General features: G+C 47.4%; 52 protein-coding genes (2 of these 52 only partly in view). 22 read left to right on the top strand and 30 right to left on the bottom strand.

Translation table 11 applies throughout. The features are described 5' to 3' along the window. Window positions 1–919, top strand: partial view of a glutathionylspermidine synthase family protein gene (locus ACJJIY_RS19455; RefSeq protein WP_444896729.1) — the 3' portion only. It extends 248 nt beyond the left edge of the window; the window shows 919 of its 1,167 coding nt (coding positions 249–1,167); the start codon falls outside the window, past its left edge; the stop codon is at window positions 917–919. A 57-nt stretch (window positions 920–976) separates the two neighbouring features. Here the strand turns inward: ACJJIY_RS19455 and ACJJIY_RS19450 are convergent, their stop codons facing one another. After that, the gene (locus ACJJIY_RS19450) at window positions 977–1,609 is read right to left on the bottom strand and encodes an acyloxyacyl hydrolase (protein ID WP_444896730.1); all 633 of its coding nucleotides are present in this window, start codon (window positions 1,607–1,609) and stop codon (window positions 977–979) included. 778 nt (window positions 1,610–2,387) lie between these two features. Between ACJJIY_RS19450 and ACJJIY_RS19445 the strand changes: the two genes are divergently transcribed. The 4 genes from ACJJIY_RS19445 (at window position 2,388) to ACJJIY_RS19430 (ending at window position 7,975) form a co-directional block, all read left to right on the top strand. Next, a complete protein-coding gene (locus tag ACJJIY_RS19445; protein WP_444896731.1) occupies window positions 2,388–3,863 on the top strand; it encodes a lytic polysaccharide monooxygenase in 1,476 nt (491 codons plus the stop codon). A gap of 1,242 nt (window positions 3,864–5,105) precedes the next feature. Beyond that, the gene (locus ACJJIY_RS19440; RefSeq protein WP_444896732.1) at window positions 5,106–5,390 is read left to right on the top strand and encodes a hypothetical protein; all 285 of its coding nucleotides are present in this window, start codon (window positions 5,106–5,108) and stop codon (window positions 5,388–5,390) included. 298 nt (window positions 5,391–5,688) lie between these two features. After that, a complete protein-coding gene (locus ACJJIY_RS19435) occupies window positions 5,689–7,311 on the top strand; it encodes a vanadium-dependent haloperoxidase (RefSeq protein ID WP_444896733.1) in 1,623 nt (540 codons plus the stop codon). Window positions 7,312–7,396: 85 nt separating this feature from the next. Continuing rightward, on the top strand, window positions 7,397–7,975 hold the full coding sequence (locus tag ACJJIY_RS19430; protein ID WP_444896734.1) for a hypothetical protein: 579 nt from the start codon (window positions 7,397–7,399) through the stop codon (window positions 7,973–7,975). Window positions 7,976–8,259: 284 nt separating this feature from the next. Here the strand turns inward: ACJJIY_RS19430 and ACJJIY_RS19425 are convergent, their stop codons facing one another. After that, window positions 8,260–9,891 (bottom strand): hybrid sensor histidine kinase/response regulator, encoded by a 1,632-nt coding sequence (locus ACJJIY_RS19425; RefSeq protein ID WP_444896735.1) that lies wholly within the window; start codon window positions 9,889–9,891, stop codon window positions 8,260–8,262. Window positions 9,892–10,203: 312 nt separating this feature from the next. Between ACJJIY_RS19425 and ACJJIY_RS19420 the strand changes: the two genes are divergently transcribed. The 3 genes from ACJJIY_RS19420 to ACJJIY_RS19410 all read left to right on the top strand — a co-directional run bounded on the left by ACJJIY_RS19420 (window position 10,204) and on the right by ACJJIY_RS19410 (window position 13,455). After that, entirely contained in the window at window positions 10,204–11,616 is a 1,413-nt protein-coding gene (locus ACJJIY_RS19420) for an amidohydrolase (protein ID WP_444905736.1), read from the top strand. Then, on the top strand, window positions 11,613–12,914 hold the full coding sequence (locus ACJJIY_RS19415) for an amidohydrolase family protein (RefSeq protein ID WP_444896737.1): 1,302 nt from the start codon (window positions 11,613–11,615) through the stop codon (window positions 12,912–12,914). The genes ACJJIY_RS19420 and ACJJIY_RS19415 overlap by 4 nt, the downstream gene beginning before the upstream one ends. Before the next feature lie 145 nt (window positions 12,915–13,059). Continuing rightward, window positions 13,060–13,455 (top strand): MAPEG family protein, encoded by a 396-nt coding sequence (locus tag ACJJIY_RS19410; protein WP_108732703.1) that lies wholly within the window; start codon window positions 13,060–13,062, stop codon window positions 13,453–13,455. An 84-nt stretch (window positions 13,456–13,539) separates the two neighbouring features. Here ACJJIY_RS19410 and ACJJIY_RS19405 read toward each other — a convergent pair whose 3' ends face one another. The 3 genes from ACJJIY_RS19405 to ACJJIY_RS19395 all read right to left on the bottom strand — a co-directional run bounded on the left by ACJJIY_RS19405 (window position 13,540) and on the right by ACJJIY_RS19395 (window position 15,366). After that, entirely contained in the window at window positions 13,540–13,839 is a 300-nt protein-coding gene (locus tag ACJJIY_RS19405) for a YebG family protein (protein ID WP_108732704.1), read from the bottom strand. 301 nt (window positions 13,840–14,140) lie between these two features. Next, complete coding sequence (locus tag ACJJIY_RS19400) at window positions 14,141–14,758, bottom strand: LysE family translocator (protein WP_282933387.1); 618 nt, start codon at window positions 14,756–14,758, stop codon at window positions 14,141–14,143. Next, window positions 14,758–15,366: a DUF924 family protein gene (locus ACJJIY_RS19395; protein ID WP_444916122.1), complete on the bottom strand. Its 609-nt coding sequence runs from the start codon at window positions 15,364–15,366 to the stop codon at window positions 14,758–14,760. The genes ACJJIY_RS19400 and ACJJIY_RS19395 overlap by 1 nt, the downstream gene beginning before the upstream one ends. Before the next feature lie 170 nt (window positions 15,367–15,536). Between ACJJIY_RS19395 and ACJJIY_RS19390 the strand changes: the two genes are divergently transcribed. The 4 genes from ACJJIY_RS19390 (at window position 15,537) to ACJJIY_RS19375 (ending at window position 17,616) form a co-directional block, all read left to right on the top strand. Next, entirely contained in the window at window positions 15,537–15,827 is a 291-nt protein-coding gene (locus tag ACJJIY_RS19390; protein ID WP_444916123.1) for a hypothetical protein, read from the top strand. A gap of 61 nt (window positions 15,828–15,888) precedes the next feature. Then, window positions 15,889–16,683 carry a DUF6249 domain-containing protein gene (locus ACJJIY_RS19385; RefSeq protein WP_445358652.1) on the top strand — a complete coding sequence of 265 codons (795 nt, stop codon included), beginning with the start codon at window positions 15,889–15,891 and terminating at the stop codon, window positions 16,681–16,683. 11 nt (window positions 16,684–16,694) lie between these two features. Then, window positions 16,695–17,249: a sigma-70 family RNA polymerase sigma factor gene (locus ACJJIY_RS19380; RefSeq protein ID WP_445358651.1), complete on the top strand. Its 555-nt coding sequence runs from the start codon at window positions 16,695–16,697 to the stop codon at window positions 17,247–17,249. Further along, window positions 17,242–17,616, top strand: coding sequence for a hypothetical protein (locus tag ACJJIY_RS19375; protein WP_445358650.1), 375 nt, complete (start codon window positions 17,242–17,244; stop codon window positions 17,614–17,616). The genes ACJJIY_RS19380 and ACJJIY_RS19375 overlap by 8 nt, the downstream gene beginning before the upstream one ends. 140 nt (window positions 17,617–17,756) lie before the next feature. Here ACJJIY_RS19375 and ACJJIY_RS19370 read toward each other — a convergent pair whose 3' ends face one another. The 21 genes from ACJJIY_RS19370 to ACJJIY_RS19270 form a co-directional block, all read right to left on the bottom strand. Next, on the bottom strand, window positions 17,757–18,812 hold the full coding sequence (locus ACJJIY_RS19370; RefSeq protein ID WP_445358649.1) for an alpha/beta hydrolase: 1,056 nt from the start codon (window positions 18,810–18,812) through the stop codon (window positions 17,757–17,759). A 338-nt stretch (window positions 18,813–19,150) separates the two neighbouring features. After that, window positions 19,151–20,035, bottom strand: a complete 885-nt coding sequence (locus ACJJIY_RS19365) for an alpha/beta fold hydrolase (protein ID WP_445358648.1) — start codon at window positions 20,033–20,035, stop codon at window positions 19,151–19,153. Window positions 20,036–20,240: 205 nt separating this feature from the next. Further along, complete coding sequence (locus ACJJIY_RS19360) at window positions 20,241–21,668, bottom strand: hypothetical protein (protein WP_445358647.1); 1,428 nt, start codon at window positions 21,666–21,668, stop codon at window positions 20,241–20,243. Window positions 21,669–21,844: 176 nt separating this feature from the next. Beyond that, on the bottom strand, window positions 21,845–22,447 hold the full coding sequence (locus ACJJIY_RS19355; RefSeq protein WP_444932778.1) for a glutathione S-transferase N-terminal domain-containing protein: 603 nt from the start codon (window positions 22,445–22,447) through the stop codon (window positions 21,845–21,847). Window positions 22,448–22,806: 359 nt separating this feature from the next. Further along, entirely contained in the window at window positions 22,807–23,082 is a 276-nt protein-coding gene (locus ACJJIY_RS19350; RefSeq protein WP_445358646.1) for a hypothetical protein, read from the bottom strand. Window positions 23,083–23,623: 541 nt separating this feature from the next. Further along, a complete protein-coding gene (locus tag ACJJIY_RS19345; protein ID WP_445358645.1) occupies window positions 23,624–24,775 on the bottom strand; it encodes a serine hydrolase domain-containing protein in 1,152 nt (383 codons plus the stop codon). 563 nt (window positions 24,776–25,338) lie between these two features. After that, window positions 25,339–26,064, bottom strand: a complete 726-nt coding sequence (locus tag ACJJIY_RS19340; RefSeq protein WP_445358644.1) for a hypothetical protein — start codon at window positions 26,062–26,064, stop codon at window positions 25,339–25,341. 813 nt (window positions 26,065–26,877) lie between these two features. Beyond that, window positions 26,878–27,951, bottom strand: coding sequence for a hypothetical protein (locus tag ACJJIY_RS19335; protein ID WP_444905722.1), 1,074 nt, complete (start codon window positions 27,949–27,951; stop codon window positions 26,878–26,880). Continuing rightward, entirely contained in the window at window positions 27,948–28,649 is a 702-nt protein-coding gene (locus ACJJIY_RS19330; RefSeq protein ID WP_413665220.1) for an OmpA/MotB family protein, read from the bottom strand. The genes ACJJIY_RS19335 and ACJJIY_RS19330 overlap by 4 nt, the downstream gene beginning before the upstream one ends. Then, entirely contained in the window at window positions 28,642–29,952 is a 1,311-nt protein-coding gene (locus ACJJIY_RS19325; RefSeq protein WP_413665221.1) for a MotA/TolQ/ExbB proton channel family protein, read from the bottom strand. Before ACJJIY_RS19325 ends, ACJJIY_RS19330 begins: the two co-directional genes overlap by 8 nt. Beyond that, window positions 29,952–31,184 carry a class I SAM-dependent methyltransferase gene (locus ACJJIY_RS19320; protein WP_444916133.1) on the bottom strand — a complete coding sequence of 411 codons (1,233 nt, stop codon included), beginning with the start codon at window positions 31,182–31,184 and terminating at the stop codon, window positions 29,952–29,954. The genes ACJJIY_RS19325 and ACJJIY_RS19320 overlap by 1 nt, the downstream gene beginning before the upstream one ends. Before the next feature lie 70 nt (window positions 31,185–31,254). Next, window positions 31,255–31,869, bottom strand: coding sequence for a bactofilin family protein (locus tag ACJJIY_RS19315; RefSeq protein ID WP_413665223.1), 615 nt, complete (start codon window positions 31,867–31,869; stop codon window positions 31,255–31,257). 1,060 nt (window positions 31,870–32,929) lie between these two features. Then, window positions 32,930–33,538 carry a helix-turn-helix transcriptional regulator gene (locus tag ACJJIY_RS19310; protein ID WP_444916134.1) on the bottom strand — a complete coding sequence of 203 codons (609 nt, stop codon included), beginning with the start codon at window positions 33,536–33,538 and terminating at the stop codon, window positions 32,930–32,932. A gap of 483 nt (window positions 33,539–34,021) precedes the next feature. Then, window positions 34,022–34,807, bottom strand: a complete 786-nt coding sequence (locus ACJJIY_RS19305) for a PhzF family protein (protein WP_413665226.1) — start codon at window positions 34,805–34,807, stop codon at window positions 34,022–34,024. Between the two features lie 182 nt (window positions 34,808–34,989). Continuing rightward, window positions 34,990–35,607: a hypothetical protein gene (locus tag ACJJIY_RS19300; RefSeq protein WP_445358643.1), complete on the bottom strand. Its 618-nt coding sequence runs from the start codon at window positions 35,605–35,607 to the stop codon at window positions 34,990–34,992. A 112-nt stretch (window positions 35,608–35,719) separates the two neighbouring features. Beyond that, window positions 35,720–36,163 (bottom strand): CopD family protein, encoded by a 444-nt coding sequence (locus ACJJIY_RS19295; RefSeq protein ID WP_445358642.1) that lies wholly within the window; start codon window positions 36,161–36,163, stop codon window positions 35,720–35,722. Between the two features lie 89 nt (window positions 36,164–36,252). Beyond that, window positions 36,253–36,669, bottom strand: coding sequence for a YbaN family protein (locus ACJJIY_RS19290; protein ID WP_445358641.1), 417 nt, complete (start codon window positions 36,667–36,669; stop codon window positions 36,253–36,255). A 239-nt stretch (window positions 36,670–36,908) separates the two neighbouring features. Continuing rightward, window positions 36,909–37,745, bottom strand: coding sequence for an energy transducer TonB (locus ACJJIY_RS19285; protein WP_445358640.1), 837 nt, complete (start codon window positions 37,743–37,745; stop codon window positions 36,909–36,911). Continuing rightward, on the bottom strand, window positions 37,742–38,176 hold the full coding sequence (gene exbD, locus ACJJIY_RS19280) for a TonB system transport protein ExbD (protein ID WP_444916137.1): 435 nt from the start codon (window positions 38,174–38,176) through the stop codon (window positions 37,742–37,744). Before exbD ends, ACJJIY_RS19285 begins: the two co-directional genes overlap by 4 nt. Beyond that, window positions 38,176–39,129, bottom strand: coding sequence for a tonB-system energizer ExbB (gene exbB / locus ACJJIY_RS19275; RefSeq protein WP_445358639.1), 954 nt, complete (start codon window positions 39,127–39,129; stop codon window positions 38,176–38,178). The genes exbD and exbB overlap by 1 nt, the downstream gene beginning before the upstream one ends. A 31-nt stretch (window positions 39,130–39,160) precedes the next feature. Further along, window positions 39,161–39,793 carry a biliverdin-producing heme oxygenase gene (locus ACJJIY_RS19270; protein ID WP_445358638.1) on the bottom strand — a complete coding sequence of 211 codons (633 nt, stop codon included), beginning with the start codon at window positions 39,791–39,793 and terminating at the stop codon, window positions 39,161–39,163. A gap of 227 nt (window positions 39,794–40,020) precedes the next feature. Here ACJJIY_RS19270 and ACJJIY_RS19265 point away from each other — a divergent pair, with 227 nt between their 5' ends. From ACJJIY_RS19265 to ACJJIY_RS19250, 4 genes are all read left to right on the top strand, one after another. Continuing rightward, window positions 40,021–40,536, top strand: a complete 516-nt coding sequence (locus tag ACJJIY_RS19265; RefSeq protein WP_445358637.1) for a sigma-70 family RNA polymerase sigma factor — start codon at window positions 40,021–40,023, stop codon at window positions 40,534–40,536. A gap of 29 nt (window positions 40,537–40,565) precedes the next feature. After that, window positions 40,566–41,552: a FecR domain-containing protein gene (locus tag ACJJIY_RS19260; protein ID WP_444916138.1), complete on the top strand. Its 987-nt coding sequence runs from the start codon at window positions 40,566–40,568 to the stop codon at window positions 41,550–41,552. A gap of 262 nt (window positions 41,553–41,814) precedes the next feature. Next, entirely contained in the window at window positions 41,815–44,532 is a 2,718-nt protein-coding gene (locus tag ACJJIY_RS19255; RefSeq protein ID WP_445358636.1) for a TonB-dependent receptor, read from the top strand. 18 nt (window positions 44,533–44,550) lie between these two features. Then, window positions 44,551–46,974: a PKD domain-containing protein gene (locus tag ACJJIY_RS19250; protein ID WP_444896756.1), complete on the top strand. Its 2,424-nt coding sequence runs from the start codon at window positions 44,551–44,553 to the stop codon at window positions 46,972–46,974. Between the two features lie 114 nt (window positions 46,975–47,088). Here the strand turns inward: ACJJIY_RS19250 and ACJJIY_RS19245 are convergent, their stop codons facing one another. The 4 genes from ACJJIY_RS19245 to ACJJIY_RS19230 form a co-directional block, all read right to left on the bottom strand. Next, window positions 47,089–48,570: a ricin-type beta-trefoil lectin domain protein gene (locus ACJJIY_RS19245; RefSeq protein ID WP_444896757.1), complete on the bottom strand. Its 1,482-nt coding sequence runs from the start codon at window positions 48,568–48,570 to the stop codon at window positions 47,089–47,091. Between the two features lie 301 nt (window positions 48,571–48,871). Beyond that, a complete protein-coding gene (locus ACJJIY_RS19240) occupies window positions 48,872–49,153 on the bottom strand; it encodes a 2TM domain-containing protein (RefSeq protein ID WP_444896758.1) in 282 nt (93 codons plus the stop codon). Window positions 49,154–49,318: 165 nt separating this feature from the next. Beyond that, window positions 49,319–49,948 carry a maleylacetoacetate isomerase gene (gene maiA, locus ACJJIY_RS19235; protein ID WP_444896759.1) on the bottom strand — a complete coding sequence of 210 codons (630 nt, stop codon included), beginning with the start codon at window positions 49,946–49,948 and terminating at the stop codon, window positions 49,319–49,321. A gap of 76 nt (window positions 49,949–50,024) precedes the next feature. Further along, a complete protein-coding gene (locus tag ACJJIY_RS19230) occupies window positions 50,025–51,155 on the bottom strand; it encodes a homogentisate 1,2-dioxygenase (RefSeq protein ID WP_445358635.1) in 1,131 nt (376 codons plus the stop codon). Window positions 51,156–51,428: 273 nt separating this feature from the next. On the opposite strand from ACJJIY_RS19230, the gene ACJJIY_RS19225 reads away from it, so the two are divergent. From ACJJIY_RS19225 to ACJJIY_RS19200, 6 genes are all read left to right on the top strand, one after another. Continuing rightward, window positions 51,429–51,929 carry a MarR family winged helix-turn-helix transcriptional regulator gene (locus ACJJIY_RS19225; RefSeq protein ID WP_282933355.1) on the top strand — a complete coding sequence of 167 codons (501 nt, stop codon included), beginning with the start codon at window positions 51,429–51,431 and terminating at the stop codon, window positions 51,927–51,929. Between the two features lie 26 nt (window positions 51,930–51,955). After that, window positions 51,956–53,146 (top strand): amino acid aminotransferase, encoded by a 1,191-nt coding sequence (locus tag ACJJIY_RS19220; protein ID WP_444896761.1) that lies wholly within the window; start codon window positions 51,956–51,958, stop codon window positions 53,144–53,146. 69 nt (window positions 53,147–53,215) lie between these two features. Then, the gene (locus ACJJIY_RS19215) at window positions 53,216–54,607 is read left to right on the top strand and encodes a class II 3-deoxy-7-phosphoheptulonate synthase (protein WP_444896762.1); all 1,392 of its coding nucleotides are present in this window, start codon (window positions 53,216–53,218) and stop codon (window positions 54,605–54,607) included. Between the two features lie 480 nt (window positions 54,608–55,087). Further along, window positions 55,088–55,432, top strand: a complete 345-nt coding sequence (locus ACJJIY_RS19210; protein WP_444896763.1) for a hypothetical protein — start codon at window positions 55,088–55,090, stop codon at window positions 55,430–55,432. An 805-nt stretch (window positions 55,433–56,237) separates the two neighbouring features. Beyond that, the gene (locus ACJJIY_RS19205; protein ID WP_444896764.1) at window positions 56,238–56,945 is read left to right on the top strand and encodes a hypothetical protein; all 708 of its coding nucleotides are present in this window, start codon (window positions 56,238–56,240) and stop codon (window positions 56,943–56,945) included. Window positions 56,946–57,040: 95 nt separating this feature from the next. Further along, a protein-coding gene (locus ACJJIY_RS19200; RefSeq protein ID WP_413665245.1) for a DUF817 domain-containing protein crosses the window boundary here: on the top strand, window positions 57,041–57,671 show its 5' portion. Its footprint extends 185 nt past the window's final position; 631 of the gene's 816 nt are visible here — the first part of the coding sequence; its start codon is at window positions 57,041–57,043; its stop codon lies beyond the right edge, outside the window.

The following is a 57,671-nucleotide window of genomic DNA, read 5'->3' as shown; positions in this document are numbered from 1 at the left end:
CTGGGACTTTGTGCGAACATCCTGGCGTAATGGCGACCCGAGTCTCTATTCTCGCCTGGACTTTGCCTATTCCGGACAGGGGCCGGCAAAGCTCTATGAAAACAATGCTGATACTCCCACGTCTCTGTATGAAACCGGCTTCTGGCAGTGGTTGTGGTTGCAGGACAATGTCGATCGCAGGTCTCTGCCGCTACAGTCTGATCAGTTCAATAGCCTGCAGGAAAAGCTGGTTAACCGCTTCCATGATTTACAGTTCCTGACCCCAGGGCGGGAGTTGCATTTCGCCTGCTGTAAAGATACGGAAGAGGACCGGGGCACGGTTCAATATTTACAGGATTGTGCCTCCGAAGCGGGGATCAATAATCATTTTGTCTTTATCGAAGATATTGGCCGGGATGAAGTGGGTCAGTTTACCGATTTGAATGATCAGGTAATTACCTGGATGTTTAAGCTGTACCCGTGGGAATTTATGCTCCGAGAGGAGTTTGGGACCCTGTTGGCAGGAAGCAATGTCCGTTGGTTGGAACCGCCCTGGAAGGCGATTATTTCCAATAAGGCGCTTCTGCCAATGTTGTGGAAGCTTTTTCCAGAGCACCCGAATCTGCTTCCCTCTTTTTTTGAGGATGAGCTGGACAAGGCTGCGGATTTCCCGGAATTAGTTAAGAAGCCAATCTTTTCACGAGAAGGGGCGAATATTTCGGTAGTAAAAGGAGCGGATACCACTTTGCTGTCCGATGGCCCCTATGGGCAAGAAGGATTTATCTATCAGGCTCTGCATCCTCTGCCCAAGTTTGGAAAGAACCATACCCTGGTGGGAAGCTGGCTCGTTGATGGCCTGGCAGCGGGAATGTCCATCCGGGAAGATTCAAACCTGATTACCCAGGATATGAGCCGTTATCTGCCACATATCATCCTCTAGGGCCCGCCAACGACTGCAGGCGCCGACATCAAGCCGGCGCCTGCTCAATCCTCTTGTTTAAAAGTTATAGTGCAGCCGCAGCTCAAAAAAATTCACTCCGGAATTTTCAGAACAGGTTCCTGCATTTGAGTAGTGCAGTGCGTAAGTTGTGACTCCCCAGCGGCGCTCACTCCCAAAGTCAGAGCCCAATCCAATTCGATCCTCAAACTGGAAATGACATCCCAGAGTTGTGTGATTTGTGTTTTTACTCACAATATTGGACTCAGTAATGTAACTGGCCCCCACGGAAAACTCGAAGTAGGGAAAGATAGGCTTGTCCCACTGGGGTAGGTACTCAAGCCTCCATACCGGACTCACTGACATACCGTGAACTAAATCCTCTCCCCGTTTGGAGACGTCTGGATCGCTATCGTCCAGGCTGGAGTGCCATTCAAAGTAACTGGTCTCCAGTCGCGTTTTGAGCGTCCATTTTTCAGCAAGGGACCACTGCCAGGGCAGGTCCTTGGATATGGCAAGGCGATATTGGGTGAGCTCGTTGCGACGATTGGAAAATCCCGGGCCGGCTCCAACAATTGCAGTCCACCGTTTATCCGGGTTTGTTGCCGTTTCAGCCAAAGACCAGGCTGGAAGCAAAAGAGAAGAACATAACAGACACAGGCCGAGCCTGCGGATAATCAAGTACAACATCATCCCTGATCCTACCTTTCCTACTACGAATGGTGACTACAAGAAAATGATTGGTTAGGGAAACTCAAAATCATCCGGGTTCTTTTCCAGTGTAGACAGAGGTGAGCGAATATAGGTCTTTTATCCCAGTGGTAATTTACTAATAGGAATAATTTACTGGTCTGCAGTTGTATTTGTTGCCAGGAAAACACTTGCAGTGACAGTTTAAAAAAAGCGGTGACAGTGATAGTTCTCTGATTTGTAAAGAGGTTTTTTTCTCAGGATGAAATACGTGTTCGTAGGTTGGGGTAGCTGCCAATTTCCGCCCTGCTGGCAACTTTTGTGGGTAGGTAATCTCGAGAGACTTATGATTTTAAGGCAGTCAGGCTTATCTATTTTGAATTTTAATAGGGGGTTGTTCGTGAGAGAGAGGTGTCATCTATTGATAATTAATGAGTGTGGGAACTTGTATTAAGTTAAAAATCGTCTGTGAAATTTCTCATCCTGTTAAAGGTTTGCCTTTTCTCTAATTTAGGGATCGTTGCAGTTTTTTCGTCCTATTTTTTAATTTAGTGTTTTTTCTTGAAAAAAAATACCCTTTAATATTATTTTTAAAGGAAAATGGTGTGCTGGTGATCTTCTGAGGTTTGTAAATTTATATCAATAATTGTCAGGAACCGTGCTGTTAAGTAGCGGTCCATAATTCTGTCGCCAACATTACACATCGAATATGTGTATTCAGGATAAGGACCTGGTTCAGCTGGGGAAGGAGGTTGGACGAAATTGAATAACAGGCATAGATATGATTTTACGAAAAACCAAACTAGCATCTGCAATTAAACTACCCGTATTAAATAGCGCCCTGATGGCAATAGCATTGGCCGGTATGAGTTCAAATGCACTTAGCCACGGCTATGTAGAGGCCGCTGATGGTGGTGTTGCATCCGCTCGTGGAACCTTGTGTAAATATGCTCTCGATACGGGAGAGATGAATGTTGACTGCGGTGCTGTTCAATGGGAACCGCAAAGTATAGAAGGGAATGAAGGTTTTCCCGAAAGTGGTCCTGCTGATGGGCAGATAGCCAGTGCAGGAGATAGTTCCTGGTCTGAGCTGAACGAACAATCCTCTGATCGCTGGGTTAAGAATTATATTAGCTCCGGTTGGCAAACTTTTAAATGGCGCTTCACAGCCAATCATGTAACCCGGGACTGGAAATATTACATTACCAAAGAAGGTTGGAATCCAAATGCGGTTTTGACCCGCGACCAATTTGATTTAGATCCATTCTGTGAGGTTGATGGCAACTATGAGCAGCCTGCGGTAAATACGACACATGAGTGTCAGGTGCCGGAACGTGAAGGCTACCACGTAATTCTTGCAGTTTGGGATGTGGGTGATACGGTTAATGCCTTCTATAATGTTATCGATGTCGAGTTTGATGGTGATAATGTTGTCAATACTGACTGGAGTGTTGCAGGCACTATTAATCCAACTCAAGATTTGGACGTAGGCGATAAAGTTTACACTCGTGTATTTGATAGCTCCGGTGAAAACTCCTCATATTCTACTGTCCTGGAAATTGCTTCAGATGAGCAGGGTATCGCTGAAAACTGGTCTCACGACTTGGCTGAGCTGATTAACCAGGAACAGAGCAGCATCCGCGCCGGTGATTACGATGGAAGCAGTAGTTTTGAGCCTCTATATGGCATCAACAGTATCTACTTGTTAGAAGGTAGCAGTTTAGAGAGTGTTGAAATTGGATACGAGCTTATCCAAGATCAGGATGATGACTCTACCGATGACGACAATAATTCCGGTGACGATAATTCGGATAATAGTGGAGACAATGGCGACTCTGGAAATTCCGGAAACTCTAGCTGCGAAGCGTTTGTGCAGCAGTATGGTGGTGATCCAGGCTACTCGATTGGCGACGTAGTTGTTTATGACAATGTTGCTTATGAATCTACACATGAGCCAAACTGGTGGTCGCCGAGTGCTGCACCGCAATTCTGGAATGAAACTACCTGCGATGGCTCCGATAGTGGTTCAGACGATAGCTCTGATAACGGCTCCGATGACAGCTCTGATAGCAGTGGTGGAGATGATAGCTCTGCGGTTTCCTGTCCTGAGTTCCAGCAGCCCTACGCCGGTGATAGTGCTTACCAAGTTGGAGATCGGGTAACTTTCAGTGGTCAGGTCTACATTTCAACCTACGGGCCAAACTGGTGGTCCCCATCGGCCGCACCTCAGTATTGGGAAGAGAGTTCCTGCCAATGATGAGTACACTCTGCCTCCTATCTTTTGGTAGTTGATTGAGCTCAGTCCGACCAAAGGGCGTAGTTCCCTTAGGTCGGACGCATTTGTTAAGCTATCAGGTGTGTTGCTCTTTGTGATACACCAATCTTACTTCCCGCCAGTATTTATTCCTTTAACTTTCCTGTTGATACATTCAAATGTGAAGGGCTTCTGTATACAGCGCAAAGCGTCACCTGACAATGACTTCCTGAATCTTACTGTCAACTCTGTAACTCTAGAAGGGAATTGCTTTCCCCTCTGGGTCAATACTGTCCAGAACAGTGATCAATTCCTAGCTGCCTCTTTGCGGTATCATTCGATCCAGATACGCAAAGTCCACCCTATTGAACAACTTCCTATAGTCAGATATCGCGCTGTTCGGCGCCTGTAATATTAACGGGGCCGTTATTTTTTATTTCAAATCGGGTCTCAGCGTGTGTGCAGATTTTATTAGTGAATTAATTTTTTGGCCTGATAAATTTATTTAATTATGAGGGGCGGAAATTGGCAGGTACAGTTTGAAGTAACTGTATCTTGTTTGCTGCTGAGGTAGGGCATAGTGCCTTTGTGTAAAGATATGATGCCATATAGCTCAGCGGGCTCTCGTGTAGTGTTGTGTTCGTTTTTTGGGTGGTAAAAATGAACCGTTGATTTTGAGGTTTGATTTATTTGAGATACCTTCGACATTATGGTTGATGTAATCAAAAAGGTGCTTATCCGGCAGGTCGTGAAGTTAACGAGGTAAATCGACGTTTCAGTTTGATTGCGGAGGCGCTGTTATTCTAATGGTGGCTCTGGGCGAGCCTCAGTAGGGTGGGGGAGTGTTTTTCCGATCAAAATTGCCTGGGCTGGTGTCAAATTATTTTCCCAAGTCTGAGCATCATTAAAAGGGTCTGTTTATATGTTGAGTCAATAAGGCAGAATCCCTTTTCCTGTGAAGCTCCGGAATTCCTTATTTCTTTAGTGCCTGTTGGTGATTTGATTGTTTTAAGTGTTTAGAAATTTACCTTGTTAGCTGTTTTTTGTTCTATACATTTTTGGTTGCAGATTTCAGCGATTTTATTTTTTGGGGTTTAAGCTTTGAAGGTAATTGTCAGGAACTGTGAAGCCAGGTGGTGGTCTACAACTTTACAATAAATATTATATTTGAGGTTGATCTCGACAGGATAATAACCTGATTAGTCTGGGAAGGGAGTTGGACAAACTCGAATAATAGGCATAGGTATGATTTCACAAAAAACCAACCTGGCATTTGTATTTAATCAAGTCGCATTAAATCACACGATTATTGCTATTGTCTCAACTAGAGCCAGATCTAGTGCAACTGACCATGTTTACCTAGAGACTGGTGATGGAGTTATCACATCTGCAAATGAAGCTCTATGTAAATCTGCTCTCGATCCTGGAGGAATCGATGTTGACTGCGATACAGATTATAGAGAGCCAAAAAGTACTGAGGGCTTCCTCGGAATTGAACTTGGGGATGGGAAAATAGCCAGCGCCCGATAAAAATCTGACTGCTGGAAAAGAAAACCGTTTTAGCATCTACTCATTTTTTGCTATCGACACGAAATGCATTTGGAATTAAGTCGTTGAGGGATTGAAGTGCTAGGGATCACAAGTGTAATAGATGAAGAGACATTCTACTGAAGTCCAGTTTAAGGTCTAGCTGAATCGGTGTATCGACAGGTTGGTACGGCCTCCACAACCCAGTGCGGTCAACAACAGCCAATTTGAAAACAAACTTACGGCCCACTGATAGATTTACTGATTCAGCGCGCCCTTCAATATCAAAGGACGTAATACAATGAACCACATTCTGTTAAAAACATCGGCCTGCTTCCTGGCAGCAGGCTTAATATTGACATCGGGTGCTGTGCAGGCCCAGAAGACAAAGGGTAAGCAGCCCAAGGGACAAACCAGTGCTTATCTAGGAGAAACTAGCCGATCAACTCTCTCCAAAGGTGTACTTGATCGGCTTGAGCGGACTTCGGGGAAGTCTGGCGAGCTTAATAGACCTAAAGATCGGGTTGTATTTTGGTTCAACACGATGCTCGACTCATCGGCTATCGATCATACTCCCGACCCTGATACCGGCGAAGTGGATTTCTACCAAGGCGGCCCTACCCGGTCCAGTCGCGCATTCGCCATCGTACAAACTGCTGTGTTTGACGCTCTGAACGCCTTTGACGGTAAATACCAACCTTATAATGATCTCGGTGTACTCGACACCAGAGATGCATCCAAAGATGCAGCTATCGCTTACGCCGCTTACGATACCTTGCGCGCACTCTACCCCGATCAGTCAGAGCGTTTGCAGGAATTACTGCTATCAGATCTTGACCAGATAAGAGATAGCGCAGATAGAATTGCCAAGGGCCAAGTGATTGGCGAAGCCGCTGCTGCGGCAATGCTTGCAGTGCGCAGCAATGATAAGGCCGAGCATTTGGAACCCGCTTATGGTGAGGGCGGCGCTGTCGCGGATGGGGATGGGACCTATCACTCTACATCGGTTAATACTGGGGCCACGGTACCGGGAGAATGGCAGCCTGATCCTGTCGACCCGGTCGGCCAAGACTCCGTGGCTCTGGGAGCCTATTGGGGCAGTGTGACACCTTTTTCACTAAGTTCAGGCGATCAATTCCGCAGTCCTATTCCACCCACAATAACGTCTGAGGAATATGCTGAAGCCTATGAAGAGGTAGCGGCCCTCGGCGGGTCCCCAGCCAATGCTATTACCCCATCGACGTCCACAGCAGAGACACGATTTATCGGGAATTACTGGGGATATGATGGTGTACCACTATTGGGCATCCCCCCGAGACTATATAACCTAATTGCCCTGCAGGCTGCGCTGGACAACAAAGTCGAGCATGAGCTGGACCTGGCTCGCTATTTTGCACTGATCAATGTAGGCCTGGCGGATTCTGGTATCGCTGCGTGGGACAGTAAGTACTATTACAACTACTGGAGACCGGTTACCGCTATTCGCATCGACGACGACAACCCATCGACCTTGCAGGATGAGCAATGGTTGCCAGTAGGGGTGTCAGTCATCAACACCACCATCGCGATTAGGCCAACACCGCCGTTCCCCTCCTACCCATCGGGCCATGCTACCTTCGGTGCTTCCACCTTCGAGATTATGCGCAGTATGTTTGGAGACCAGCCCTTTACTTTTGTATCGGAAGAATACAATGGGGAAGGCTTCGACCCTTTCACGCCGGATACACCGAGGCCATTGGTACCTGTCCGTTTTGAATCCTATACCGCCGCTCAGCAAGAAAATGGCCTCAGCCGTATCTATAACGGAGTGCACTGGGACTTTGACAATATTGCAGGCCAAGTCATGGGCGAGCAGATCGCGCAGAATTTAATGAACAACGTTGAAGCATTTAGTTTGATTAGTAGATCAAGGACTCGCAGGTAAACTATTTTTACGCTATGAGCTAAATTCTCACTCTCCATCAGGTGCCGCTCCGTAAGGGGCGGCCATACCAAAGGTAACTCACCGTATGAATAGCAAACGATATATTGCAGGGGCAGTGTTCGGAATAATCGCTTTTGGGTTTTTAGCTACGCACACACTCATAGAGCCAGTCGAAAACGAGAAGGTCTGGGTAGGTAAACAGGAGTCGGCACCGAATGTTGAAAGCGTTATCCACCCCGCAAAAACACCTGCTTCAGTGGCACTGGCTAGCAACGATATCAAGGCCGCATTTGAGCGGGATACTGTTATCAAGTTGAACAGTATTGTTCGTCGATCTCTGACTACTATTCGTAAATATGATGCTGAGATAAAAACCGTCCGGGAAGCAAGTCTTGCGGCGACTCAAGACGGAGTGAATGAACAGCAAGTGGCATCTGCCAGGGCAAGTCTCGCCAAGCTGAAGGAGTGGGACCTAGAAGCATCCCGGGCTCTCAAGGATATGAACGCAGCCGTTGAGGAGCTAGAGGCAAGTGAAGAGCACTATAACGCAGCGATTTTAGCGGGCATGGTGCGTTTCGTGGAGACCGTGTCCACAGAAATAGGAGACGAGAACATCAAGCTGACAACATTGGTGGGGAAGGGGGCCGTAGCAGCAAAATTGTGATGTACGACTAAGATAGTATCGGCTTGAAAATTATCGAGATTATACTGAACAGGAAAATGATGACATATCGATTGACTTTGGTTTGGGGGAGTCTGCAAGCACTAAAATAAAGGGGAATTCCGCTTGAGCTGCTTTTGTATAGCCTTATCCTGGTTACTTTATCACTTCACTTTTTACAGCCGGTTATCATAGAGGTCATTCCATAAGCCAACCTGTTTGTAGCTGAACTCTGTGACGTAGCTGTCAGCTAGGCCGGCTGCGGCGATTTAGGTAGAATTATTTTGTTACCTGGGTAAAGTTATTTTTCCGCTGGCAATCATCTCTTCGATCTTTTTACTGAGATGCTCAAATGTAAATGGTTTCTGGATGCAATCCAGTACCCCGTCAGAAATTACTTCCTGAACTTTACTATCCACGCTGTAACCGGTGGAGAGAATAGCCTTCACTTCGGGGTTAATCCGTTTTAGAAAAGCGAATAATTCTTGCCCATCCATGCCGGGCATAATCATGTCCAGCAGGACCAAATCTACTTCATCACTATATTTTCGGTAGTAAGTTATTGCCTGCTCTGCCGTCGCAAAGGTAACGACGCTATGGCCGTTCATTTCGAACAGGGCTTTAGAGTAGGTGCGGACAATTGCCTCATCGTCGACAACCATAATGCGCAATTTGCGCTCGCGAGCCAGTTTCTTGGCCTGGTAAGTTCTCTTTTTGATTGGGGGCTTGGAAATTGGCAGGTATAGCTTAAAGCTGCTGCCAATTCCCTCACGGCTCTGACATTGTATAGCGCCCTTATGTAAATGAATGGTGCCGTGCACTGCGGCAAGGCCCAGTCCAGCACCACGTCCACTTTCTTTGGTAGTGAAAAATGGTTCAAAAATACGGCGTCGCACTTCGTCAGACATGCCAGTGCCATTATCGGTAATCGTTATTAAAAGGTATTGGCCAGGCTGAATCTCAAAATCGGCGATAGAAGCCGATTTTTCTATGGTGATATTGGCTGTGACAAAGCTCAGGGAGCCACCAGAGGGCATAGCATCCTTGGCATTGATTCCGATATTTAGCAAAGCGCTCTTAAGTTGAGCAGGGTCGCCCACAATATGTGGACGATTTGCATCTAATTGCTGATCAATCTCGATTCTTCGATCAATAGTGCGGGTTAGCATCGCACAAACATCGCGAATGATTTCGTGGGTATTGCAGCTCTTAAGTTGATAATTTCCCTTGCGGGCAAAAGTGAGTAGCTGCTTGGTCAGCTCTGCGGCATGGCGGGCAGTAGTCAGTATATGGTTGGTATACTCGTTGATTCTGGCATCGGTGGAAATTTGTCGAATAACTTCAGCATAGCCATTGATCCCATGAATCATATTGTTGAAGTCGTGGGCAATACCGCCGGCAAGCTCACCGATAGCTTGCATTTTTTGAGCTTGCCGAAGCTCTTCCTCCAGCAACCGCTGCTTAGTAATATCCGAACCAATACTGAGAATTCCCGCGGGATCTCCCTTCTCATCTGAGATAATTTTATTGGTCCAGGCGATCCATACTCGCTTCCCGCACTTTGTAATGTTTTCATTAATATTGTAACGGTGTTCCTCTGGGAACTGGCAAATACGGTCTATCAATTGCCGCAGGTCACGGCCGCTCGTTTCGCTGGCGGGAACAATCGTACCAATTAAGTGCCTACCAATAATCTCGGCTTCGGTATAGCCAAATAATTGTTGAGCGTACTCGTTAAAGGATGTGATACGGCCGTGTTGATCGCATCGCATTATGATCGAGTTTGCATGCTCCACCAGCTCCCGGTAGCGCTCCTCACTTTTACGTAAGGCCTCATAGACCTGGGTTGAGTCTCTATCCGAGGTGGTAGCTGTAGATGGTGAAAGGGGAAAAATGGGCATATTACTTTCCTTGATCACCTATTTCTCCTCCTGAGTGCGGCTGCCTGTTTTTCCGCCAGAAATTCCACCATGAAGACGTACAAAAGTATATAGCTGGGGCGGCGTATTTTGACCGTGTAGACATTCTTTGCTGACTGGCTGTTATTTTTAGTTCGTATTGTTATCAAGTGTGCTTTGGTGGTACTGAGGTAACTCTCAGGTTCAGTTATGGCCCCTTGGATTGGGAGATGCTTATCTCTAAACAGTCGTTTGTGACAATTTGGATAGTGGCGCTGTCAGCACAAACTGGTAGCATTCACCGCCATATTCAAAACGATTGGATGAATGACTATGCAGCTGCAACCCCGATTTCTCGGGCGCAGTATCGCGGCTCTGTTAAGTGCCTCGCTACTGCTGTCCGCATGCGGTGAGAAGCGTGTTGACAGTGAGCCGAGATCTCTCGACTTCGCTCGTGTGGACGCCTTCCCTTCCACTTATTCTGTAACCCAGTCCCGCCCTGTGTTGATTCAGGGAGCTACCCTGCTAACCGGTACAGGGGAGCAGCAAGAAAATGCGGACCTGTTGTTTGAAAATGGCAAGATCAAGGAGATCGGTAAGGGGTTACTGGCCCCTGAAGGTGCCTTGATTGTCGATGGCAAAGGTAAGTGGGTCACTCCTGGCATTATCGATGTGCATTCTCATCTGGGTGATTATCCAGCTCCGGGGATTGAATCTGCCCAGGATGGCAATGAGATGACCTCGCCAAACACTGCCCAGGTTTGGTCGGAGCACTCTGTCTGGACCCAAGACCCCCAGTTTCCCTTGGCTCTTGCCGGAGGTGTAACAACCCTGCAAATCCTGCCGGGTTCGGCCAACTTGTTTGGCGGCCGCAGTGTCACCCTGAAAAATGTACCCGGCCGCAGTGTTCAGGATATGAAATTCCCCGGCGCTCCCTACGGCTTGAAAATGGCCTGTGGTGAAAACCCCAAGCGGGTTTACGGTGGTAAAGGTAGCTCTCCCTCAACTCGAATGGGTAACGTCGCCGGTTATCGAGATGCTTGGATTAAGGCGAGTGCCTACAAGCAGGAGTGGGAGGATTACGTTGAGAACGGAGGGGATGAGCCCAAGCGCGACCTGCAGATGGAAACTCTGGCGGGCGTACTCAATGGCGATATTCTCGTTCACAACCATTGCTACCGCGGTGAGGAAATGGCGGTGATGATGGACGTTGCCAAGGAGTTTGATTTCAAAATTTCCACTTTCCACCACGCAGTGGAAGCTTACAAGGTTGCTGACCTGCTGGCTGAAAACAATGTTTGTGCGGCAATGTGGGCTGATTGGTGGGGCTTTAAGCATGAGGCCTACGATATGACCGAGGCCAATATCGCCATTGTGGATCAAGCCAAAGCCTGCGCAATGATTCATTCGGACTCCGGTGTTGGCGTACAGCATTTGCACGAGGAGACCGCGAAGGCAATGACTGCAGGTCAGCGTGCGGGCTTCGATATTCAGCCCAAGGATGCGGTGGTTTGGATGACCTTGAACCCCGCCAAGGCTCTGGGTATTGCCGATCAAACTGGCAGCCTTGAGAGCGGCAAGATGGCGGATATCGTTGTTTGGTCCGGCAGCCCCTTCAGTGTTTACACCCATGTAGATCAAGTTTTCATCGATGGGGAATTGATGTTCGATCGCGCGGACAAGAAACGTCAGCCACGCACCGATTTCGAGTTGGGTATTCTCGATGCAGAGGGAGAGCGACTGTGAGAAAAGTAGCTGTTTATTGTGCGCTGGCCCTGGGGTTGATGTCAGCCACTGGCCAGGCAGAGACCATCCTGATCAAGGGTGGCAAGGTACACACCCTGGCGGGGCAGGGCAGCCTGGAGTCCGCAGATATTCTGGTTGTGGATGGCAAGGTCCAACAGGTGGCCCCCTCTCTGGAGGTGACTGCAGATCAGGTAATTGATGCGCGCAACAAGGTGGTGACGCCCGGTGTGATAGCGCCCATTTCTGAACTGGGGTTGGTCGAGATCAGTGCGGCTAGCGCCACCAATGATCACCAGGTGACCGGTGACAGTATCGGTAGTGCCTTCAATCCGGTACCTGCTTACAACCCTAAGTCCACCCTAATCCCATTCAACCGGGCGGGTGGAGTCACCAGTGCCGTTGTTTCACCGGGAATCAGCACTTGGGACAGCGGTGCTATCGATGCTCAGCGGATATTTGCAGGGCGCAGTTTTGCCATCAAGTTGAATGGTGAATTTGATAGCGTCGAAGCAAAGAATGTTGCGCAAAAAGCTTATCTGGGAGAGTCCGGTGGCGAGCTGGCCGGTGGCAGCCGTGCCAATGCTTATGCCAAGGTGGAGAGTGCTCTGCGTGAAGCTCAGGAGTATCGTGATAATCGCGCAGCGATTCACCGTGGAGAGTGGCGAGAGCTGGATTACGATCTGGCAGATCTGCAAGCTCTGCAGCCTGTGATCGATGGCAAGGAGCCTTTGATGGTAACTGCCAACCGGGCCAGTGATATCCTCGCGGTATTAGAACTGGGTGAAGCCTTCAAGGTGAAGCTCATTATAATCGGTGCAGCTGAGGGCTGGATGGTTGCCGATAAACTGGCGCAAGCACAAGTGCCTGTTGTGATCGATGCAATCAACAACATTCCAGCATCATTCTCAAGTTTGGGCGCACGCCTGGATAATGCTGCACTTCTGGCCAAGGCTGGGGTGACGGTAGCTATCAGTGGCCCAGATATGGTGGCTAGCCACAACGTTTACCTCTCGCGCCAATCGGCGGGCAACGCTGTAGCCCATGGTATGCCTTATGAGGAAGCGCTAAAGGCAATCAGTAGCAATGTTGCTGAGATTTTTAACCTTGAGGGCGGTACGTTGGAGAAGGGCGCGGTTGCGGATATTGTGATCTGGAGCGGTGATCCCCTGGAAGTTACCAGCTACGCTGAGCAGATCCTGATTGAGGGTGAGAATCAATCCCTGGTGAATCGCTCAACGCGCCTCAGAGATCGACACCTCAAGCCCGCAAAGGGCCATGAATTTGGTTACAAGCACTAGTATGCAAAGAGCGGGCTTCTAGCCCGCTTTTCTTTTTCCGCCTATTGATCTGAAAGGTCCATTGGCTTGTACAGGATTTGTGTGGCGGAATACTTGCTTTCGGGGATATATTCCCTGGCCAGATTGATAAGAACAAGGAAAAAACATGGCGAATATCACAGCACTCTACACCGGCCTCTGTGCGCTTCTGATTATTTACTTGGCATTCAGGGTAGTCGAGTTTCGTCGCACAAAGAAAGTGGGAATTGGAACCGGAGATGATCGTTTCAATGAGATTAGGGTGCGAGTTCACGCTAATGCGATTGAGTACACTCCGATAGCGTTGCTTCTGTTGCTGGCTGCAGAGTTGGGCGGTTTGCCTGCACTGTGGTTACACCTCTTCGGGGCGCTCTTTTTTATCTCACGGGTATTTCATGCCTATGGACTGACCAAGGGCAAAGGCGGGCTGCACTTTGGGCGCTTCTGGGGAACTTTAATCAGCTGGGTCGTTATCGTTGTGTTAGCGGTCATTAACATTGTTAATGCCGTAATTAATCTTTGAAGTTTATTGGTGAGGCTCAGTATGAGCCTCACGCAAAAAAGCCCGGTAGAACCGGGCAGAGTACAGGGATGAATCTATAAGCGTTTACTGATTGGCGGCGAGCGGAGTTACGCGATCATCTTCGCTCTCCTGCACCATGTTTTCGTCTTCTTCGAGTAGTACTTCAGGCTTCCCTTTACAGGCTTTAGCCAGGGCATCGCGGCGTTTGGCCAACAGCAGGCCGATCTCTTCGCCCACTTGCTCATCAATGCTGTCGATGTGGCGCTCAATCAGCGACGTGATATTAGCTGCGAGCTCCAGCATCTTATCGTGTTCTTCAGCGTCTTTTTTGTTGTCGAACATTGCTCCGTCTCTATCGCATTTCCAAACAGCTACTACGGCCATCGTGTGCCTCCCAATCGTCTATTAGACTGTCCACTTAGTTTGTATGCCGCTACCCTAACTGTATAAATATTCAGTGTCAACGATGGGGTGAAGAAAGGGCTCTGTGCGGTCAAAAGACCAGCAGGTGCGATGATTGGTCCGCCATTAAGCGTGAACACTGTCATAATGTGCATACAGCCAGACGCATTCCCCCCGGGGCGACTGGCTGTCTTCACATCATTTAACAGGCCCGCTTGCGGGCCTGTTTTTTATTTGGGTGTGGTGAAACTAAGGTAGTGAAGGTTTCTGCAGGCCTGTGGCTTTAGATGCTAAGGATCAGCCGGGCAGCCAGTCCTATCAGTAAGATCCCGAAAACCTGTTGGATGCGATGGCCAATATGCTTGCTCACCAGCTGGCGTTTACGGCTGGCGTGAACCGCCAGGGCAACGATGCAGTACCAAATTGCATCCACTCCTGAAACCAGCGCCGCCATGCCCAGCTTGGTGCTCAGGGCTTGCTGTTCTGACACAAACTGGCTGAATAGGGCGGTGAAAAATACGGCGATCTTGGGGTTGAAGAAGGCAACACCAAAACCTTGAGCGATAGAGCGCTTCAGGCTCTGGTGTGGAGGTTGTACGGTTGCAGTACTGGTACCCGGTGCGGGTGCACTGAGGGCTTTCCAGCCCAGGTAGACCAGCATTGCTGCACCGGCCCATTGCAGAATGTTAAATAGAAGAGGAGAGCTAGTAATCAGCACCGCCAGGCCAAATGCGGTAAGAATTGCGTATATAGCGACCCCGGCTCCGTGAGCAATAGCACTGGCCAGGCCTTGCTGTAGGCCTGAGGAGGCGCTGCGTAAGACGATAAGAAGACTCGGTCCCGGAGACATAGCGCCGAGGGCACAGATCCCCGCGAGAGATAACCAACTGAGTAAATCCATTATTTAAAGCCGCCCCCTTGAGCCAGCCATTCTTTTTCTGCTTGAGTGGAAGTGCGACCCAAAGCCGCATTGCGGTGAGGGAAGCGCCCAAATCGCTCAATGACCTCTTGATGGGCAAGGGCGTATCGATAATGAGTGTCGAGATAGGGCGAGGCAATTTTGTCTTCTGCGAAGGTTTGCTGCAACTGTCGAAAGTAGTCTACCGAGTGTTGCTGGGTCACGAGGTCTTCGCTGTGCTCTAGCGGCATGCCCAAGAATACCTGCTGGTAGAGTCCAAGATTCGGGGCTTCTTCGCGCTGAATCAGTGACATCGTAATTGCCAGTGCCAGGGAATCTGCAGCGAATGCCTGGCGGGTGCCCCGGTAAATGTTTCTGGATAATTGGTCACAAACCAGTAGCAAGGCGAGTTCGCCTTCCAAAGTTTGCCGCCAACGGTCCAGCTCTCCACGCTGCGCTGACTCGGTAATAGCTCCAAATCTTGCCTTGATGTCGGCGTCCACTTCCGGAGTAGCGGCAAACCATAAACTCTGCTTCTCCGCAGCAGTAGAGTTGCCACGAATATCAGTGCTGCCAAACCAAAAAACCAGGACATCATCAGGGGTTGTCATATCAAAGTTCTCATTCCGTGTTGTGTTCCGAGTTTATCCGATCGTTCCAGCCAAGTGACGACCAGTAGAAGGTGGTTCCAAGTGTTGGCGTAAAAAAAATTATACAGCTGCATCCAAGTGCCCCCCCCGAATCGTCATAGTGGCGTACAAGGGAAAATCGGGAGATCACAATGTTTACTGCGAGATCAACTAAAAAGGTACAATTTTGCGTCGCGCTAACTCTGGTAGTTGCGGCTTTGCAAGTGGGCCAGGTTAATGCCTCTGAGCTGACGCTTTCCCAGGATGGGATTCACCGAGAGCTCACCCAGAAAATTGATCAGCAAGTGCTTAAGAAGCTTGGCGAGTGCACTGATAAGAGTGAAAAGGTTAACCGGCTAGCTCCTGTGCGTATTGCTGAGGAAAAGGAGCCCCGAGGAGGAATGGCTTACCCCTACTCCAAGGCTCGAATGATGGTGATGTAGGTCACCCCCCCCCCAATGACGGTTCACACCACTGATAACGAAAATGATTAGAGAGTAAGTAATGAGAGCGAGAAATAAACAATCATTCCAGGCAGTCATCTGCTGTTGGGTCGCCATTGCGGTATCCAGCATAAGTATGGGCAGCTGGGCCCAGGAGGAGGACTCATTTGTTCCAGAGCCCCCGCCGGCGCCAAATGTGGAAGCCCCCGAGTCTGAAACCCGCGTGCGTATATTGCGTGAAGATGGTGTTCTCACGATCAAATCCGAAGGCGAGAATGGCGAGAAAAGTGAAGTGCGGGTTGACTTGGGACAGGACTTTGGCGGCCCCCTAAGCCAGGAAATTATTGAACGGCTGAAGAGTAAGGGCATTCTGGATGTAGACGGAAAGGTTACCGAAGATACCCTGAATAGCGTACCGGACAATGTCAGAATCAGGCTGTCGGAGAGCCGTGACTACCGGGGTGGGCACTGGGATCACCATGATTCACACCACTCTGGAAGTGATGACTCATCGGTAATCCCAATAGTAGCGCTGCTCTGTGTATTTGGTATGCCGGTATTTATTGTCTGGTTGGTAACGCGCAGCAGCTATCGCAAGAAACAACTGGTTATGAGTAATATCAACCAGATGGTTGCTGATGGTCGGGACGTGCCCCCTGAGCTAATTGATCTTTTGGATGAGAGAGAGCCAAATAGCTCCAGTGATCGTGGTATTACTTTAATCGCAATAGGCGCTGCAGTATTCCTCTCACTCTCAGCCCTTGCGGGTATTGGAGTAGGTAGTCTCGGCTTGATCCCCCTGTTTATCGGTGTGGCTCGCTATGTGAACTGGAAGCTTGATAACAAGCAGGTGTAGGAAAGGCGGGTATGGACCTCAATGACGAGGAATTAATCAGGCGGGCCGTCAAAGACGGGGACCAGCGGGCTTACGCCCAGCTGGTTCGTCGCTATCAATCTCAGCTGCGATACTCGCTCCGTCAGCTGTGTGATGGTGACCAGGGTCTGGCAGACGATATGGCGCAGGAGGCCTTCATTAAGGCCTATAAGGCGTTGCCGGCGTTCAGGGGGGATGCCCGCTTCAGCACCTGGCTGTACCGTATCGCCTATAATCTCGTCATGAGCCACAAGCGTAAGAATATGCCCGATGTGGATCAGGAGGCGGTGGATAGGGCTCAGGCCGATAAGACTATCGAGGAGTCCCGGCAGTTGGGCATGGCCCGGGATCTCACTGCCGCGATGGATACCCTGAGCGGGCCTCAACGGCAAGCAATCCATCTGTGTATGCACAGGGGCTTTTCTCATGAGGAGGCGGCAAGTATTATGAAATTGCCGCTTGGTACGGTAAAATCCCATGTCAATCGTGCTCGGGCCAAGCTGCGTAGCTTGCTACAGCCCTGGCGTGAGGAGGTGGTAAATGGTTAACTTTGAACAGCGCAACACGAAAGGTAACGCCTTGAGTGAAATGGCATTAGAGGGCAACGACCGGGAGTTTGACGCCTGGCTGAGTGAACAGCTCCAGTTCAATGAGCCCCATTTGGATAACGATGGTTTTTGTGACCGCGTGATGGCCGCGCTCCCTGCGCAGCCTAAACGCTCAAAGCGTCGGTCCAGTTATTCTCAGTACATCGCGGTAGCAGCTGCTTTAGGGATCATTGCCTGGCAGTTCCCCTTTGGTGAGGTAGTTGCTGAGATGGCCAAGCAATCCATTAGCTTGTATAGCCTGGTAGGTGTTGGACTTTTATCTTCTTTAGCGGTAATGACCGGTGGTATTTTTGCCGCACGTCGCTAACGAGGGCCTGCCTTTAGAGAAGCCCGCGCCTAAATCATGATAGGGCGGGCAGCTTCCTTTTTTACTTTGTAAACTTTCCTTTAAGTTTTAGTGGGCTCGCTTCACATTGAGAGTGTGCCTGGCCTTCGAGTAGATTTCTGTCAGCCTTTGCAGCGAGCGTGCTCTTCAGCTTGGTTGCACATCTCTTTCAATATGGCTTTCCCCGCTTCTTCATAGCCATTGTTCAGCAGGTAGTCTGCTGTCTCGACTGTGGCATCGATCCCGCTCGAAATTTCTTCAATGGTGTATGCGATATGGAGTTCCAATTCGCTAGCTGCATTTTCAGAATCGGAAATGGCATGGTGGGCTATCAAGCGTTGCAGGGTATTGGTGGGAATAACCACTTTGAAGCCAAATTTATCTGATAAATTCCGGTAGTGATTTGTCAGCCCATCAAACCCGCTTACTTTAAGTTCGTAAGTTGGCTCCCATCCAGCAAAGGTGTGTTGTAGTGCAAATTGCATAGAGTGATGTTTAGTCGTTCTGTGGGATTGCTTTGGGAATTTCTGGAAAGTAAAGGATGCGCCCTGTACATTTGCGAGAGTTTGGCTCAACTCGTCAAATGGGACTTGCATATGCTCCCCCTCGTTAGCGATGGTCACGGTCAGCGGGGAAAGCTCTTTGAGTTGTTTGGGTGCTAAATTGGAAACTCGCCCGGTTATATATTTATCCTCTAATGATGGGCTAAAAGCAAAGTACTGTGAAAATGGTGCTTTGTCGTTTAGCCAGTAGTCGAGTACGAAGCGGCCAGAGTTGGAGTGCCCAGACAAAATACTAAAATCTGCGGTTCGATAGTTTTTATTGACATAAGGCACAACTTCGTTCGCTAAGAACCGAGAAAATGCTGTCGATTTACTTTGATCTGGGCGCAACTCTTTGCCCATTCCCTCTACACCAATCACGATAAAATTGGGCACTTGGCCTTCAAGTAAATCGACAGTAGACAAAGTAGAAAGCATGTCCCACTGAGCATGTAATACGTAGAGCACAGGATATTCTTTGTTATTATCCTTATATTGTTCGGGAAGTTTCACCAAGATGGTTCGGTTTTCACCAAGAAAATCTGATTTGATTTCCGTCTTTTGTGCGAGAATAAAATCTGAAGCATTTGCTATCAGGGAACAAACACTTATCAAGGCTAAAAATAGAACTCTCATTTTCCACTCTCCATGTAGGTATTATTTTAGGGTGTAATACTAAAGTTCGGGTTAAATTAACCAGCTAAAACTGGTTGAAGAAAGCTGCTTTTGCCTGCTTGTCAGGTATTTTCAGTAGAGGGTACTCGTGTCGACGTGCGCCGATGTTTGTGCCGGAAGAAGTTGCCAATTTATTGTTATATGACTTAAATCTATTTATTGACCCTTTAGATGTCAAGTGCCTTGACTAGGAGATATGCCTTGTTGAGCGGGGGTAAGTCGAAGAAGTAGGGCCTGCAGACTTAAAGCTTAGGACAGGCTGAAGTCGGTCTGCCCTAAGTTTAACAAAATAGTAAATGCTACTTAGTTTCTATATTCTCCAGAAATTGATCGACCACTGCATTGAATTCATCGGGTCTCTCCCAAAACATCATATGCTTTCCCATATAAGCGGTAGTGGCGGAAGGGGTATTAGCTTTGATCCATTTTTCAGCCACTTCCTTAACTTCATTTCGCACCACATATAGCATAGGGATCTTCCCTTCAAGGCCGACAAGGTCTTTGCTGTAGTCGAGGTAAAAACCAGTAGCGTTGGTAATTGCGGCGACGCTGCTAGAGGTTTGATTGGCGATATTAGACACCCAGGCAATATTTTCTGCAGTGGGATTTTCAAGCATCCATTTGACGAACTCTGCAATCACATTTTCGCGATCCTCAATAACCCCCTCAGTGAATGAGCGCGAGTATCCGTCTGAATCATCATTCAGATACCAGACCCACTCGTCCCGGCTGGCCCCAGAAATATCCGGGCCAGTGTCGATCATAATCATAGCTTTTATCTTGTCAGTGCCGAACTGGTTGAGATAGGCCAGTTGCTCGGTCACTCCATAGGACCAACCCGCGAGAATCACGCTATCAAGCCCCAGCTTGTCAATCAGTGCAGCTAAGTCTCGAGCGTGTTGCTGATAAGTATGGCCCTCAACAGGCTTGGATGACATGCCCTGGCCACGGGGATCATAAGCTAGCGCGCGATACTGGGTGGAGTCCTTGAAATGGGCAAGTTGATGCTCGAAAACCTTTGTAGACATCATCCAGCCGGGAATAAAGATGATTGTCGTATCGCCATTACCCGCTTGTTCGTAGTGGATAGTGAGAGAGTTGTCGATCTTGATTCTCTCTGCTGCCACATAAGTAGAAAAAATAGACAGGATGCTAAATATAATTACCAGATGAAGAGTCTTCATGACGCAAATTAACCCAATAAAATTTCTATAACGTTTTCAGAGGAGGTTTGTAGGCGAAGGGGCTTCGGCTACCAATATTCGCTTATGCCCACATTGTACCGTGGAATTACTGCTATTAGTTGTTGCTGCAATATTGCCGGCCATATAAGCTGCACAAACGTCCGTTTTATAGGGTTGATTGCTTAAAGCCAAAGCAGGTGGGAGCTTACGGTAGTTGGTTATTATTTTTCCCGTTTGGATTGTTATAAAAATCTATATTGGGTGTGATTGCTCGGTATTTATCCAGAATTATCATAATGAAGAATAAAGGAATAAGTAACAGTACTGAGAAGTGTAGTGCAATGAATTTGGTCTCCTCTTGTATGGGCGTGGAGGAAAATATAATTACTTCGATAATAAGTAAGAAAATAAATAAAAAACATTTATTTAATTCTGATATTGAGTCAAATATTTTGGGACCCAATATCCAATACTTCCAGGATTTGTGCGCAATAGCATCTAGTAAGTAATAGAGACCGCAGGTAAAGCTAACCAATGTTGTAAGCAGTAGTTCAAATACCCAGGCGGGAGGCTTGCCTGGAGCGGGAGGCCAAGCATTCGTAACTCCAAATTCTGTAAAAGAGAGGATGGCAAAGAGACCGGTCGTCAGCAGTACAACTGGAAATCGAAACACTAAAATTACCATACAGATTGCAGCAAAGGTCTCGAATATTCTCTGGATTGGCATAAATATCTCGGCGTGATCTGCTACCCAGGCCAAGGCTCCCCGATACCAATACGGTGTATTCCCGTATTCGACATAGGAGTTAATGAGACCTCGGTACCCTTCTACAGTAAACCAATTTAATAGCCCATCCTCAAAAACCTGAAAGACTAACATTACCCCGATGGTGAGGGTAAAAAGATCAATCCATCGCCCTACTATCGGAGTCGAATCCTGTTTGGGGGGAGTATTTCGATACTTGTCTAAATACTTTGAAGCTATTGATAAAATGGCAATGGTAGTGCTGGATAGGGCGCTTACAGTGAATACGTAATCGCCACCATTGCGTGACATAACAAAGACCCCAAATAAGAGAGCTGATGCTATAACAATCGAACAGCTCCAGGTTAATAGGCTTACTCTCGGCGCTATCACCGCACCTAAAAGCCGAGAACGAAAATTGTATTGAGAGTCTTTGTGGAGCTTGTAAATACTAACTGCCAGGATTAAGGCAAATAACGCAGGTGACAAAAACTCGAAGTACCAGCTGTTTTCTCCCATGTAGGTCAACCCCCACAGCAAGATAAAGCCGAAAAACATCAGTGTCGCGCCCAAAACAATAAAAAGACGTAATATCAAGAGGGTTCCAGCAAGTAATAGTGCCAGGTGGAGCGTATAGGTCACAAAAACTGAGTGGGGGATAAGGTAGCTGGCCAGTGATTTGACAAGTGCAGGTGTGCCCTTAATCTGTACAAGCTGATGTAATGAACTTGCGAAGACATCCGGCGCCATTTGCCCATTAAAATAGCGCATAATAACTAACTGGATACAGGCTGCGCCCAAGAAGAGGCTGATAATGGCTAGCCAAGTAGTTTGATGTGTGGCGCTTCTTGCTTGCTCAGTACTTAAGTGTAGGCTGGATATAAGCATGTATCTTATCCGAGGCCCTTTAAGATTGATTGCCTTATTAGTGATTATGGCAAATTAGGTAAATAACTTACAAATTTTCGCCGTGTTGATGCTGTAGTAACTACAAGGCTGGCTACAGCCAACCTTGTAATCGATGAGTTGATAAGAAAGTTCTAAAGCGACATTTGGTGACAGCTTTAATTAGGGTTTCTCCACTCTGCAGCCAGGTCAATTGCTTGCTGCAAGATTGGCCATTCCAACAGACTTTGCTGGTATTTGGTAGCTCTCTCGCTTAATGAGATATTATAAACATATAGTCTATAAGCAAGTATTGCGTAAAATGCGTCTACAGCCCCAGCAGAGCCGAACATGAAGGGCAGTTTTGCTTTCGAGAAAATATCTTCAATCCTTTTTAACTCAGCCTGAATTCCAGGGTTCATATCCGGGGAGGAGTTGCTTTTATCTAAAGTGAAAGGGCAGTTGCTTCTTAAGGCGATGAAACCGGAGTGAAGTTCAGCACATAGGCTTCTTGATTGTGCTCGCTCAATATTTGATGAAGGGTACAAGATGCCTTTGGAGAGCTCATTAAAATACTCAGCGATTGCCAGTGAATCATGAATGTAAGTATCTTCAAGCAACAATACAGGTACAAGTCCAGCTTGGGAATATTTAAGTACCTCGTTTTTGTAGTTAGGGCTGGAGAGGTCTATGGCTTTGATCTCAATGTCAAGGCCTGCGATTTGGGCGCATATCCAGACTCTTAAGGACCAGGTGGAATCAGTGCCTGTGATTAATTTCAAAACATGTACTCCTTTTTGGTGTTGCTGAAGAAAGTGGCAGGGTATTCAAGAGTATCCGAGAAGCTATATGTTACCTCCCTTCGCGATATTTAGAATAGAGTATACAGAATCTAGTGTTTAAATATTATACCGAGACTTTCATGCTGACTGAAAATTTAAGGGTGAATTTAGAGGTAGCATTAATTAGTCAGATAGCTTTTTCAGTAGTTCAATAATATTAGGTTTTTCATCTGTTTTTCTCATAAAATACTGAAGGTATACCTTGTTTAAGTTTGGACCTCTCAGCAGAAAGATAAATTCTTCGCCTAATGATGACTCTTGAATATTGCCGAGTTGATAGTGCCACATTTCCCAAAGTTCTACGTAAAAATCCGGGGGGCATGATCAAGGTTGCTTTTAATTACACCATTTGGCATCAATTTAACATGGAGTCTAATCTTATTTCCTGCGAAAGGACTGGTTCTCTCATCTGGGTTGAAGGTGATTTCTCCGCTTGAGGTGGTCATGTCTACCTTTTGAACCAGAACCTGCAGAACGTGATCGGTGCTTTCTAGAAGCTGTTCTAGTGTTGCAGGCTCTATAGATGTTCCATTTGCATAGCTAGAAAATAGTAGAAAGAAAATCAGCTTTTTCATGAGTATTATCTATTTTTGTAGGTTATACCAGGCGCAATATTGATTGCCTAGGGTAGAGCTTTTTAATAGCTGTTTTCGTCAGTAATGTTAGTATTTTTGTCTGGTTTCGATGGTTTTTCTATTCTAGTCAGAATATAGAGAGTCAATTCACAGGCCGCTACTTACTTGTGCCTTATTACTCAGCGGTAGTTCAATAATGGCCAATCACACCATTGTTTACAAGGAGGTATCTCTATATTTTGGTGTTAAATCCTTTTTGAATCGAATTTCGGTGTTTGCTAAATTTAAGCTGGTCCACTAGTTGTTAATAGGATCTTACTATGTGTCCGTATGGGTTGATAATTATGCTGGCTTATTCTGTTTAAGGATCTGAGGTGTGGTTTTTAAAATTAATTTTCAGAATTGTTTATTTTAATATATTTAAAGGTGGGCGACTTTCTTTAATGCGGCTGCTATTTTTCACAAAATATGGACGTCTATAGGAGGAGAGAGTGAGAAACTGCTGCGGACCTGAATAATCAAGCCCGCTTGCTCCAATGGATCACTTAAATGGTTTCAAACGTTTTGTAAGGTGCTTGCGGATATCTTTCATCGACTTTTCCGCAGTCTTGTGCCCTGCATTTATAGCAATTAGAAAAATTATGTCATGCTTGGGCATGATGCGCACATCAGTAAACCAATATCCATTACTGCCAGTATGCGCAAGAAGTGATAACTCAGAGTCGTACACTGCGCCCCACCCGAGAGCGTAATTGCCTGTCACCGGTGAATGTAACTTACGATAGGTTTCAGTCTTTAGCAATTTACCGCGACCATGTACGCCATTGAGTTGATCTTCTAAAAAAAGAGTCCAATCCTGGAGTGATATATTGATAGTTCCTGCGGGACCCATTACTTGTGGGTTATCACTATTTTTGTCGGCAGGATCTAGCGGGGTGAGCTTGCCCAGCCAGGATTTTTTATGGCCACGTGGTTGATCTAATGTGGTCGAAGAGCCGGGAGCTGCAAAACCCGCATTCTTGATACCAAGTGGAGCAAAGATCTGCTCCTTGATGAGATCTTCCCAGGTCTTGTCTGTTCGAGCTTCGGCGATAGCCCCAGCAATGATAAAGCCGAGATTGGAATATTCAGCTGAGCCAGCCTCGGAGCTGGGAGGTACAGTGAGGTAATGGCGTGCGACTGCCATGCGTTGCGCTCGAATACTGTGTTCCGGCTCGATTACTTTCATTAATGTAGGAAGCTCATACCAGCTGGATAAAGGGGGTAGGCCGGCAGTGTGACTGAGCAATTGTGTGATCGTAATATTACGGTAAGCGGGGTCTATATCTTTTGCAAAAGAGGGAAATGAGTCAGCTAGTGTATCCTCAAATTGTAATATACCCTGCTCGACTAAGCGCGCTACCATTGTCGCCGTAATCGCTTTGGTGTTAGATCCTATGTGCCAGCGATCATTAATAGTTACTATTTTATTATGGCCCTGTGCGCGAACTCCGTCTACCGCCATGGCAGCGATTTCGCCATCGATTTGAACTAGTACACCGACTGCTGGAAGGTTGTTGCTATCTCGGGCATTAGTAAGTATTTGTTCGAGAAACTCTTGTAACGAATCGTCGGCATGTGCGATAAAGGGTGACGTTAGAAGTGTGACTGCCAGGAGAATCCTCGGTAGAGTTTTATTAAATCCTATATACATTTTAATAAGCCCGAATGAATATTTAAAGCAAGTGCTGGATCTGTGTTTATACAGATATTTTATGTCGATTGGTATACTCTGAGGCTTCGATGTAATGGAGGGCTTTGGTACATTATTACCAAATGGTTGTTTTAAATATTGTTCATAATTATTTTCGGGTAAGTACTAGAGAAAGGTGTTTTGTGAGGTCTTTCTGCTCGAAGAATTATAGATTATAACAGCCACCAGATCATCGTATTGATCTGAACATCCTTTGTTCAATTTCAAGTCAACTTTGATATCCCTTAGTAATGATCTTTCCTTTCTTTAGGGCGTTGATTGGAATATATGCTAACAGCATTTTCTCAATAATCTTTCTTTTGGAATTTGATTCTTTAGTATATGCGACCTAGGAAGGCTATATTTATTATCTATTAGAAATGGCGCCATTATGAGAGAAGCCCGTCAGCAATTTGTGTAGGTGGTGATTGCTGACGGAAAATGAAAGTTTGGATTATGGCTGAGTTTATCATCTGGGATCAGATGCATGTTAAACATTACAAAAGCAAGAGCTTTTGGGATTTCTAGATAGCAAGATTTCGAGCTCGAAAAATTCTGTCGCGAGGAACAAACTGAATGTGTAGGTCTCGAGAAACATTCGGTGCACTGATATGGGAATAATCTCCGGTAGCTGTAAATTTATACATTTGTAAGTTCCGTCCGGCAATATACCTTCCCAATCCCCAGTACCCCTGATAGTTAATGGCTTGATCATCGGGGATTTGGTTTGAAAGAGCGCTTATAGTACGAGCAACACGTCGGCCTCCAATCATGTTTCTTCCCATTCTTAACCCTGTGACATGCGCAGAACCTATAGGGATTATTCCTCCTGGGCGTCCGCCTATGTTAAAGTGGTGAATAATTCTTCTTGCTATTCCCTTTTGACGTTTTTCTGAAGATTTCCACTCTCCATTTCCTCTCCATGAATCCACACAGGCTATATCCCAACTTTTCCGAGAAGCTATATTGATTAATAGCGCTGATGTTTCAGTGTCAGTTACGCCACCCGCGAAATAGTCTTTTATCCTATTGGGGTAAGCGGAGAGAGTTCCTGCAGCTTTTATTTCATGCGGTGCTTCGACGAACAATGAGTGAGGCTGATCGCTATTATCAGCTATCGCTTCAGCTGCAAAGGAGAAACCGTGAGGTACATCATTATGCGGCTCTTGGACAATCACTAGCCCTCCGGCTTGCAATGTGGCGCGAACACGAGCCTTTGCGTCTTGCAGGGTTATATTGTTTACTGGCATTTTATATCTCCATCTTACTATAGGACGACTGGTTTAGCGTCGAATGTGCTCGGTGTATTTCTCGTCGAGTAGAACCTTTTTATTTGGCTTGGACACAACTGCAAAAGCAGGAGTTATCATATTTCAGTTTTTGTAATGCATGTATTGCTAATCAAGTTACTCTTCATGAAAGTTGGGTTCAAGAAATAAATGCAACACCTTTCCAAATTTTGTCTTAGTTTGTGAGTTATTTCTTTCGGGGTGTTTATTGCTCTGGGGTTTGTATCCTTTGTGAGGTAGGTTCCCTTTTAATATCCTGTAGTGTGGTTTTTATTAATATTGGCAATTTTAGAGATGGTCGTATCGAGTATGATTTCTAGGGTAGATTTTTTGGTCTTTTAAATCGGTTATTCTGTGATAGATATTTTTGGCTAATTGTGTTTTTTCTGGTTTTCTATTGGTTCTTTTTTATAGGGATAGCTTTTGTGGAAAAAAGTAATCTATAGTAGAAAATCTTCTACATGTGTAAAGAATGAAGGGGCAGTGTGACCACATTACCTAATACTGCATCCCCTTACGGCACTCCGAGCTAAAAAGTTTAATTTTTTTTGTGACTTATTTGTAACCACACTTTTGGTCAAAAGTCTTGAGATTCTTGGAATGGTTTTGTTGGATCCATAAATTGAGGAGGTGCTAATTCTCGGTGGGGTAGAAGAGAATAGATTTTAATCTGGGTTGATCTAGTGATGTAGAGAGCTACAAGATGAAATAGAGTTGCCAGTTTGGCCGATAAGTAACAAAAATAAGCTGCCCGGAGGCAGCACATTAATATATCTAGTTGCAAAGTCCTAATTCCCGCTCAATCTGAGCCTTTCTCCAAACTGAGTAACTGGCTGGTATCTTTGCCTCTTTGGTGCCATCGGCAAGGATGGCGCGGCCGAGGTTTGGCCAGCATAGTACGGCCAATACCCTGGGCGCGATTACTTGGAAGACTTTGGGTGGCCCCATTAGGGATTTGAGTCTCTGTATTAATGGTAGCCAGGATGCGGGGACTACCTGTTCTGCGATCATCCATGAGGCCTGAGGATCACTACCCAGTTGCTTTGCCAGGGATTCGTAGCGCAATGTAGCGGCTCTTAGTGAGGCTTGGGGTGGTGCGAGTATAACGGCACGGGCCCTTCTCTCTGCACAGAGTAGGCAAATCTCTTTGGGGAGACCGCTACTTTCTGCAAGCTCTTGGTTGAGTGCCCATCCACCGGCTTTGATATCGCATTGGCAGATAGAGCAGTTATATTTCGGGTTTTCAGGGGTGAATACAGAACTAACTTTTTGGGGGCGTTCGCCATTTTTCCAGATGAGAGAGTGTCTTTTAAAAATATTGCTGGCAAAGTATCGGGTATAGGTCAGCCAGTCGATATTGGTTACATTGCCGAAACGGTCTTTGTGTACAACATCGGGAATATTGTGGCTGTAAAGGTGACGTAAGCAGTGAGGGCATGGCTTTAGTTGATCCTGGGGAAATGCCTTTCGCGCTTCGCTATAGTCACTGCTTATCCAAACCGGACCCTTATAGTTATTCACTATTGGGCACTTGGGGTAAATATGAACTTGACCAAAAGAGTCCGGGTTTTGTTCCAGGCCAAATAAAAAAACCGGTATACCCCGGTAGCGCCAAGCCACAGGTACGCTGTCCAGATCGCTTGAATCGAGTTGCATTCCAGTACGGATGGCTTTGGCTAAGCTGTTTCGATCAGGCATTTCAGATAAGCGCTGTGCTAACGGACGTTTGCCGGCTGAGAATGAATCCCCATCGTTAATGACATAAGGTACTGATAGTGCTCGTGTGGCGCTTGGGAATGCTGTGATAGCCTGACGGTTTTGAATGGGTTGAAATTTTGTGAGGTTCACAGAGCTTCCTCAAGGATTTGCAGGATATGGCTCTCAGAGTCTCTAACTACCCTGAATGCTACCCGGCGGGAACGATCTGGATCTTCTACCCCATTCTTATCCAAGACTGGGCGAGCTGAGGAGTAACCGACAGCTGCTACCTTGGCCCGTACCAGGACGGCTTGCTGCGAAGGCAGTAATGAATGGGCATATTGCATTACGGCTCGGGAGCGCTGTTGGGAAAGTCGCAGGTTGTGGAAATAACCAGCTTCCGGTGCGGATTGATCTCCCCATTCAGAACTTGTGTGCCCTTCGATTTGGATTGCGGCAATGGAATCCATATAGGGCGTGAGCGCTTCGATGTAGCGAGGTACAAAGGAGGACATAATCTCGCGGGCATTGTCGCTCAGGGTAAAATCACCGGTTTTAAATAAGGCATCACTGTTATTAAAGGAGATGGCCAGGGTTTGCTTATCCAGAGACGCTCCCCAACGAGTTAAGTCGTGGGCAAATTCCTGTTGCAGAGTTTGATAGATGGCCAACTGGGTGTCCCGGTAAGACTCTGCGAGTTCGCGGATCTTGGCGCGTTCGTCGATAAGAGAGCGCATTACAAAGACGGCAATACAGAGAAATACCATCATCAGGCCAGCCATCATGTCCGATAGGCTAATCCATTGACTATCGCTGGACTCACTACTGGCTTGCGTGCTTTCAAACATGCGCCTCTCCAGTGACTCTCTGAGCCTGCGCATCGATTCTCTTCATTTGCTGGATGAGCTGACGGAAGTCTCTGGAGAATTCACCGCTTAAAGTGCCAAGGGCATCGCCCATCGCTGCCATAACACTCTCTACCTCATCGCGCAGACGTTCATCCAGAAGTTCATATTGACGCTTGATACTGACATCGGCATTACTAAGATCGCGAGTAATCACTTGTGACAATTCGGTAATCATCTGGTTGTGAGTTTTGGCGATCAGCTGAGCTAGCTCGGCCATGGATTCCCGGTGACTGGTAGCCTGCTCGTGAATTGCTTTAGAGAAGTGGTTGGGGTCCATACTGGTAACCACATCGGCCAGGGCTACGACCTTACTGGTTCTTTGGTCGAATACTTCCGCCTGGGTCCTACTCAGGGAGATCAGGTTGGAAACCTGGGCCCCCAGTTGCTGTTGAGCTTGGTCAATTCCTCGGGTGAGCGCTTCAAACTTGGGCGCAATATCGGGGATCGATTGCTGTAGAACTTCAATAGAAGCTTGTTGCTCATTCAGCATGATTGATATCTGCTCTGCGTGATTGCGCTGCTGCTCTACCAGGGTCGGAATCACGTTGAAAATTTCTGGCAGCTCAGTAATACGCTGGTGTAACAGCAGAAGGTTTTCCTGAGCACCATTAATTTCATTGAGAAGAGTTGCAGTTTGGTCGCGGTAAATAGTTGCGAGTTCTGCGTGCTGCTGATGCTGATCTATTAGGGCCTGCAGGGCAGGGGATACGGCCTCTAATTGCTGGGTAAACTGCTGTAGGTTCTCACCCATCTGGGCATTCAGGCCGCTATTAAACTTTTCTACAACCGCAGTGAGTGACTGTAGGACTTCATCACTAATCTGTCGCTGGAATTTTGCCAGATCTTCGCGCTGACCATTAATAGCCTGCAATATGTCATCTGCTGTCGCTTTAGGGGCTTGTTCTTTAGTGAATATTTGAAAAATAGTTCGCAATATCAGGGACAGGAAGAGCCCCAAGATACTGGTCATAAAGGCGGTTTCCAGACCTTGCATCAGTTCTGAAATTGAGGTGTCAATATCGTTTAGATCAAACCCATAGATACCGATAATGATACCGATAAAAGTACCTAAAATACCGAGGGCAGTCAGTAGTGACGGCGTTTCCTTTACAAAGCGGGGAAACTTGCCTAAAGGGTAGAGGATTATGGCTATAGCACCAATGGCAAGCATGACCATAAGAAAGGTGTCGGTAACCTGTTCCGCAGACAACTTGGTTAACCAGTGATAGAAAAACTGGGTCATTATTTATCCTTTACAACTTTTTGCATTGTTATTTCGTGATAAAAAGGTCCGTTGGGTATTCGCCCGGTTCCCTGGCTGAGTACTTTCATCTCTGGTAGAGATTTCACAACATCGGTGATAGTGCGGAGCTGGGGCTGCTTACTACCCGAAGCGTGAATATAGGTTCCAACCTGGCCCGACTTTTGAATTTCAAATACACCACAGTTGACGGGAAGCTTGTTTTGTTTGAATAGCAAAAAGTGCATCACGCCACCATCACTGAGATATTGATGCAGGGCTTTAGTGATCAATTGTATTTGCTCGGTGGAAAAGAAATTGAGAAGGTCCCAGAGGAGGATGCAATTGAGATCCTTTGGTAGGGTTGCCTGTCGCAACGCGGCCTGAACGGCTTCTTCAAATGGCACTTTTCTGCTGATTTGCCAAGCGAGCGATGAGTAAAAATCAGAAATAAACAGTTCGCCCACCTCCCTTTGGAGGTGTTCCATATTTCTCCCAGCCTTTTGCCCAATATCCAGAACTTTGCTGACCGGTGAGCGCTTGACGTGAGTCAGGGCGGTGTCGAGAGCGGTTAGCGAAATATTAGTAAGGCGGTTTTTTTGGAAAGCGGATACCGCTGCTGATGATCCACTGGCCATCACTGAAGTTGGCGATTTTACATTGCCATACTCAAACATTAATTCGATAAGGTCTTTACGCATCCCCTCTCTTTGTAGCAGGGAAGAGCGCAGGGAGAAGTTGCCCATAGTCTTCATTAAATTCAGGGATGAGTACCTATAGGTGGGCAGTGGTTCTTCCAGGTGGAGCGGTTCTGTATTGAAGGTAAAGCCAGAAAGGCGTTTAAAATCCGCGGGCCCCTTGGGCATAGTGCCGGTGTACAGCATTGTATGGAAAATGGTACGCGGCTTTAAGTGGGGTCGGATTTCCTCAATGAGCTTGGTAATAAGCTCAGGCTCCATAAAGTTGAATAGATCCCAGCAGAGCACCACATCAAGCTTGATTCGTTGGGGCTTTTTGGTGAGATATTCAGAAAGCTTAACGGCCCTGACTTCTTTATCGAGGGCAGAAGTATCCAATAGCAGACTGCGTAAATCTTCGATAAATGTCTGGCAGGAGCGCTCCAATAAAGGCTGTGTGGTGCCAAACGAAAGGCATCCCAAATCTAAAACTTTACTACCTGGTTGAATGACTTCATCCACCAAAGCAGCAATACCAAATGAATGATGCTGCAACATATTTCCCACACCAAAACTAAAGCCCCGGCATTAGCCGGGGCCCATATTGAGGATTAACTAAGAAGGTTTCCTAGCTTTCCTCAGCTTCTTCTTCGGTCTCTTTAGTGCCGAAGAGGTAGTCGCTGGTGTCGGACAGGCGAGAGGAATCGCTCGTGCTTGTGGTGCTGGAGGAGTAGGTAGAGCTGCCGCGAGTACGGGCTGCGGGCTTCTCTTCTGCTGCGGGCAGGTCTGGGTGTACCAGACGATCAGAGAACTCCTTGTGGCGCTCTTTCATTTCGGAATCGGTATCAACCATATCCATGGAGCCACGGAATTTACCGCCGTCGTCCAGCTTGATTCTCGGTGCAATCAGATTGCCATTAACTTGTGCGGTGTTGCGGATTTCGATCAACTCATCGGCAAGGGCATCGCCATCCAAGGTGCCTTCTACAACAATATTTTTTGCGTGGATATTGGCAGTAACTGCACCGCCAGTGCCAACAGAAAGATTGTGACCAACCATGATCACGGTACCATCAACAGTACCTTCCACGTGCAGATCTTCGGTGCCGATCAGCTCGCCACGAAAGTTAATACCTTCACCCAGCACTGACTTGGAGCCTGAGCCCGAAAGAGATGATTGCTGCTCAACAGCGCTCATGCCTGCTAAAAATGGTGTGGAGTCATTGCTTTTGTCAGTGCTCATAGAAATAAGTCTCTCTGTTTAGAAAAGTCAGCTGTTGCGTCGATTGCACCGATAACCGTGGTTACAGGGTTGTCGATACGTTGGGTTTTTGTCAAATCGGAAAATCAAAATTTTCAAAAGTGATAAGGCACTTCTAATGGCGGGTACGGATTATTTTGATACTGAATAAAACCTATCAAAACAAACGGCCCTACATTTATGTCAAATTTTTTTCTTTGCTGTGAGTGTTTTACTAAAAAAGAAAATTAGACTATCAGTGCTTTTGGTCACCTAAAATATCCCTGTCTCTGCCTTTTCCCTATTGTGCACATACCTTAAGAACGACTTCCTTTGTCCTTTTACAGTTTTCGTCTCTCTCGTAAAGTTGCAATGCCCGTTTTCTCGTGCTTGCATCAAGGTGAAGAAGAGGCTCTTCTGACCTTAAGCTACGATCGATTTTTGCGATTGCTGTTGATATCGCTATATTCTCGCTATTTACTTCAGGCTCGACCTGTAAGTAAATATTTACTTCCTTTTGTGGAGGGCATACTTCTAATTGTCTGCTGATGGGTATCGAGCCTATTGGCACAAAACAATATATGATTGGAATACTACCTACAGCGAGCTTACCAGCGTTTTCGGTCTGGCAATCAATCAAGCTGACCTCGACTTGAATGCGCTGAATTTAGCACGGATTGCATGCTAAAAGTGTGACTTGTAGCACCTTTTGGTCGTGATGATCGTCGTTTCCTGTTTTTTAATCCGCTAATGATTTGTGGATTAAAATATTGTTGCAATATGCGATGTATTCCTATGTAAAGAATTGTTTATGTTGGCATTTGGATTAATGTCTGAGCCTCGCATTCTTGCGCTTTCAAAATTCTATCCTAAATGTAAGTGTGCACTTATTTGCAATGACTATTGGGTGTCTTCAGGAAGGCTGTTTTCACAGGGTGGAGCTGCAGGCAGTTTTTGCTAGGATATATCACTCACTGCATACCTCTCAGTCCCACCCACAAAAAGGTAGGCCCAAGAGATATTTTTGGTGGCGTTGGCAGGGGTGCCAGCCTTGCTGGGCTGGCTAAATTTCAGGGGTAATTTGGATTTTAAACGGAGTTCCGTTTGAAGTTTTAAACTCTACCTCTGCAGCTTGGTTGAACCCTGTCACCAGAATGGGACGTGCTATCTGCTTATAACCACTAGAAGCCCCAAATTCATATATTTTTGTCTGCAATCGAATTTGATTTTCAGAAACTTGTTCGGCAGATACCTCGAACCTAAGTGTGTTTTCGATTTGGATTTCGCTTTCATCTCCTTCGTTATTGAGGAGGCGGACGGAGGCCAGGTTCTCGTTTCTGGTGCTAGCATCTACCTTAAGCATTATTGGAGAAGCTGACGATAAGGAGGTATACAAGAGTAAAGTCGTACCCAGGGCCAATATTGCGGTGAGATATTTTCTGCCCTGCTTGGCCATTGATATTTTTGGGTTTTCCTGAAGGATTATATCTATGGGCTTCAGTGAAAATGCTGAAGATATTGCTTTTATTGAATCTTGAGAGGCATTTCCACTTTTTTCTATCCGTTGAATGGTTCTAAGGCTTAATGATGCAACATCGGCTAGTTGTTGTTGACTCCAAGCCCTAGTTGTTCTCAGTTTAATAATTTTCTTTGAGTTAACTTTCACTTCCATACTTCTGCCCTCTGAAACTTGAGCTCCATTTTCAGGGGGGCAGTCCTTATTGGTTACGATATTCTTGCGACACCTGTCTGACAGCTATATGACTTTGTCCAAACAATAGGCTATCTGTGCAAATTGCGGTCAATGGTGGGCGTGTTTGAAGGTTAGGTGATTCACTGATGTACTACAAGGGGCGCACAATCTTTAACTATTGCCCTGAATTCATATTCTGGGTCGGGAAGACATCTATAGGCTCTAAGTTCTCACTTTGAGATAAGTAAAAAGCTAGGGAGTTGAGTCAGCTTGTAACTGGAGATTCGGATAGTAGCTTTTTGGGGGGGAAGGTTACCACTAAGCAAAGCCAAAGAGCTTTCAATGAGAATATGTAGCAAGATGACTTATGGAGCTTCTGAACAATTCCGTAATATCTCTGTGAGCCAGAAGCATCACGGATTTATTTAGAGGCTCCTTATATAAATTTAACTCTCCAAGCCATTAAATCTTAATACTACCGTGAAGATAATCTATAGCGCCTCCCTTGAGAGAGACTCTGTTACTATGCAGTTCGCAGTGAATTAGTCCAGTCCGCTTGGAGAGTTGCTTAGCTAAAAGTACATCCTTTTTAAATTGTTGGCTCCAATATGGTGCCAGTTGACAGTGCGCTGACCCTGTCACAGGATCTTCGTTTACCCTTAATTTTGGATAGAAGCATCGGCTAACGAAATCAACATCGTTACTTGCCCCAGGAGCGGTAATGACAACTCCTCGTTTATCCAGCTGGGAGAGTTTTATAAAATTTGGATTTACAGATTTTAGATCGGTTTCGCTACCCAACACAGCTATATAATCATATGCACACAGAACTTCTTGCGGAGTGATGCCGAGGCCATCAATAAGAGCATCAGGTGCTTCTGTGGATACCGGAATGCTAGCCGGAAAGTCCATGCTATAGACAACTCCCGATCTCTGGACTAACAGTGGGCCGCTTTTTGTATCAAACTGGATGGTTTGGCCTGAGTATCTTAAATGAGTAAATAGAACGTGGGCAGCTGCGAGTGTGGCGTGGCCACATAAATCTACTTCTGCCTCAGGAGTAAACCATCTCAGAGAAAAGGAATCTTCATTTTTAACAAAGAATGCGGTTTCAGAGAGATTGTTTTCCTCAGCTATCTTTTGCAGCGTATCATCCGCAAGCCAGTTATCAAGAGGGCATACAGCAGCGGGATTACCCTCAAATACCTCGGAGGCAAAGGCATCTACTTGATAAATTGCTAGTTCCATTAGTTTTTTCCTTGAGCAATAGATGCTATTTTCGGTCAGTATAAAATTATTGTGATAGTTGGTGTGTTTATGCCAGATTGCTTTGTGGTACCAATTTTCTAAGGCTAAGGGAAGCTAGGATACTTATACCTGGGTGTCCTTTAGGGCGGGTCTTCAAAGTCCACAGAGATATAGCTAATTATTTACAGGCTCTCTAACTGCGCAAAGCGACGTTCGTAATAAAGCAGGCCGTTGGATATACGCATAATCTCAAGAAGGTCTCCAGAAGAAAATCCAACAACAATTTTAATCGGTGCTTCTTCACTGTATTGGAGAAGTTGTTCGTTTTTGCAGAGTTCTCGTGCTAGGAGGGATGTATAGCATAAGCTGAAACCAATGTATCCGTCTCTATTTAGGTGTTTCGGCTTGTTAGCTCCTTTACACAAGGCTGCAATATTTCTCAAATATCTCGAGCCCAAATCAGAATTCGAATATATCCAATCCCGTCTGCTTTTAAATAGTTGAGGAAGTAGTGTTAAGCTGATATCCGGGAATTCCCGGCCGATACTATCTCTGAATTCACGCAGCTCGAAATATAGGACTGAAGGAGGAAGCGAGTCCCCAGCAGCTACCAGTTCTGTATCGAACCATGTTTGGGCTAGGTCAAGTTCATCAGTTCCTAGCATAGTGGGCAGCTTTAGCCATGCCAAATTGGGGGTTCGGCCATCAGCCCAAAAAGAAAGGTTTTCAAGGCCGTCTTGGATGGATTCGTTTTTTTCCAGCGTATCGAAAATCACTTCATAGTATTCAGCTATAGACAAACCCCGAACTCCTGTCATATCCCATTTTTGCTCAGTATATCGATCAAGCAAGCCAGTGGGGACGTTTTTGGCATCTCCTTCTGATTCAGCAGTATGTGCGCTGGGGCGCAATCTAAAACAACCATCCCGTTCGAAATGAAATTCCAACAAAAGCAAAGAGAACGGACAGTACTGTAACTGGGATAATATGGTATGCCAGTGCAGTGAGATTTTTTTCAGAAAGATTTGGAATGATTCGCAGCCTTGCGTCAATTGCCAGTAAGAAAGTGCATGCCAAAAGAATCAGTTTGAAGGATACCAGGCGAGAAATTGGATTGGAGAAGTTGAACCACTGGGATAAGTCAGGCAGTAGGGTATATGAGAGATACAACCCGGAGAGTATTTGAATGAGCAGGGCGGGGATGCCGATCTTTTCGTAGCTGTTTTCAAACCGGGAAAGAAAGGCTACATCCTTATCCCGTAAAACTTTGGGCAGTATTGTGCAGGCAAGTATCAGGTGCCCACCGGTCCAAATTGTTGCACCTAGAAGGTGAAGAAAAAGTACTACGTTGTACATCCTGTCCCCCAGACAAATCCTTGTTGGGGGACTATAGCGCTAAAATCTACGAGTGTCTGCTGCCAAATAGGGGTAGAAAGTAGCGTTGTCTACTCCCTGGGTTCCGGCCGGGACCAAATCCAGTAGGCGCCGCAGCTGATGCCGCCAACGGTAAAGCAAAGAAGGTAAATATTACTGATATGAAGAATGGCAAAAGCCAGGGATATAGCCATTGTCAGGCTGGCCAGTAACTTGGTTCTGCGGCTTACATAACCACTGCGCCAAGTCCGCAATAGATGCCCAAAGAGATGGTGTTCTTCGATCCATTGGTGCAGGCGCTGGGAGCTGCGTGATGCGGCCCAGGCACCGAGGACAATAAATACAGCCGACGGCAGGCCGGGAAGAATGGCTCCGATAATGCCAAGGGCGATAAAAAAGCAAGCAGCGGCGCCCCACAGCCAGCGCATCCAGCCCTTTGCCAGAGGCGGGGAGTAGGACATTACGCTGTCTTCAGTGGATTCTTTCATTCGGTACCTCTACCTTCTAGCTTATTGCAGTAGTCGTGCATCAAAAGTAACAATATTTGTCCGCTTGGTCTGCTTGCTCATAAGCAGTTTACCCAGCACCTAGTCAATAGAGTCAGCAGGCCGATAGGTCGCTAGTGCAGGGTAACGGATTATGTGGATCATTTCCTCTGTCCAGGGATGTGACTTTCTGGTTTATGTGATGCCAGGCCTCCCAGTTCTGAGAAAGCAATTTATTTTGGTTAACGAATAAAAAATTCGACCGGAACGGCCATTGTCAGAGGATCACCGGGTACCTCTTCTGGTGGTCTAGGCAGTGGTTCTGCCCTGCGCACCAAGGCCACGACTTCTCGGTCGAGAGACGATATGCCACTGGCTCGGTGCAGCTCAACCTTTAGTACTTTGCCTTTTCTGTCCATCGTGAATTGTACCCAGGGAATACCTTGTTGACGCCGTATTTGGGCGCTACGGGGGTAGCGTTTTCTTCGCTCAAGGTGAGCCTGTAATTGGTTCTGCCAGGTTAATCTGGCTTGTGATTCCCTCTGGTTCAAGGCGCCCACTTCCGGTGCTGCAGCTTGCTCTGCTTCTGCTACATCTGCCGCGAGAGGGGCTGATGTTTCTTCAACAACAGTTTCTCCAGTAGCCTCTCCACTGGAGTCTTGTTGCTGTGCGATTTCCTTCTCTTCCACTGGCTCAGGGGTCTCTTCCTTTTCCTCCGTGGGGGGCTCCTCTTCGGGCTTCTCAATGGCAATTTCCGAGGGGGCTTCTGGCAAAATAACAGGCTCTGACTGCGCAGAGGTTTTTTGTGGCTCGTTGCTCTGCTGGTTTGCGGGAGAGGATTCCTGTTGTTGAGGACCTACCGGTAGCGACGTGGGTGGTGCCACTGGAGCGGCTACCATACTGACTTCAAATACCTGTGGTGCTGCAGCAGGCGGCAGCGCCAGTTCGGATTTGGGCTGCCATAAAAAATAGACGGCAATAAGTCCGTGAAGGGCTAGGGCGCAGCAAAAGGCGCAGAGCGATAGAAAAAATCGCGGACGCCTTGCAGATTTTACCTTCGGTCCGGCCAAGAGGCTCATTGGTTTACGGTCGCCGGTTTATCCAGACCTACCAGAGCGATTTTCTGGTATCCGGCACTGGCAAGGCGGTTCATCAGGTCCATCAAATCCCCATATTCCACTTTGCTGTCGGCACGCAGCAGGATTTGCTGTTCTGTGCCAATTTCACTTGCCTGGAGTTCAGCAGCCAAGTTTTCCCGCACAATAACTTTGTCCTCACCGAGAGTCAGGGTGAGGTCCTTTTGCAGGGTGAGATATTTCGGATCTTCTGCCTGGGGTTGTTGTGGAGCTGTCGCCGAGGGTAGATTGACGGGCACGCTTACAGTGGCCAACGGAGCCGCAACCATAAAAATAATTAGCAATACCAGCATCACATCGATAAAAGGTGTGACATTGATATCGTGCTGTTCTGGCAGTTCTTCGCTATTGCTGCTGTTGAGATTGAATGCCATTAGTTGACGCCCTGAACCTGCGGTACTGCGCGCTTTTTGTTCGCGCTAACCAGTTCGGCGAGCGGGCGCGCATTTGGATGGTGGCGATCCAGGTCCCGACTAATCAGTACCATTAAGGCGGTGACATTATCGGCCAATACCGCGCGATAATTGCCGATAGCCCGGGAAAAGTAGTTGTAGATCACTACCGCCGGAATCGCAGCAACCAGGCCGATCGCAGTTGCCAGCAGGGCTTCCGCAATACCTGGAGCCACTACGGCCAGGTTTGTGGTTTGGGTTTTTGCGATACCGATGAAGCTGTTCATGATCCCCCATACCGTACCGAATAGACCGACAAAGGGGGCGACGGAACCGATGGTTGCCAGAATTCCGGTGCCACGGTTCATGTCGGTAGCGAGAGAGGCCTGGACTCTTTCCAGGCGAGCCAGAACACGTTCTTTTAAGCCGTCATCTGACACTGGGCCACCTGAAGATAAGTCGAGTTCGTGGCGACTCGCTTCTACCAATAACAGGGCACCGCCGGTTTGGCCTGAAAGCTTTGATTCGGCATTGGCGAACGTCTTGCTTTGGATCAGGGTTGCCAATAATTGTTTGGCCTTGCGACGTGTTATTACCAGCTGCACGGTTTTAAAAAGCCAAATCGCCCAGGTTAAAACAGAGGCCAAGAGTAGGCCGATCATTACGCTTTTAACGATGATATCCGCGGCGTGATACATTCCCATGGGAGATAAATCGTGTGCGCTGAAAGCGGTATCTCCAATGTTGGAGGTTGCGGTCGAGGTAGAGTTGTCTTGATTTTCTTGCAACCCCACGGAGGTTTCCACATCTCCCTCGAGAACTATTTCTGTATTGCTTTGTTCGCTTGAGTTGGAATTATTTTCCTGCGCTAAAGCCGGCAATGGGCCCAATGTGCTGCCTAGCAGGCACAATAAAATTACAGTCCAGATTTTCATTACCGACTCCTGGCTTCAGGTGAAAAATAAATTAGGGTGTAGCGGGCGCTAATAATTGTTCGACATTTTGTCGTGCAAAAGCAAAGGCTTGTTTGGCCCCATTGAGGGCTATTTCTTTTTGCTCTTGGTTGAGTGCAAGAGCATTTAACGCAGTTTTGAATTGGCGCCAGTGTAACCCGCGACCGTCTTCATGTCCTGCCAAGTGGCGTGCGCCGAACTCTTCTGATAAATCCAGATGTTTGCGCGCGTACTTGAGAAGGAATGCCGCTCCTAAGTTGGAGCCTTCAACTACGTAGAGCCAGCCCAGTGCAGAGTGGAAATCAGTAATTGTGACTTCTGCTGCGGCTTGTTGATCAGCTTTTAAATCGCTCTCGGGCATTTCGAAATCAGCACAGTCCTGGAGGACTGCTTCAGAGCGGTCTCTCTCTTTCAGGCCGGGCAAAAAATTATTTAATTCGTCACTTTGAAACCAATCAGACACCGCTTGATGCAGTCGCGACTGCGTGCGAACAAACAGTGCATATCGCTCGCGATTGGAAAATGGTGACAGGGACATAATGCGTTTATCTAGACTCTCGTGGGTCGTATTAGTGCCTTCTTTCAGCCAAGCGGAAAAGGTGGGCTCTGTCGGTTCAACGGATTGGCATTCTGCTGGATTGCTCACGGGATTTTTCCAAAACAAATTAAACAATAACCGCCCGGTTATTCCGGTGGCTTTGTAATGGGTGACGGACCAAATTCAAATTAACCCATCCCGTTGATCAATATTTTTTGAAAAATTCACCGGGTTATTCCAAATTGATATAACATTCTCAGCTCAGCTACTTTAAATGAGAATAGATATCATTTACAGTCCCCGCCCTCAAAAGATTACAGCGCAAGGTCTGAGTTTTGGCCCCGGAAACCCCTTCAACCCCAGGATTTGATGAGCTTTACCAAGAGCACCACGAGTGGCTTGTCCGTTGGATAGCGCGCCGAACTTCCGGTGTTGATAATGCCCAGGATTTAGCTCAGGACACTTTTATTCGTCTGCTGGATAGGCCGAGCCTGTCTGCGGGAATTCGAAGTCCGAGGGCCTGGTTAACCAAAGTGGCCGGGAACCTGCTGATCGACCAAGCCCGTCGCCAAGTGCTGGAGAAAAATTATTTAGCGCTGCTGGAAAATTTGCCGGAACCGGAATGTCCCTCCCCAGAAGATAAGTGGGAGCTATTGGGGCTTTTGGAGCAAATTGATCAATTGCTCAGTGGTCTGCGCCCGATAGAGAAAACGGTATTTCTAATGGCGAGGCTAGACGGCTTAACATACCGCCAGGTGGCTGAGCAGCAGGGGCTGAGCCTTTCCTCAGTAGAGAAATATATCGCAAAAGCCATGCTCAAGTGCTATGCCGCCGCGTACGATAACGAATAATTTTCTATGGACTTGGAACTTGCTTGCCGATGTCAAACGCCCCAGAAAAAAATAGAGAAAAAATTCCTGAAGCAGTACTGTTGCAAGCCGTTAGCTGGCGCGTTCGCCTGGGTTCCGGCGAGGCGCTTGACTCAGAGCGCGATGCTTGCAGTCAATGGCGTTCGGCGGACCCTCTGCATGAACTGGCGTGGCAGCGTTTTGAGCGGATGGAGTCGCCTCTAGATACGGTGGCTCGCCGAGCGCCGCGTTTGGCCCATTCCACCCTAAATCAAACCGATGCAGAAATTCGCCGTTTAAATCGCAGGGCTGCTCTTAAAAGCATGGGTGGTGGTGTCCTTGGGGCTTTTGCCGTTGGCCTGGTGGGATATGACACCGGTTTGCTGAAGTATATGTCCGCTGACTATTCCTCTGGTTCTAAGCCGGCCCAATATACTCTGGATGATAAGAGCCAAGTCTGGCTAAACACCGGTAGTGCCATTGAGTGGGAGTCGGGCACAGCAATCCGTTCCCTTGTGCTGACTAAAGGTGAAATGCACTTGACCAGTGCCGCTGACCCGAGGCCAATGCAGGTATCGGTGCCTCAGGGGCAGCTGATTTCCCGTGACTCGCGCTTTTTTGTGCGCAAGGGCGATGACCACACGATTTTGCAGGTTGTGGAAGGTGGGGTGCAGGTTCAACCGAGTGCGGATATAGAGCCCTTTGCAGTTAAGGCGGGTGAGGCTTATCGCCTTACTGGCGCCGATTCATTCGCTCTAAACAGCAAGATGTTTGATTACAGCGGATGGATTGACGGGGTACTTTCAGCTCGGAGTATGCCATTAGGAGCGCTGCTTGAAGAGTTGTCTCGCTATCGTGTTGGTTTTTTACGCTGTGATCCGGCATTAAGAGATCACCAGGTTTCCGGGGTTTTCCAGCTTCACGATATCGATACCATCCTAAAAATATTGGCGCGTTCGGCGGGAGCTGAACTGAGCTATACCACGCGTTGGTGGGCAACGATTCAATTGCCGGGCTGATAGTAAGTCGCATCGCTCCCTGCCTTCCCCTGTTCGTCCGAGCCGACGGTTTTTTCGGAACGGGCAACCTTTAATTCCTGCTCTTATTGCCAGATGACCACAAAAAGTTATCCGAAGGTGTCATTTTTTATTTTTGATGACGCCTTTGATTGCTAGTTTTCCCTCCGAAGCAAAAAAAACAAAATAATTCTCATTTAGATTACGGGTTTTTGATTTTCGTTCGGCTTCCTAGTTATACACCTGAGAATAGGAAGCCGCTTAAATGCAGTCCCGCGCCCCAAAACATATTTTGCTCACCTTGTTGGCACTGTTGTTGGCCGTAGTTCCCGTATCGAGTTTTGCGCAAGCCCAGCAGGGCAACACAGCGTTGATCGAATTCAGTTTGCCTGCGGGCAATCTGGGAGATGTGCTCAACCTCTACTCGCGTCAGGCTGGGGTAACGCTCTCTTTCGACGAGAACCTGGTGGAAACTATTTCTGTTCCAGCACTATTTGGCAGCTATCGTGCAGAAGAAGCTCTGTTGAGCTTGTTGCGCGGTACCAACCTGCAAGCGGTTCCCGTTGGTAGTGGTGCCTGGCTGATCCAGTCCGCTGGCGAGCAGGATCTGATGGTGCTGGACAGCATTCAGGTTGAGACTCGTGATGGCGGTGAGAAAGACCAAGCATTTCGCGAATCCGCCTCTGTAAATATCCTCACCCAGGAAAATATTGAGCGCTTTCGCGGTACCAGTGTTGGCGATATTTTCCAGGGCACTCCCGGTGTACTTATCAGTGAAAACCGCAATTCCGGTGGTCTGGATGTCAATATTCGCGGTATGCAAGGGCAGGGCAGGGTTCCTGTCTTAATCGATGGCAGTCGTCAGGAAACAACGATTTATCGCGGTTATGCCGGGGTTTCCAGTCGCAGTTATATTGACCCAGATCTGATTGGGTCCGTGCGTATTGATAAAGGCCCCGTAATGGGTGCCGAGGGCACTGGCGCTACCGGTGGCATTGTCAGTGTAAATACCCTGCGAGCAGAAGATGTCGTAAAACCCGGCGAATTGTCGGGTTTCCGTGTTCGTGTCAGTGGTATCGGAAACAATAGCGAGGCTCCAGAGGCTGGTACTTACGCTGGTTACCACTTGCCTCGCCCTGTTTATCGCTCCGATTGCCGTTTTGCAAGTGATTGCACCGCTGACTATACAATGCCGGACAGCTTTGCGCCGGACCATGGAATGGATAGGCCCAGCCTGTTGGATTTTGAGGGTTACGCGGCGAGCTTTGCGGGCGCCCAGCGTTTTGAGTGGGGTGATCTGGTATTGGCTCACGCCCAGCGCGAACAGGGAAATTACTATGCGGGTACTGATGGCCCCGCGCCGGAAGTGGTTATTGGTGAGCCTCAAGAAATGGCTTGGTATACCGAGACTAAGGTTGAACTGGAGAGTGAACTGGGAGAAAGCATCCCTTACCGCGCCGGGGAGCGGATTCCGAATACTAGTTTTTCTAGCGATTCCTGGTTGTTAAAAAGCAGTCTCCATTTGCCAAAAGACCAAAGTCTTGAGCTGGGCTATATCCGCTATAACAGTATCTTTGGTGAGATGATGCCCTCGCAGGTTCTTTCAAATTTCGGTCAGGCGCGCGAGTGGCTCGATAGTGAAGTGCTTAACCAAACCTACACTGCACGCTATCGTTGGCAGCCGGTGGAATATGATTGGGCCGACTTGCGTGTCAATTTTTGGCACACCGATGCGGTCACTGATCTGAACACACCGAATATATTCTCTATCGAGCTGGAGGATAATATTGCGCGAAATGATGATTATCAGCGCTTTGGCCTTGATATCACCAATAGTATGCGCTTCTACCCCATGGGTGAATTGCGCTGGGATTATGGTGTTTCTGCACAGTGGGAAGACTTGGATAGCGATACCCAGACCGCTGAAGGTATTTATGCCGGTTCCCGCAGTGGTGGGCGCGATGAGTACAGCTTGTTCACCGGTATTGAATGGCAACCGTGGCCGGAGTGGACGCTGGAGTCTGGAGTTCGTTATACCCATTTCTCTTCAAAAGACAATAATCCCCTCCCGTTGAGCATTGATTCCGATTTTTGTGTAGATAATGGGGAAGGGGGCTGTGAGGACGTTTACTACAGCAATAGTCGCTCCGGCACTGCACCTATTGTGGTTTTGACATGGGAGCCGATCAAGGGTTTGCAATTCTATGCCCGCCATGCGCAGGCTTTGCGTATGCCGAGCCTGTTTGAAGGTACCACTGGTTTCTCATCGAGCCCCGCACTGGATATCACCCTTAAGCCTGAGCATGCAAAAAATAATGAGGTTGGGATTAATTATCTTAACGGCCAGTTATTTGAAACTCATCATCAACTCCGAGCGAAAGTTGCTTACTTCGAAAACCATGTTGACGACTATTTGACTCGCACCGGGGTCAACGCCGATGAAGAAAAGCAAGGTAGCGGTATCTCCGATTTATTCCGTATGCGAAATATCGATAGCCTCGACCTTGAAGGTTTTGAGTTCAACCTTGGATACGATGCCCTCTGGTGGTTAGTTGAGCTGAGTGCTACCAAATACAGCCACATTGAAGTCTGTGATGTTGCCAGCTATGTGCGTACTTACTGCACGGATTGGGGTATAGAAAACAGTTATTTCAATAATATGGTCCCACCTAACTGGCATGCCAGTGCGCATATTGGCTTGCGTTTATTCCAGGAAAAATTGGAATTCGGGCTGCGCGGTACTTTTATGGGGGAGCGAAACCCTGTTCCTTATTACGGCGATCAAGCTGGATTTACTGAGCCGGTGCTGTGGCAGAGCTACGAACTGTTAGATTTTTATACCAGCTTCCAATTTAACGATAGTTTTTCGGTGGATTTCACCGTCGACAACGTAACCGATCAATATTACATCGATGCCTTGAGCCTCGGTTTGGTGCCTGCACCTGGGCGTACTGCAAGACTCAGTCTCACTTATCAATATTAAACATTTGGAGTCCCACAGATGAAAAGAGCAATGGCCCTGTTGGGCACACTGTGTCTGTCTCTCGTACTCGTTGCCTGTGGTGGTGGCGGTTCAAATAACAAAGTGGAAAAGCCCACTGCCAGTTTCAGCTTGCTGTCTCCTGCTGATACCACTTTCTCGCTGGCAGATGGCGATGTTACGGTTCAATTGAATGGCACTGATAGCAGTAGTCCGCGAGATGCAAGCCTGACTTATCGTTGGGAGCTGATTGAATGGCCTGAGCTTAGCTTGGCAGAGCTGACCAGCACTGAAGATGCCTACACTGAATTTACTGCTGATCTCCCGGGCGACTATGTGGTGAGCCTGATTGTAGATGACGGTACTGAAACCAGTGAAGCAGCTCGTATGACCCTGACTGCAACCAGCCCGAATCCAGTGGCAATCACTGAGCCGGTGCACAGTATTATTCTCGGAACAGATACTCTGGGCCTTGATGGCAGCTTGAGTACTCCGCCAACGGGTGAGACTGGAAATCTAGAATATTTATGGACCCTGGTTGAAAAGCCTCTCGACAGTGCTGCGTACCTGACTAACAGTGACTCTAGTCAAGCTACACTGCACCTGGATATCGAAGGTGACTACAAGCTTGAATTAGTTGTTACTTACAACGGAGTTGACAGTGAGCCTGCGGAAGTGCTGGTAACCGTTTCCGCCGGTGATGCACCTCCTGTTGCAGTAACAGAAGACCAGACTATTACTCTCGGCGAAGAAGTTGTTCTGGACGCAAGCGAAAGTTATGACCCGGAAGGTAACTCTCTGCAATACCGCTGGAAGTGGGCTTATAGTCCAGTGGAAACTGATGGTGTTCCGGTTCCCGATTTGGAAGGCGAGACAACCTCTACCGTTAAATTCACTCCTATTGCAGCAGATACTTACAATTTAATTTTGTTTGTTTTTGATGGCGCCAGAAAGAGTGAAGAGCGCGAAGTAACCATTGTAGTTGAGGCTGACCCTGAAGCTGAGGCGAATGAAGCTCCAATTGGTGAGATCGAGGCTACTGGTTACTACCCGTCCTACAGTATTGGTGAGCAAGAGCTGGGGCTTCGCGCTGAATTTAATTTTGTTGGCTATGACCCCGAGGGTGATGCTCTACAAATTATTGAAGCGGAGCTGATTGAAAAGCCTGAAGGTAGTGTTGCCGAGCTCGTTGATATTGGTTCCTGGAAGCCGCTGGGTAAGAAAATCCAAGAGCTGGATGTGGTTGGTACCTATCGCGTAAGCATGACCGTATCTGATGGAACCAATCAGATAGACCTGGAAGCAACCATGGAAGCCAAGATTGGCAAGGTAAATGGTTATCCTTCTACCCGTAGTGTCGAAGCTCAGTCCAAATCTGTACTCGTTGGTGATGCATTGGTATTTGATGCCTCCAGCAGCGACCCTAATAATGATGAAATGACCTTCCACTGGGAACTGGTTGACAGGCCCGATGGCAGTAATGCCGTAATTGAGGCAATCACCGAACCTGAGAGTGGTGAGCTTCGCCGTGCTCAGGTAATTACTGATGTGCCGGGTTCCTACACTGCACGTTTGATCGTGAGTGATGATCGTGGTCTATATGCCAAGACCTACTCTGAAGATGATGGTCTCGCCAAAGTCTCCAACACTGCACCAGAAATCCGCTCTGTAGTTTGGGCGCGCAACTGGGGTAGATTGTCCACTGATGAAGATTATTTCCAAATCCTGCCCTGTATGTCCCTGTTGCATCGCCCTGTGGTAGTTGATGCAGATGGCGATGAAGTATTCACTTATGAAGAGTTGATCAGCACGCCGGAAGGTGGTGAATTTACCAACTATCCAGATAGTGAAGATTGTGAAAATACCACTGGTACCGTGTTTTCCAAAGCGGGCACCTACGTATTTCGCTACTACGCTACAGATTTGATTGACGATGCTCCGGAATACGATTTTGTTGTAGAAGTTGAGCCCATGAGCGAAGCTAAGGGTGTGCGTCTGCGCAACATCAATTCCTGGGATGAGAGCCTCTGGCTGCCCATGCCGTACGAAAATATTCCAAGCTACGGTACTCCGTCAGATTTACGGTGGGATACATCCCCTACCGAAGATGAATACCTACAATGGTCTCTGACTGCAGTTGATGCCGATTACACCATTGAGAATGTACAGGTGAAGCATATCAATGGCGGTTTGGCTAGCCTTACACCATGGTTCGAGGGTCTTGCAGAGGGACAGGTTATTAGCGAGGGAGAGTCTCTGGACTTCAAGACATGGGTACCCTCTGTTCCCTGTATGCGCACAGATGAAAAAATAGAAGGCTTCCATTTCTCATTTAATATTAAAGAAATCCCGGAGTTGACCTTCACCTACGAAACCTGGGTAGCCATCGATGATGGTATCTTTAGCGAGGGCTGGAGGCAGTGTGAAGCAGGGGAGTTAAATTAATCTTTCAGAGCTTACTTCTGCAGTAACACATATTATTGCTGAGGTTCTATAACATTGTGACCTCTTTGAGAAAGGGCGCCTACTAAGGCGCCCTTTTTTAATCGTAATCAAACCTTAAAAGCTATTCTGCGCCCAATCATTGACTGCTTCTAAAACAAACTGCTGGCTCTTATCATTCTTATCACATTTGTAAATTTGAAGGCGCTCACCCTCTTCGGTTGAACTACCCGGTGCGTCTATACAGTAGGTCCAGTTCTTATCGCGAGTCTGAATGATTCCACTTTCCTGGATTTGCCATTTTTCCGAATTGCCGCCGTCACAATCCCACAGGTGCATTTTATCGCCGTTATCAGCAGAGCCAGTGTTGAAGTCAACACAGTATTTATTATTACCCTTGGGACGGAGTTGGCCTTCAGCAGTATAAACAAACTGTTGTTCATTGCTGGAGCCACAGTTGTTCATATTTAGGTTTGAACCATTGCTATAGCCCTGGGAGACGGTCATGCACAAGTCAGCATTTGAGGCAGAACGGATTCTCAAATAGCCGGGAAGACTTCTCCTTACTCCGACAAAAGGAACTGCCATGCCGGTATAATTGGGGGTGGTTGCGACTGTATCAGGATCTATCCCGATTGCAGTGGCACCATGTGCGATTGCTGCAAATATATAGCCGTAGTCGGTATTGCTAAAATCGCCAGAACTATCCCATAGGTGCATTAGCTGTTTGGTTTCAGCGGCTGCGTTGGCTGTTATCTGGTAATGATCGCCAGCCTGGACATTGCCGCAAAATATTCTTTGCGAACTACTGCTGTCTATTGAATCAATGGAGCCGGTAAATTCTTCTGGATCTGCGGTATCTATATCAGGACATAAAAATGCGCTCATCTCGTAGGAGTCTAATGCGGATTCCATTCGATTATTGACGTTGCCTGATTGTCCTCCGGTAAAAATAACGATTACTTTTTTGCCGTTATTTAATAAGTTGCCAACGCTAGGCCATCCCGTACTTTTAAGCGTGGTACGGTAATTTTCTGAGGAAGAAATTTGTTGTAAATATGTAAGCATATCCTGGTAGCTGTACTGGAGGTCGCCCAGCTCTTGTTGGATATACTGGTCAAGCAAATAAATTTCATCTGCATACCAGGCGTTAAACCAATCTAAATTGGTTTTCATATCGATATACAGCATTATTGGCGCTTCAATAGTGTTAATGGAGAGCCAGGATTTGATATCGTCCAGACAGTGTTCCAGATGATCATCGTCTCCGTTGCTATTGCACATGTGATTACCGATGTCGTTTTGTCCATGGGCAACATAGGGCCCATGGCTGCTACCTTGCCAGGCACCGTGATCTACGACATCGATTTCCAGTGATCGAAAGCCTTTGTCGAGCCAGTCAGTCAGTGTTTCACCGTTTTCTAGCCGCTCATAGCTGTTATGGGGCTGTAAGTAATAAAGCTCATCAATACGGCGCTCACTGGTGGCCGCTTCTGCTTGGTAATCGGGCCAGTGAAAAGTCTCAGCTTTACTGATGCTGGGTATAGATATCCAAAGTGATAGACATAGAGCGCCTGTAGAGACTTTGAGGAAGGACATTGGGGTTCCTGTTATCATTTTAATAATATATTTATTATTTGTTATATAAGAAGTGTGTTAATACTTTGTTACCAGAGCTCGATAATTTAAGCCTGTTAATTAACTGTTTTTTTGTCAAACGGCTTGGAGTATATAGATTTTTGTTTAGATTACAGGTAATTGTTCGTGTTCGTAAGTAGGGAAGTGTTTGGAGTTTTTGCGTTGACAGTGAGGGGCTAGGAGAAGAGTACTTTGGGAAAGTACTCTAACATCTAAAGCATATGCTTGTATTTGGCGATGCCCCATCGCACACGATTTATTGCTATTTACGCCCCATTCTCTTATCTATCTGCTTTCTCTCCCAATCTTCACCAAAGAAATTAAATAAATTGAAGGTGCTAATTGCATGGGAGGCGAGCCCTATACCCCAGCCAAATGCCGCCCAGAGTGACCATAAGTATCCGGGGGCGAGTATTAAGTTGGCAATTACTAGTCCCGAGATAACTAATAAATAGGTGATTAGGTGTTGGTAAAAGCTCTTCAGCTTCTTGACATGCTTAATGACTTCTTTTTCTTTGAGGGAGATCTGGTCTTGGGAGTTCATATTGATGACCTCGGCTGATTAGCTACAGCAGTGGGGAATATTATTATTCGAGTTGTTTTCAAGTTTGGATAGAGATATTAACCACAGGCAATGAAATGTGGCAAGTAGTGAAATTTTCGAGTGTATGTAGGATGCCCGATGAGACCAGGCATCCATAAAAGGGTACTACACAATACAGTCTGGTTGTTCTGAAGGGTGGGCTTTAATAAAGGCCGGCAGTTCATTGCAAGCGTCTGTGATTTTCTGGATTTTGGGGTACTGGGTCATATCCAGGCCAAAGCGTTCTGCACTGTATACTTGCGGGAGTAAGCAACACTCGAACAACCCTGGATTGTCTCCAGCGGCGAAAGGCGCGGGTCTTAATTGCTTCTCCATTGCGGAGAAGCCCAGGTGTATCCAGTGCTGAATCCATTGAATTTTTTGCTCATCACTGACTTTGAGTTCAGCCTGGAGGTACTGCAGAACCCTGAGGTTCTGTATAGGTTGAATATCGCTGGCAATACTTTGCGCGAGCGCGCGGATATGTGCGCGGGCTTCAGGAGCTTTTGGAAGTAGCGCTGGTTCTGGATGGGTTTCATCCAGCCATTCCAAAATGGCGAGGGATTGGGTGAGACTGGTTTCGCCATCATTCAGGGTTGGCAGTAGCCCGTGTGGATTCAGCGTGCGGTAGTCGTCTCCGTGCTGATCTCCCTTGAGCAGGTTTACCGGGTGATATTCGTATTCCAGGCCTTTCAAGTTGAGCCCGATACGCACTCGGTAGCTGGCGGATGAGCGAAAGTATCCGTAAAGGTCCATTCTCTTTCCTTTTCTTTGTTTTGGCGTTTGGCTGTTTGAATGTCAGCCTTCTTGGTGTTGTCTGGATGCGCTGTATTCACTTTGGCTTCCAGGAGTTTACATAATCTGTTAGCTCCACGGCATGGGCATCCGGGAGAATATCCCAGGGGGTGCGGCTGTCGATCATTACAGCAACTTCATCGGTTTCCTTGCGCGCATGCCGGGCCCCGGTAGCAAATGCCTTGGGGTGGGGGCCGTGGGTAAATCCCATGGGGTGGAGGGTAAGCATCCCCGGATGAATATTGTCGCGGCTAAAGAAGTCACCACGGTGATAGAAGATGAGTTCATCAAAGTCATCATTGTTGTGAAAGAAGGGGACTTTGAGTGCGCCCGGGTCACTCTCAATCGGGCGAGGTACAAAAGTCGCTACAACAAAACCTTGTGCGACAAAGGTGGTATGAGCCGAAGGGGGTAGGTGGTAGCGGTGGCTCATCAGTGGGCGTATATCGCGCCAGTTGATGCAAACGGCCAGGTTGTCCCCAGTCCAACCACAGGCGTCCAGTGGGTTGAAGGGGTAGGTAATGGTCGACAGCTGTTGCCGGGCCTTAACCACAACCCGCCACTCATCATCGCCCTGTTGATCGAGAAAGGCTTGATCTATACGAGGCACATCCAGCATCGCTTGGTCAAAAATCGCATTGGGGCCAAGGATCCCTTTTTCGGGGAGCTGAAAATGGCTGCCTATCGCCTCCACCATCAATAGTTCCAGTGGCTCATCCTCTGTCGGCGTCAGGCGCCATAAGGTGCCGCGGGGCAGCAGGATATAGTCCCCATCGCGAATAGAGAGATGGCCGAAATCACAGAACAAGTCGCCGCTCCCATTGTGTATAAACAGGAGTTGGTCGCCGTCAGCGTTGCGTACCAGATGATCCATAGGCTCCCGGCAGGTCCAGAGGGCGACCTGGCTATCCTGGTTTCGCAGGATCGGCTTTTGATCCCAGGGGCTTGTTCCATTGTGCTTCATTTGCGTGGCATCAAAAGCGTGGGGACGCAGTGGACCTTCGAACTGGCTCCAGCCGGTGGGGGGATGACGATGGTAGAAGTGGGTGCAGGGCCCAAAAAAACCCTCTTTGCCCATTTCCCTTTCAAAGCTGTTGGGTGGGAAATCTGCATGGGCTTGGCGGCTTGTATTTCCTTCCGTTCGCGGAAAGCTGATCCACTGTTTCATGGCGTGGCCTCGCTTCTGTGCGGATGGTTCGAAGGTGTGGCGAAAAATTGAGCATCTCAGCGCCACTTACACGCAAATTTCTTGCGCCATAGACCCAATTAGTTCGCAAATATGGCGCAAAAAAACCTATACTGTCCGGCCATTTTTTCGTATGGCCCGGTAACTTTTCCAGAAAGTATTTGTGCCGATAGTGGTTACATTTGAAACCAATGTTAGTTAAATTGAGTATCAGGTACAACCGGGACACCCGAGCAGGCAGGTTTGAGGGCAGCTATGACAATCGAACAAAACACGCGACCCACCGTTGTTGAGAACGACGAGCTGCGCCTCGAAAAGTTCTTACCCTACCGCCTCTCGGTACTCTCCAACCGAGTGAGTAATGCTATTGCGCAAGCTTATGGTGCGCGCTTCCACCTCACCATTCCCGCTTGGCGGGTGATGGCAATTCTGGGTCGTTTTCCCGATTTATCTGCCGCCGAGCTGGTTGAGCAGACGGCGATGGACAAGGTCGCAATCAGTCGAGCCGTCTCTTCCCTGTTAAAGAATGACTACATTACACGCAGTGAAGATCCCGGTGACCGGCGCCGGCAAGTGCTGAACCTGTCGGAGCTGGGGCGTGATATTTATGCTCGCATAGTGCCGCTGGCCCATCAGTACGAGAATGACTTGATGGCATCCCTCTCCACTGAGGAGCGGGAACAACTGGATAGCATTATTGATAAGTTAATGGTGCGCGCGAAGGAATGGTCTGAGCGCGGCCTCGTTGATGAATAAATGAGATAACTAAGAGGAGTTTTCAGATGTTTGAGCATTTAAACAGCCTTCCGCCAGATCCGATTTTGGGCCTTTTGGCCAGCTACCGCGCGGATGAAAACCCCAGCAAAATTGATCTCGGTGTGGGCGTCTATAAAGATGAGGCAGGCCATACCGCTGTCTTGCAAGCCGTCAAGGAAGCCGAAACCCGCTTATTACAGGGTGAGGAAACCAAGGCCTATATCGGCCCGGCCGGAACTCCGGGTTTCAACACCGCCATGCAGGAGCTGGTACTGGGTGCCGGGCACCCCGCGTTGGTGGGCGGTCGCGTTCGCTCAGCTCAAACTCCCGGTGGATGTGGTGCTTTAAGAGTTCTGGCGGAATTGATTAATCGCGCCAAAGCTGGGGCAACCGTGTGGGTGAGTGACCCCACTTGGGCTAACCATGTGCCGCTTCTGGGTAATGCGGGCTTGCAAATCAAGAGCTACCCCTACTACGACCGCGCTACCAGCAGTTTGCAGTTCGACAAAATGGTCGAGACCCTGAAAGATGTGGGTGAGGGCGACGTTGTTCTTTTCCACGCCTGCTGTCATAACCCCTGTGGTGCGGATCTGTCCCGTGAGCAGTGGAAAGTGTTGGCGGAGATGGCGCAAAAGCAGGGCTTCACGCCGTTTATCGATATGGCCTATCAGGGCTTTGGCGAGAGCCTGGAAGATGATGCCTACGGCCTGCGCTTGATGGCTGAATCTGTTCCAGAAATGCTGGTTGCAGCTTCCTGCTCGAAAAATTTTGGCCTCTATCGCGAACGTGTCGGCCTGGCTATGGTGATTTATGCGAATGGCGAAGCCGCCGATAAAGGCCATAGCCAGATGCTGAGCGCTATTCGTGGCAACTATTCCATGCCACCTTCCCACGGTGCTGCCATTGTAGAATCTATTCTTACTGATGCGGGACTGAAAGCGAACTGGGAAGCTGAGCTGACCGAAATGCGCGAGCGTATTAACGGTTTGCGTGCTGGATTGGTAGAAGGACTCGCCGCAGCGGGTGCTGCCGGTGAGTTTGGCTTTATCCGCCAGCAGAAAGGGATGTTCTCATTCCTGGGTATCAATCCCGAACAGGTACAACAGCTGCAAAAGGACTATTCCATTTATATGGTGGACTCGAGTCGCATCAGTATTGCCGGCCTGAGTTCCAATAATATGGAATACTTCTGTAAGGCTGTTGCCAGCGTGCTGTAAATTCGGCACATTTGGGGGTGAGCAATATGCTCACCCTTAAGATTTATCCTTTAGAAGTAAGAGTGAAAGATGGAAGTTGAGCTAGGAGTCCCAGTGCCCGAATCCCCCACCCAAATTTGGACCCCCCAGAGCTGGCGAAACTTCACCGCACATCAACAGCCCCAATACACGTCTGCCGAAGATGTTGCCCAGGTGGCTAAACAGCTCTCTGGTCATCCGCCCCTGGTTTTTGCGGCAGAGGCTCGCGAGCTGCGCCGTCAGCTGGCTCAGGTTGCCGAGGGGAAAGCCTTCCTTTTGCAGGGCGGTGATTGTGCTGAATCTTTTGCCGATTTTAATGCAAACCGCATTCGCGATACTTTCAAGGTATTGTTGCAGATGGCTGTCGTGCTCACCTTTGCCGGTAACCTGCCGGTGGTGAAAGTTGCGAGAATGGCCGGCCAATATGCCAAACCCCGTTCAGCAAATACCGAGACAGTGAACGGTGTAGAGCTGCCCAGCTACCGTGGCGATATTATCAACGGCATTGATTTTACCGCTGAAGCGCGCATACCTGACCCTCAGCGGATGGTAACTGCTTATAACCAATCGGCAGCCACCCTGAACCTACTGCGAGCTTTCGCCCAGGGGGGATTGGCTGATCTGCATCAGGTGCACAAATGGAATCTCAGCTTCCTGAAAAATAACCCTCAGCGGGAAAAGTATGCCCAGCTGGCGGAACGCCTTCAGGAAGCTTTAGAGTTTATGGCGGTATGTGGTGTTACCTCAGAGAACTCTCCCGCAATTCGTGAGACTTCACTCTATACCTCTCATGAGGCGCTATTACTTGAATACGAGCAAGCGCTGACAAGAACCGATAGCCTTACTGGCAAATGGTATGACTGCTCCGCACATATGCTGTGGATTGGTGAACGCACTCGGCAACTGGATGGCGCTCATGTGGAGTTTCTCTCCGGCGTTTGCAACCCGATTGGGGTGAAAGTTGGTCCAAAGATGCAACCGGATGAGTTGCTGCGTTTGATCGATAAGCTCAACCCCGAGAACGATGCCGGTCGCCTTACATTGATTACCCGTATGGGCGCCGATACTTTGGGAGAAAAATTGCCTGCATTGGTGCGCGCCATTCAAGCGGAGGGGCGCTCGGTGGTATGGAGTACTGATCCCATGCATGGTAATACTGTTAAAGCGGGTAACGGTTATAAAACTCGCGATTTCGAAAAAATCCTGCGGGAAATTCGCGACTTTTTCTCGGTACACTGGGCCGAGGGAAGCCATCCCGGCGGTATCCACCTGGAAATGACCGGACAGCATGTCACTGAGTGCACCGGTGGAGCTTGGAAAATTTCTGAAGCAGACCTGGCCAGTTGCTACCGCACCCAATGCGATCCGCGGCTGAATGCCGATCAGGTGCTAGAGCTGGCGTTTTGTGTTTCTGAATGGTTGCGCGCTGGACGAATTGCTTGATTTGTAGTTCGCTTTAATCAGATAATCCCGTGTATAAAACCTCTTATATTAAACTTAAGTCTTAGTAAGAGGTTTTTTGTTTTACTTGGGGAATTCTTGATCTCGCTGAATTTATTGTGTTGCCTCCGAATAAGTGTTCCACTTGTAGATACATAGAAAATACTAATTGCCTTTAAAGTCATTTTTGAGTGCTTATGTTGTGGGGAGTATTTGAGGGGGCCTAGCATTATTCCAATTCAGAGGGTCGGGGTTTGTGGGGCGGGTTGTTTTAGATTAACCTTTTAAGGTTGGATAGTGTTGCAGGGAGGGCAATTTTAATAGATTAAACTCTCAGATGTTTACAGGTGGAGTCATGTTGTCCCAGTTGGAGGGGGTGGTGCTTTCTCCTCTGTGTAACAAGCTCCCCGTTGGCTTATTTAATATTTGGTACTAAGTGGAAATTTAATAATTTTACAATGTTAGTTTTGAAGGGAAATCTTTATGTTAAATAGAATGTTATTTTTGATTGTTACCCTCTTCTCTTTATCTGTTTCGGCAGAGGAATATACCTATATCGGTGGGCTTGATGTGGTTCACGTTAATGCCGGTTATTCAGATAGAGATGCATATTTTACAGTAGGTGAAAGTGTTTCCGAAAACCCGGCGGGATGTAGTAATGGTGTTGGAAATGAGGCTGTATTTGCTGTAGATGCCGACCGAAGTGATGTAAATCAAGTAATTTCTCTTTTGCTGTTTGCCTACTCGACAGGAAAGGAAGTAAATATTCAGGTTTGGAATGATAGCTGCTCTAGTGGTTTTCGAGTAATCCGTCGCGTACAAGTTTAAATGTTCGCCCTCCCCTGACTTGAGTGTTGATTCTAGGGTGGGGAGGTTTGTTCGTTTGGCAGAAATCTAGGTGATGGCTGGTATAGCAGTGATTCAAGCGGTAGAGATGATTAGTTTGGTTGTTTAGGTTGATGAAGGTATTTTTAAAGTCAGTCTGATTGAGTGGCCAACATTGGAAAAATGAAATTCGCGCCCAAAATTTCGATGTTAATACTGCTAGTAATTCCGGATAGAAAAGGGTGCTGTTCCGGAGGGGGTAAAAGGAGGGGGTGGGGGCATCTCCTTTTTATGTTGGGGTTGGGTTATCTTCAATAAAATCTATATTGGATTATTGTTGCCATTTATTTTGGCTCTATTGAGCATTTTCTTAGTATCATTTCTAGTTGTATAGGGTGTTGTATTAGCAGCTGTATAACCTATATATATGGACTGCCACAGTGCAGGAGGAAGGAGTTCTTATCGTTGCGGGCTGTGCTTTATTTTTATTGATGAGGGGTTTAGCTCCCATCGGGCACTTTCTATTAAGTTTCCTAACCTTACAGCTCCCTTCACATGCAACCGGCATGACTAAAATTTGATGTAATTAAGTTGTTCTCATACCCAAAGAGACCGCTATACAAGGTAATTGAATAGTATAGAAGTAGTCCTTGATTTATCATGTTCGTTAAAGCAGAGAAATAAGGTGTAATCGATTTCGGTCTTTAAATCTGTATCATGTACCATTTTGCGCTGGCTTGAAGCTTAAGTGACTTGTCAGCAGTGCTAGCTAACCAGCTTGACGCTGGTTGTATAGGGATAAAGCAAAATGACAGATATGGTAAAGGGACATTACTCAGTCAGTCGCAGGAAGTTTTTTGCTGCAAAAATATTGGGCGTATTGTCGGCATTAGTAGCAGTGTTATGGGCACTTACCCAGTATCTATTTCCTGAGCCCATGATTTACCTATACGGCATATGGCGCCCTGAGTATTTTGTAGCCTTTATGGCTATTGTGATTGTGTGCACTTCTCTATCTCTTTGTATTTGGAGCTACTTAAAAAATCGCTACCTATTTGGTGTGGTTGTGGTTTTGGCTTATTCGATCTCTTGTTTTTCATTTTTTATTCTGGGGAAGGAGTATCACAGTCCGGATTTTGTTGCGGGTCTTCCAAAAACGACTTCTGAAGGTGGTGCTGTTTACCTGCAAGGGGTCGAGATTCATCACAATAATTGTGTAAGGCAGGGCGGTACAGTGCAGTGCCGTATGACCGTGACTAATCGGAGAAGTCGGCAAAAAGTAAGGCTTTCCTCCTGGCGCCTGATTATGAAAGATGGCGCTGTCTTCAAGGAGTATGAGGCATTTAGGGGTGGGCAGGAAGTGAGGGGAATGGTATATCTGGAGCTTCCCCGCGGTTCTGAGGCCGAGCTGGAAATCGTGTTTTTTGAAGTCCCTGAGAACTATACTGAAATCTTGAATCTCGGCTTTAAGGCCGGGAGTAAAGAGTTTGGATTTAAAAACATAAATATCAGATAATTTTTTCTAAAAATAGAAAGGTATTGGAATCGGTAGGCTTGAAGCCACAGAAATTTTCCACTTAGGTGTTGTTTGCAGTGTTATCAAGTGTGGATTTGAAACGATATATTCGTGAGTTCTGGTTGTTTGGCTTGAGGCAGGCTTATGCCTGTATTTTCGGTGGCTTCTTGCTGGGAATTATGATTGTCACCAACTATTGGTATCCACTGGAATCGATTCACCGGTATGACTTTATCTTTCTGGCTGCTATAGCCTTTCAGGTCTTTCTTCTAGCTACAAAACTGGAAACATTCAGGGAGTCAATAGTTATTGTCGTATTTCATGTCGTTGCGACCGTCATGGAGATATTTAAGACATCTGACGCTATTGGCTCATGGAGTTACCCGGAAGAGTACTTCTTTGGGATTGGTAATGTGCCACTGTTTACAGGGTTCATGTATAGCGCAGTGGGCAGTTACATTGCTCGAGTGTGGCGAATTTTTGAATTTGAATATTCTCACTATCCATCGAAATTGCTGACAGTTGTTCTGGTTGTGTTTATCTATGTCAACTTCTTTACACATCACTATATCTGGGATTTCCGCTGGGCGTTACTAGCGGGAACAGTGTTATTGTTTTATCGAACCAATATTTACTTTAAGGTCGTTGAAAAGCATCGCTCTATGCCGCTTCTTTTGGGGTGGTTGCTGGTAGCACTGTTTATTTGGTTTGCTGAAAATATTGCTA

Source organism: Microbulbifer maximicatervae (SeqCode), assembly GCF_052468155.1.
This window is presented reverse-complemented; position numbering and strand designations above follow the sequence as displayed.

Excerpts from the sequence above, each read along its gene's own strand:
- ACJJIY_RS19385 (WP_445358652.1), top strand. The coding sequence starts at position 15,889 with ATGAGAGCGAGAAATAAACAATCATTCCAGGCAGTCATCTGCTGTTGG.
- ACJJIY_RS19255 (WP_445358636.1), top strand. The coding sequence starts at position 41,815 with ATGCAGTCCCGCGCCCCAAAACATATTTTGCTCACCTTGTTGGCACTG.
- ACJJIY_RS19220 (WP_444896761.1), top strand. The coding sequence starts at position 51,956 with ATGTTTGAGCATTTAAACAGCCTTCCGCCAGATCCGATTTTGGGCCTT.
- ACJJIY_RS19345 (WP_445358645.1), bottom strand. The coding sequence starts at position 24,775 with ATGTATATAGGATTTAATAAAACTCTACCGAGGATTCTCCTGGCAGTC.
- ACJJIY_RS19325 (WP_413665221.1), bottom strand. The coding sequence starts at position 29,952 with ATGACCCAGTTTTTCTATCACTGGTTAACCAAGTTGTCTGCGGAACAG.
- ACJJIY_RS19205 (WP_444896764.1), top strand. The coding sequence starts at position 56,238 with ATGACAGATATGGTAAAGGGACATTACTCAGTCAGTCGCAGGAAGTTT.
- ACJJIY_RS19320 (WP_444916133.1), bottom strand. The coding sequence starts at position 31,184 with ATGTTGCAGCATCATTCATTTGGTATTGCTGCTTTGGTGGATGAAGTC.
- ACJJIY_RS19250 (WP_444896756.1), top strand. The coding sequence starts at position 44,551 with ATGAAAAGAGCAATGGCCCTGTTGGGCACACTGTGTCTGTCTCTCGTA.
- ACJJIY_RS19305 (WP_413665226.1), bottom strand. The coding sequence starts at position 34,807 with ATGGAACTAGCAATTTATCAAGTAGATGCCTTTGCCTCCGAGGTATTT.
- ACJJIY_RS19375 (WP_445358650.1), top strand. The coding sequence starts at position 17,242 with ATGGTTAACTTTGAACAGCGCAACACGAAAGGTAACGCCTTGAGTGAA.
- ACJJIY_RS19310 (WP_444916134.1), bottom strand. The coding sequence starts at position 33,538 with ATGGAAGTGAAAGTTAACTCAAAGAAAATTATTAAACTGAGAACAACT.
- ACJJIY_RS19295 (WP_445358642.1), bottom strand. The coding sequence starts at position 36,163 with ATGTACAACGTAGTACTTTTTCTTCACCTTCTAGGTGCAACAATTTGG.
- ACJJIY_RS19330 (WP_413665220.1), bottom strand. The coding sequence starts at position 28,649 with ATGTTTGAAAGCACGCAAGCCAGTAGTGAGTCCAGCGATAGTCAATGG.
- ACJJIY_RS19370 (WP_445358649.1), bottom strand. The coding sequence starts at position 18,812 with ATGAGAGTTCTATTTTTAGCCTTGATAAGTGTTTGTTCCCTGATAGCA.
- ACJJIY_RS19360 (WP_445358647.1), bottom strand. The coding sequence starts at position 21,668 with ATGCTTATATCCAGCCTACACTTAAGTACTGAGCAAGCAAGAAGCGCC.
- ACJJIY_RS19430 (WP_444896734.1), top strand. The coding sequence starts at position 7,397 with ATGAATAGCAAACGATATATTGCAGGGGCAGTGTTCGGAATAATCGCT.
- ACJJIY_RS19450 (WP_444896730.1), bottom strand. The coding sequence starts at position 1,609 with ATGATGTTGTACTTGATTATCCGCAGGCTCGGCCTGTGTCTGTTATGT.
- ACJJIY_RS19245 (WP_444896757.1), bottom strand. The coding sequence starts at position 48,570 with ATGTCCTTCCTCAAAGTCTCTACAGGCGCTCTATGTCTATCACTTTGG.
- ACJJIY_RS19365 (WP_445358648.1), bottom strand. The coding sequence starts at position 20,035 with ATGAAGACTCTTCATCTGGTAATTATATTTAGCATCCTGTCTATTTTT.
- maiA (WP_444896759.1), bottom strand. The coding sequence starts at position 49,948 with ATGGACCTTTACGGATACTTTCGCTCATCCGCCAGCTACCGAGTGCGT.
- ACJJIY_RS19240 (WP_444896758.1), bottom strand. The coding sequence starts at position 49,153 with ATGAACTCCCAAGACCAGATCTCCCTCAAAGAAAAAGAAGTCATTAAG.
- ACJJIY_RS19290 (WP_445358641.1), bottom strand. The coding sequence starts at position 36,669 with ATGAAAGAATCCACTGAAGACAGCGTAATGTCCTACTCCCCGCCTCTG.
- ACJJIY_RS19420 (WP_444905736.1), top strand. The coding sequence starts at position 10,204 with ATGCAGCTGCAACCCCGATTTCTCGGGCGCAGTATCGCGGCTCTGTTA.
- ACJJIY_RS19395 (WP_444916122.1), bottom strand. The coding sequence starts at position 15,366 with ATGACAACCCCTGATGATGTCCTGGTTTTTTGGTTTGGCAGCACTGAT.
- ACJJIY_RS19435 (WP_444896733.1), top strand. The coding sequence starts at position 5,689 with ATGAACCACATTCTGTTAAAAACATCGGCCTGCTTCCTGGCAGCAGGC.
- ACJJIY_RS19380 (WP_445358651.1), top strand. The coding sequence starts at position 16,695 with ATGGACCTCAATGACGAGGAATTAATCAGGCGGGCCGTCAAAGACGGG.
- exbD (WP_444916137.1), bottom strand. The coding sequence starts at position 38,176 with ATGGCATTCAATCTCAACAGCAGCAATAGCGAAGAACTGCCAGAACAG.
- ACJJIY_RS19340 (WP_445358644.1), bottom strand. The coding sequence starts at position 26,064 with ATGCCAGTAAACAATATAACCCTGCAAGACGCAAAGGCTCGTGTTCGC.
- ACJJIY_RS19285 (WP_445358640.1), bottom strand. The coding sequence starts at position 37,745 with ATGAGCCTCTTGGCCGGACCGAAGGTAAAATCTGCAAGGCGTCCGCGA.
- exbB (WP_445358639.1), bottom strand. The coding sequence starts at position 39,129 with ATGAAAATCTGGACTGTAATTTTATTGTGCCTGCTAGGCAGCACATTG.
- ACJJIY_RS19260 (WP_444916138.1), top strand. The coding sequence starts at position 40,566 with ATGTCAAACGCCCCAGAAAAAAATAGAGAAAAAATTCCTGAAGCAGTA.
- ACJJIY_RS19445 (WP_444896731.1), top strand. The coding sequence starts at position 2,388 with ATGATTTTACGAAAAACCAAACTAGCATCTGCAATTAAACTACCCGTA.
- ACJJIY_RS19230 (WP_445358635.1), bottom strand. The coding sequence starts at position 51,155 with ATGAAACAGTGGATCAGCTTTCCGCGAACGGAAGGAAATACAAGCCGC.
- ACJJIY_RS19210 (WP_444896763.1), top strand. The coding sequence starts at position 55,088 with ATGTTAAATAGAATGTTATTTTTGATTGTTACCCTCTTCTCTTTATCT.
- ACJJIY_RS19405 (WP_108732704.1), bottom strand. The coding sequence starts at position 13,839 with ATGGCCGTAGTAGCTGTTTGGAAATGCGATAGAGACGGAGCAATGTTC.
- ACJJIY_RS19315 (WP_413665223.1), bottom strand. The coding sequence starts at position 31,869 with ATGAGCACTGACAAAAGCAATGACTCCACACCATTTTTAGCAGGCATG.
- ACJJIY_RS19390 (WP_444916123.1), top strand. The coding sequence starts at position 15,537 with ATGTTTACTGCGAGATCAACTAAAAAGGTACAATTTTGCGTCGCGCTA.
- ACJJIY_RS19350 (WP_445358646.1), bottom strand. The coding sequence starts at position 23,082 with ATGAAAAAGCTGATTTTCTTTCTACTATTTTCTAGCTATGCAAATGGA.
- ACJJIY_RS19225 (WP_282933355.1), top strand. The coding sequence starts at position 51,429 with ATGACAATCGAACAAAACACGCGACCCACCGTTGTTGAGAACGACGAG.
- ACJJIY_RS19215 (WP_444896762.1), top strand. The coding sequence starts at position 53,216 with ATGGAAGTTGAGCTAGGAGTCCCAGTGCCCGAATCCCCCACCCAAATT.
- ACJJIY_RS19410 (WP_108732703.1), top strand. The coding sequence starts at position 13,060 with ATGGCGAATATCACAGCACTCTACACCGGCCTCTGTGCGCTTCTGATT.
- ACJJIY_RS19440 (WP_444896732.1), top strand. The coding sequence starts at position 5,106 with ATGATTTCACAAAAAACCAACCTGGCATTTGTATTTAATCAAGTCGCA.
- ACJJIY_RS19400 (WP_282933387.1), bottom strand. The coding sequence starts at position 14,758 with ATGGATTTACTCAGTTGGTTATCTCTCGCGGGGATCTGTGCCCTCGGC.